Origin of the sequence: Thiocapsa sp. C2-2m, assembly GCF_041903745.1 — a bacterium.
GTDB lineage: Bacteria > Pseudomonadota > Gammaproteobacteria > Chromatiales > Chromatiaceae > Thiocapsa > Thiocapsa roseilacustris.
The window spans coordinates 57513-115183 of sequence record NZ_JBBWVD010000009.1 but is presented as its reverse complement, the minus strand read 5'-3'; the positions used below and the strand labels follow the sequence as shown (position 1 = coordinate 115183).

At 62.6% G+C, this 57671-nt stretch carries 51 protein-coding genes (1 of these 51 only partly in view); 27 read left to right on the top strand and 24 right to left on the bottom strand.

What is annotated here, in order from left to right:
• The 4 genes in view from yidC to rpmH are tightly spaced (each overlapping or abutting the next) and all read right to left on the bottom strand, a layout consistent with a single transcriptional unit that may run on beyond the window.
• Positions 1 to 114 carry the beginning of a membrane protein insertase YidC gene (gene yidC / locus AADX97_RS08855; protein ID WP_374233334.1) on the bottom strand. Its footprint begins 1578 nt before the window's first position, so the window shows 114 of its 1692 coding nt (coding positions 1-114); the start codon lies at positions 112 to 114; its stop codon lies beyond the left edge, outside the window.
• Positions 107 to 343: a membrane protein insertion efficiency factor YidD gene (gene yidD, locus AADX97_RS08850; RefSeq protein WP_374233335.1), complete on the bottom strand. Its 237-nt coding sequence runs from the start codon at positions 341 to 343 to the stop codon at positions 107 to 109. The genes yidC and yidD overlap by 8 nt, the downstream gene beginning before the upstream one ends.
• Positions 328 to 726, bottom strand: coding sequence for a ribonuclease P protein component (gene rnpA / locus AADX97_RS08845; RefSeq protein WP_374233439.1), 399 nt, complete (start codon positions 724 to 726; stop codon positions 328 to 330). The genes yidD and rnpA overlap by 16 nt, the downstream gene beginning before the upstream one ends.
• The gene (gene rpmH, locus AADX97_RS08840) at positions 723 to 857 is read right to left on the bottom strand and encodes a 50S ribosomal protein L34 (RefSeq protein ID WP_093034278.1); all 135 of its coding nucleotides are present in this window, start codon (positions 855 to 857) and stop codon (positions 723 to 725) included. Before rpmH ends, rnpA begins: the two co-directional genes overlap by 4 nt.
• Positions 858 to 1140: 283 nt before the next feature.
• Between rpmH and dnaA the strand changes: the two genes are divergently transcribed.
• From dnaA to gyrB, 4 genes are all read left to right on the top strand, one after another.
• A complete protein-coding gene (gene dnaA / locus AADX97_RS08835; protein ID WP_374233336.1) occupies positions 1141 to 2481 on the top strand; it encodes a chromosomal replication initiator protein DnaA in 1341 nt (446 codons plus the stop codon).
• 192 nt (positions 2482 to 2673) lie between these two features.
• Entirely contained in the window at positions 2674 to 3774 is a 1101-nt protein-coding gene (gene dnaN, locus AADX97_RS08830) for a DNA polymerase III subunit beta (RefSeq protein ID WP_374233337.1), read from the top strand.
• 12 nt (positions 3775 to 3786) lie between these two features.
• Complete coding sequence (gene recF / locus AADX97_RS08825; RefSeq protein ID WP_374233440.1) at positions 3787 to 4923, top strand: DNA replication/repair protein RecF; 1137 nt, start codon at positions 3787 to 3789, stop codon at positions 4921 to 4923.
• 376 nt (positions 4924 to 5299) lie between these two features.
• The gene (gene gyrB / locus AADX97_RS08820) at positions 5300 to 7705 is read left to right on the top strand and encodes a DNA topoisomerase (ATP-hydrolyzing) subunit B (protein ID WP_374233338.1); all 2406 of its coding nucleotides are present in this window, start codon (positions 5300 to 5302) and stop codon (positions 7703 to 7705) included.
• A gap of 102 nt (positions 7706 to 7807) precedes the next feature.
• Here gyrB and AADX97_RS08815 read toward each other — a convergent pair whose 3' ends face one another.
• The 4 genes from AADX97_RS08815 to glyQ all read right to left on the bottom strand — a co-directional run bounded on the left by AADX97_RS08815 (position 7808) and on the right by glyQ (position 12368).
• Positions 7808 to 8533: a lysophospholipid acyltransferase family protein gene (locus AADX97_RS08815; RefSeq protein ID WP_374233339.1), complete on the bottom strand. Its 726-nt coding sequence runs from the start codon at positions 8531 to 8533 to the stop codon at positions 7808 to 7810.
• A gap of 43 nt (positions 8534 to 8576) precedes the next feature.
• Complete coding sequence (gmhB, locus tag AADX97_RS08810; RefSeq protein WP_374233340.1) at positions 8577 to 9122, bottom strand: D-glycero-beta-D-manno-heptose 1,7-bisphosphate 7-phosphatase; 546 nt, start codon at positions 9120 to 9122, stop codon at positions 8577 to 8579.
• 237 nt (positions 9123 to 9359) lie between these two features.
• Positions 9360 to 11450, bottom strand: a complete 2091-nt coding sequence (gene glyS / locus AADX97_RS08805) for a glycine--tRNA ligase subunit beta (protein WP_374233341.1) — start codon at positions 11448 to 11450, stop codon at positions 9360 to 9362.
• 12 nt (positions 11451 to 11462) lie between these two features.
• Positions 11463 to 12368, bottom strand: a complete 906-nt coding sequence (glyQ, locus tag AADX97_RS08800) for a glycine--tRNA ligase subunit alpha (RefSeq protein WP_374233342.1) — start codon at positions 12366 to 12368, stop codon at positions 11463 to 11465.
• A 240-nt stretch (positions 12369 to 12608) separates the two neighbouring features.
• On the opposite strand from glyQ, the gene AADX97_RS08795 reads away from it, so the two are divergent.
• The 6 genes from AADX97_RS08795 to AADX97_RS08770 all read left to right on the top strand — a co-directional run bounded on the left by AADX97_RS08795 (position 12609) and on the right by AADX97_RS08770 (position 19503).
• Positions 12609 to 13763, top strand: a complete 1155-nt coding sequence (locus AADX97_RS08795; protein ID WP_374233343.1) for a cation diffusion facilitator family transporter — start codon at positions 12609 to 12611, stop codon at positions 13761 to 13763.
• Positions 13764 to 14250: 487 nt separating this feature from the next.
• On the top strand, positions 14251 to 15654 hold the full coding sequence (gene glnA, locus AADX97_RS08790; protein ID WP_374233344.1) for a glutamate--ammonia ligase: 1404 nt from the start codon (positions 14251 to 14253) through the stop codon (positions 15652 to 15654).
• Between the two features lie 94 nt (positions 15655 to 15748).
• Positions 15749 to 16279 carry a DUF4124 domain-containing protein gene (locus AADX97_RS08785; RefSeq protein WP_374233345.1) on the top strand — a complete coding sequence of 177 codons (531 nt, stop codon included), beginning with the start codon at positions 15749 to 15751 and terminating at the stop codon, positions 16277 to 16279.
• Between the two features lie 217 nt (positions 16280 to 16496).
• Positions 16497 to 17579 carry a nitrogen regulation protein NR(II) gene (gene glnL / locus AADX97_RS08780; protein ID WP_374233346.1) on the top strand — a complete coding sequence of 361 codons (1083 nt, stop codon included), beginning with the start codon at positions 16497 to 16499 and terminating at the stop codon, positions 17577 to 17579.
• Positions 17572 to 19032, top strand: coding sequence for a nitrogen regulation protein NR(I) (ntrC, locus tag AADX97_RS08775; protein ID WP_374233347.1), 1461 nt, complete (start codon positions 17572 to 17574; stop codon positions 19030 to 19032). Before glnL ends, ntrC begins: the two co-directional genes overlap by 8 nt.
• 87 nt (positions 19033 to 19119) lie before the next feature.
• A complete protein-coding gene (locus AADX97_RS08770; protein WP_374233348.1) occupies positions 19120 to 19503 on the top strand; it encodes a hypothetical protein in 384 nt (127 codons plus the stop codon).
• A gap of 83 nt (positions 19504 to 19586) precedes the next feature.
• Here the strand turns inward: AADX97_RS08770 and AADX97_RS08765 are convergent, their stop codons facing one another.
• Complete coding sequence (locus AADX97_RS08765) at positions 19587 to 19811, bottom strand: hypothetical protein (RefSeq protein WP_374233349.1); 225 nt, start codon at positions 19809 to 19811, stop codon at positions 19587 to 19589.
• Between the two features lie 175 nt (positions 19812 to 19986).
• On the opposite strand from AADX97_RS08765, the gene AADX97_RS08760 reads away from it, so the two are divergent.
• Positions 19987 to 20463, top strand: a complete 477-nt coding sequence (locus AADX97_RS08760; RefSeq protein WP_374233350.1) for a tRNA (cytidine(34)-2'-O)-methyltransferase — start codon at positions 19987 to 19989, stop codon at positions 20461 to 20463.
• A gap of 70 nt (positions 20464 to 20533) precedes the next feature.
• On the opposite strand, the gene AADX97_RS08755 is transcribed toward AADX97_RS08760, so the two are convergent.
• The 4 genes from AADX97_RS08755 to AADX97_RS08740 form a co-directional block, all read right to left on the bottom strand.
• A complete protein-coding gene (locus AADX97_RS08755; protein WP_374233441.1) occupies positions 20534 to 21562 on the bottom strand; it encodes an NAD(P)H-dependent glycerol-3-phosphate dehydrogenase in 1029 nt (342 codons plus the stop codon).
• A gap of 8 nt (positions 21563 to 21570) precedes the next feature.
• Complete coding sequence (secB, locus tag AADX97_RS08750) at positions 21571 to 22071, bottom strand: protein-export chaperone SecB (protein WP_374233351.1); 501 nt, start codon at positions 22069 to 22071, stop codon at positions 21571 to 21573.
• Positions 22072 to 22178: 107 nt separating this feature from the next.
• Positions 22179 to 22607: a rhodanese-like domain-containing protein gene (locus AADX97_RS08745; RefSeq protein ID WP_374233352.1), complete on the bottom strand. Its 429-nt coding sequence runs from the start codon at positions 22605 to 22607 to the stop codon at positions 22179 to 22181.
• 168 nt (positions 22608 to 22775) lie between these two features.
• Complete coding sequence (locus tag AADX97_RS08740) at positions 22776 to 23144, bottom strand: ArsR/SmtB family transcription factor (protein ID WP_374233353.1); 369 nt, start codon at positions 23142 to 23144, stop codon at positions 22776 to 22778.
• 224 nt (positions 23145 to 23368) lie between these two features.
• Between AADX97_RS08740 and AADX97_RS08735 the strand changes: the two genes are divergently transcribed.
• From AADX97_RS08735 to gspD, 16 genes are all read left to right on the top strand, one after another.
• Complete coding sequence (locus AADX97_RS08735) at positions 23369 to 24799, top strand: murein hydrolase activator EnvC (protein ID WP_374233354.1); 1431 nt, start codon at positions 23369 to 23371, stop codon at positions 24797 to 24799.
• Positions 24800 to 24901: 102 nt separating this feature from the next.
• On the top strand, positions 24902 to 26248 hold the full coding sequence (locus tag AADX97_RS08730; protein WP_374233355.1) for a S41 family peptidase: 1347 nt from the start codon (positions 24902 to 24904) through the stop codon (positions 26246 to 26248).
• A 57-nt stretch (positions 26249 to 26305) separates the two neighbouring features.
• Positions 26306 to 26860, top strand: coding sequence for a DJ-1 family glyoxalase III (locus AADX97_RS08725; protein ID WP_374233356.1), 555 nt, complete (start codon positions 26306 to 26308; stop codon positions 26858 to 26860).
• Positions 26861 to 26918: 58 nt separating this feature from the next.
• Positions 26919 to 27968 carry a glycosyltransferase family 4 protein gene (locus tag AADX97_RS08720; protein ID WP_374233357.1) on the top strand — a complete coding sequence of 350 codons (1050 nt, stop codon included), beginning with the start codon at positions 26919 to 26921 and terminating at the stop codon, positions 27966 to 27968.
• A complete protein-coding gene (locus tag AADX97_RS08715) occupies positions 27965 to 29860 on the top strand; it encodes a polysaccharide biosynthesis protein (RefSeq protein ID WP_374233358.1) in 1896 nt (631 codons plus the stop codon). Before AADX97_RS08720 ends, AADX97_RS08715 begins: the two co-directional genes overlap by 4 nt.
• Positions 29853 to 31733 carry a type II secretion system ATPase GspE gene (gene gspE, locus AADX97_RS08710; protein ID WP_374233359.1) on the top strand — a complete coding sequence of 627 codons (1881 nt, stop codon included), beginning with the start codon at positions 29853 to 29855 and terminating at the stop codon, positions 31731 to 31733. The genes AADX97_RS08715 and gspE overlap by 8 nt, the downstream gene beginning before the upstream one ends.
• Positions 31734 to 31945: 212 nt before the next feature.
• On the top strand, positions 31946 to 33154 hold the full coding sequence (locus tag AADX97_RS08705; protein ID WP_374233360.1) for a type II secretion system F family protein: 1209 nt from the start codon (positions 31946 to 31948) through the stop codon (positions 33152 to 33154).
• Positions 33155 to 33253: 99 nt separating this feature from the next.
• The gene (gspG, locus tag AADX97_RS08700) at positions 33254 to 33682 is read left to right on the top strand and encodes a type II secretion system major pseudopilin GspG (protein WP_374233361.1); all 429 of its coding nucleotides are present in this window, start codon (positions 33254 to 33256) and stop codon (positions 33680 to 33682) included.
• 37 nt (positions 33683 to 33719) lie between these two features.
• The gene (locus AADX97_RS08695) at positions 33720 to 34187 is read left to right on the top strand and encodes a GspH/FimT family pseudopilin (RefSeq protein WP_374233362.1); all 468 of its coding nucleotides are present in this window, start codon (positions 33720 to 33722) and stop codon (positions 34185 to 34187) included.
• The gene (locus AADX97_RS08690) at positions 34184 to 34591 is read left to right on the top strand and encodes a prepilin-type N-terminal cleavage/methylation domain-containing protein (RefSeq protein WP_374233363.1); all 408 of its coding nucleotides are present in this window, start codon (positions 34184 to 34186) and stop codon (positions 34589 to 34591) included. The genes AADX97_RS08695 and AADX97_RS08690 overlap by 4 nt, the downstream gene beginning before the upstream one ends.
• 105 nt (positions 34592 to 34696) lie before the next feature.
• Positions 34697 to 35401: a type II secretion system protein J gene (locus tag AADX97_RS08685; RefSeq protein ID WP_374233364.1), complete on the top strand. Its 705-nt coding sequence runs from the start codon at positions 34697 to 34699 to the stop codon at positions 35399 to 35401.
• A 5-nt stretch (positions 35402 to 35406) separates the two neighbouring features.
• Positions 35407 to 36327, top strand: a complete 921-nt coding sequence (locus tag AADX97_RS08680; RefSeq protein WP_374233442.1) for a general secretion pathway protein GspK — start codon at positions 35407 to 35409, stop codon at positions 36325 to 36327.
• Positions 36328 to 36433: 106 nt separating this feature from the next.
• Positions 36434 to 37531, top strand: a complete 1098-nt coding sequence (locus AADX97_RS08675; RefSeq protein ID WP_374233365.1) for a PilN domain-containing protein — start codon at positions 36434 to 36436, stop codon at positions 37529 to 37531.
• Positions 37528 to 38142 carry a type II secretion system protein GspM gene (gene gspM / locus AADX97_RS08670; protein WP_374233366.1) on the top strand — a complete coding sequence of 205 codons (615 nt, stop codon included), beginning with the start codon at positions 37528 to 37530 and terminating at the stop codon, positions 38140 to 38142. The genes AADX97_RS08675 and gspM overlap by 4 nt, the downstream gene beginning before the upstream one ends.
• Entirely contained in the window at positions 38139 to 38732 is a 594-nt protein-coding gene (locus tag AADX97_RS08665; protein ID WP_374233367.1) for a hypothetical protein, read from the top strand. Before gspM ends, AADX97_RS08665 begins: the two co-directional genes overlap by 4 nt.
• Positions 38713 to 40980, top strand: coding sequence for a type II secretion system secretin GspD (gene gspD / locus AADX97_RS08660; RefSeq protein WP_374233368.1), 2268 nt, complete (start codon positions 38713 to 38715; stop codon positions 40978 to 40980). Before AADX97_RS08665 ends, gspD begins: the two co-directional genes overlap by 20 nt.
• Positions 40981 to 41011: 31 nt before the next feature.
• Here gspD and AADX97_RS08655 read toward each other — a convergent pair whose 3' ends face one another.
• The 11 genes from AADX97_RS08655 to pilM form a co-directional block, all read right to left on the bottom strand.
• Entirely contained in the window at positions 41012 to 42067 is a 1056-nt protein-coding gene (locus tag AADX97_RS08655) for a PilT/PilU family type 4a pilus ATPase (protein WP_374233369.1), read from the bottom strand.
• Between the two features lie 6 nt (positions 42068 to 42073).
• On the bottom strand, positions 42074 to 43312 hold the full coding sequence (locus tag AADX97_RS08650) for a PilT/PilU family type 4a pilus ATPase (protein WP_374233370.1): 1239 nt from the start codon (positions 43310 to 43312) through the stop codon (positions 42074 to 42076).
• A gap of 207 nt (positions 43313 to 43519) precedes the next feature.
• On the bottom strand, positions 43520 to 44986 hold the full coding sequence (locus AADX97_RS08645) for a glutamate synthase subunit beta (RefSeq protein ID WP_374233371.1): 1467 nt from the start codon (positions 44984 to 44986) through the stop codon (positions 43520 to 43522).
• On the bottom strand, positions 44979 to 49634 hold the full coding sequence (gltB, locus tag AADX97_RS08640; RefSeq protein WP_374233372.1) for a glutamate synthase large subunit: 4656 nt from the start codon (positions 49632 to 49634) through the stop codon (positions 44979 to 44981). Before gltB ends, AADX97_RS08645 begins: the two co-directional genes overlap by 8 nt.
• Before the next feature lie 413 nt (positions 49635 to 50047).
• On the bottom strand, positions 50048 to 51130 hold the full coding sequence (gene aroB / locus AADX97_RS08635; protein ID WP_374233373.1) for a 3-dehydroquinate synthase: 1083 nt from the start codon (positions 51128 to 51130) through the stop codon (positions 50048 to 50050).
• 51 nt (positions 51131 to 51181) lie between these two features.
• Entirely contained in the window at positions 51182 to 51706 is a 525-nt protein-coding gene (gene aroK / locus AADX97_RS08630; RefSeq protein WP_374233375.1) for a shikimate kinase AroK, read from the bottom strand.
• Between the two features lie 657 nt (positions 51707 to 52363).
• Complete coding sequence (gene pilQ, locus AADX97_RS08625) at positions 52364 to 54679, bottom strand: type IV pilus secretin PilQ (protein WP_374233376.1); 2316 nt, start codon at positions 54677 to 54679, stop codon at positions 52364 to 52366.
• A 19-nt stretch (positions 54680 to 54698) separates the two neighbouring features.
• Positions 54699 to 55229, bottom strand: a complete 531-nt coding sequence (locus AADX97_RS08620) for a pilus assembly protein PilP (protein ID WP_374233377.1) — start codon at positions 55227 to 55229, stop codon at positions 54699 to 54701.
• Complete coding sequence (locus AADX97_RS08615; RefSeq protein WP_374233378.1) at positions 55226 to 55831, bottom strand: type 4a pilus biogenesis protein PilO; 606 nt, start codon at positions 55829 to 55831, stop codon at positions 55226 to 55228. The genes AADX97_RS08620 and AADX97_RS08615 overlap by 4 nt, the downstream gene beginning before the upstream one ends.
• Positions 55822 to 56472, bottom strand: a complete 651-nt coding sequence (locus AADX97_RS08610; RefSeq protein WP_374233379.1) for a PilN domain-containing protein — start codon at positions 56470 to 56472, stop codon at positions 55822 to 55824. Before AADX97_RS08610 ends, AADX97_RS08615 begins: the two co-directional genes overlap by 10 nt.
• Positions 56473 to 57558 (bottom strand): type IV pilus assembly protein PilM, encoded by a 1086-nt coding sequence (gene pilM / locus AADX97_RS08605; protein ID WP_374233443.1) that lies wholly within the window; start codon positions 57556 to 57558, stop codon positions 56473 to 56475. It lies immediately after the preceding gene.
• Positions 57559 to 57671 lie beyond the last annotated feature (113 nt).

The following is a 57671-nucleotide window of genomic DNA, read 5'->3' as shown; positions in this document are numbered from 1 at the left end:
CTCCTGCGCCACCTGCGGCTGAACCGGGCGCCCGTAGTCTTCCATCCAGGCCGAGTAAATAAGAAACACCACGGCGGCCAGGGCGAAAAACAGGATTAAACGCTGGTTATCCATGAGAGCTGGTCTGCCTTTCGGTTGGGACTGGATCGAAGCCGCCTTCGTGCCAGGGGTGACAGCGGGACACCCGGCGTATCGCCAGATAGCCGCCGTGCAGGAATCCATGGCGCTCGATTGCCTCGACTGCGTAATGCGAGCAAGAGGGATGGAATCGGCAATGCGGCCCGAGGAGCGGGCTGATGCCGTACTGATAAGCGCGGATCAGGGCGATCAAGATGCGACGCATGGTTGTTTCTCGATGGTATCCCAGGCGCGGGCGAGGGTGGCGAACAGCCACTGATTCGGCATGGTCGATGCGCCAGAGGCGCACAGCACAACGATATCCCAGCCGCCGAGACGCGAGCGATTCAGCCGGAAGCTTTCGCGAACGATCCGTTTCAAACGGGCTCGATCGACGGCGCGGCGTGCGCATTTCTTAGCGATCGCGAGACCGAGTCGTGCATCCCCCGATTGGTTCTCGCGGTACAACACGAGGAAGCCGGCGCCGCCGCGCCGCCTTGGTTCGGCAAAGACGTCACGAAACTGTCTGGAACGGGTGAGTCGACAGGTCCGCGGAAAGGTCTGGTCCGGCTCCGCGGGCGGCTCGGCGCGATCCTCCGCGCGGTTCAGGGGATTAGGCGCACGCGACCCTTGGCGCGGCGGGCATTGAGGACCTTTCGGCCGTTCTTGGTCGCGCTGCGTGCGCGAAAACCATGGGTCCGCGCGCGCTTGATGCGGCTGGGTTGGAAGGTGCGTTTCATGCTCGGTGCTCCGGAAGTCTCGCCGTCCGGGACTCGACTGAGCCCCGCCTTAAAAGGCGCGGAAACATAAGCAATTTCGGCCCGAAAGTCAATGCCGATAGGGTTCGGAACTCGGAGCCGCCGGTTGTGGATAAGTCTCGTCCGGAAGGCTAGACTGCCGCGACACCGGACCGACGAGGGGCCGGAGAGGGGAACCTCCCGACCGATTCTCGGAGCCATCAGCACCGCCGGAGCGATCGACGGTCTTGCTCGACAACAGCAAGCGGATTTTTGGGAGTCCACCGTGGGAGTATGGGAACAGTGTGTCAAACAATTGAAAGGAGAGTTGTCCTCGGCTGAGTTCAACACCTGGATCTTGCCGTTGCAGGCACGGGTGGACGAGGGTCGGTTGCGGTTGTTCGCACCGAACCGGTTTGTCCTGGATTGGACGCGGCAGCATTACGAGGTGCGACTGCTCGATCTATGCCGCGCCTACAGCGACGGCGCCATCGGGAGATTGAGCTTCGAGGTCGGAGGTTTGGACTCCGCGTCGAGCGGCAGGGGGGCTCAGATCACCGCCGCAGTTCCCGTCGATGCAGATGGCGAGCTGGCCGCGCGGCGGGCGGGCGCCAGTTTGAATGCGGATTTCACGTTCGAGAGCTTCGTCGAGGGTAAATCGAACCAGCTCGCCCGGGCGGCATCGATCCAGATCGGACAGAATCCGGGTACGGCATACAACCCGCTCTTCATCTACGGCGGTGTCGGCCTCGGCAAAACACATCTGATGCATGCCGTCGGCAACATCGTTCTTGCGACCAACCCGAACGCTCGGGTCGTCTATCTGCACTCGGAGCGGTTCGTGGCGGAGATGATCAAGGCGCTTCAGCACAATCGGATCGACGAGTTCAAGAAGACCTATCGCTCGGTGAACGCCCTGCTGATCGACGATGTTCAGTTCTTTGCTGGCAAGGAGCGTTCGCAGGAGGAGTTTTTTCACACCTTCAACGCGCTGTTTGAGTCGCGCCAGCAGATCGTCCTCTCCAGCGACCGTTTTCCGAAAGAGGTCGTCGGTCTCGAAGAGCGGCTCAAGTCCAGGTTCGGTTGGGGACTGACGGTCTCCATTGAGCCGCCTGACCTCGAAACCAGCGTCGCAATCCTGCACAGTAAAGCGAGCCTCTGGGGTGTAGATCTCCCGGAGGATGTTGCCTTTTTCGTCGGGCGCCGGATTCGTTCGAACATCCGCGAGCTCGAAGGGGCACTCCGACGGCTGGTCGCAAACGCTCAGTTCACCGGCAAGCCCATCAGCATGGAGCTGGCAAAACATGCGCTTCGGGACATATTGGCCGCACAGGACAAACAGGTGAGTATCGAGAACATTCAGAAGACCGTGGCGGAGTACTACAAGCTCCGGACTTCAGACATGATCTCGGCGAAACGCAGTCGCTCGATCGCTCGACCGCGTCAGGTCGCCATGGCGCTCGCGAAGGAGCTGACGAAACATAGTCTTCCCGAGATCGGACGAGCCTTCGGAGGGCGTGACCATACCACCGTCCTGCACGCGACCCGAACCATCAAGAACCTTCGTGACGGCGACGCATCTCTCGAAGAGGACTACAAGAACCTGTTGAGAACTCTGACCTCATAGCTGTGGATAGTCTGTTGACGGAGATCGAAGGCAGTTTGAGTCGAAACTTATACACAAGCTGCCCAGAGGTTGTGCCCTCGGTCGATCAGTCTGATGTAACCGATCCACGGTCGGTTGTGGAGGCTCCTGCGGTTATCTACAGACCTTACTACTACAGGTTTTTTTAAATTGCTTGAGATTTAGGAGATCACGATGGAGTTTGTCGTCAACCGTGAACGCTTGTTGCCTGCGCTCAGTAAAGTTGTCGGTGTGGTGGAACGGCGTCAAACGCTCCCGATCCTCGGGAATCTTTTGTTGTCCGCACGTGGAGATCGGCTCGATATTTGCGGAACGGACCTGGAAGTGGAGGTTAAGACAAACTGTATCGCATCGGTACCGCTGGAAGGAGAGACCACGGTCCCGGCCAGAAAGCTGATGGATATTTGCCGAAATTTGACGGAGGGGACGGAGATCCGGTTTCGACTGAGCAACGAGCGTTGTGTGGTGACTGCAGGACGTGGTCGCTTTACGCTCGGGGTGCTGCCTGCGGCTGACTTCCCCTTGATGGATGCCGACATTGACGGACTGGAGGTGAAGGTTCCCGAGGGGATACTGCGCCAGATTATGGATAAAACCTCGTTTGCGATGGCGCAACAGGATGTGCGCTATTACTTGAACGGTTTGCTTATCGAGTGGGGGAGGTCGGGGATTACGGCCGTCGGCACCGACGGACACCGATTGGCGAAGTTTCATCGAAGCCTGGATTTGGATGTGCCGGAGCCGGCGCAAGTGATCGTTCCGAGCAAGACGATCCTGGAGCTTCGCCGTCAACTGGCGTCCACCGAGGAGGAGGTTACGGTTTCGGTTGGCTCGAGGAGCATTCGGCTTGCGGTCGGAGGCATGGTGATGACCTCGAAGTTGGTCGACGGGCGGTATCCGGAGTACGAGCGGGTCATTCCGCGTGAGCTCGGAAAGGTCGCCAAGGTCTGCAATGATGCCCTTAAACGCGCCTTGGCGCGTACGTCGATTCTTTCGAACGAGAAGTATCGCGGTGTGCGGCTGGCGTTCGAGGAGGGGGTCTTGCGGTTGCAGGCTCATAATCCGGAGCAGGAGGAGGCGGAGGAGGAGATTGAGCTTGACTACAAAGGCGACCCGGTCGCGATCGGTTTCAATGTCGCCTATTTGTCGGACGTCTTAGGGGCGGTCAACGGCACGGAGATTGAGGTCCGGTTCAGTGATGCTGGGAGCAGCTCGGTTTGGCGGGGTGTTGGGGCGGAGGACGAAACCTATGTCGTCATGCCCATGCGGTTGTGATTTTTTGTGGTGATGAAGGGTTTGATTGGTTCGCGGCTTTTGACGCTGCGGATCAGGAATCTAAGGAACCTTCGGTGCGTGGATCTCGACCTCCGGGATGAATCGCATAGAGTCCTGTTGAGCGGCGCCAACGGGGCAGGGAAGACAACACTCCTTGAAGCGATTTACCTTTTGGCCCGCGGCCGGAGCTTTCGGGGGCGCAAGGCGGGTGCACTCACGACCGACGGTGAAGGCCGAACGCTGATCGAAGGGCGTTTGCTGGAGGCGAGCTCGTCGAGCGAGTCGATGCTGGTGTTCGAGCGGAGCGGTCGGGGTAGTCTGCGGCAATACAACAGTGTCGTGGTGGGTCCGCTCCCGCCGAGCGATAGTCCACTGCGTGTGAAACTTGTCGGGGAGAACCCTCAGGTCCTTTTGGAAGGAGAGCCGACGCTCAGGCGGGGGCTTCTGGACTGGAATCTGTTTCACGTGGAACACCAGCTTGGTCGGTTGCGGGCCGATCTTCGGCGTGTCCTTGCGCAGCGTAACGTGGCACTGCGACAACCCGGATCCAATGCGTCATTCTGGGATCCGGCATTTATCGATCTGTCCCAGCGATTGACCGAGAAGCGCGTGGTTTTCTTAGACGCTTGGCGAACGCAGTTCCGATCCCTCGCTGTCGAGTTTCCTTTCCTAGACGAGTGTGATCTTGTCTTCGAGCGCGGATGGACTAACGAGGGGGAGTTGTCCGAGATTCTAAAGCGCGGACGGAGCGCTGAGATTCAGCGTGGTCAAACCCTCGCGGGAGCACACCGAGCCGATCTTGGAATCGCGAGAGCCGGCGTTCGGTCGAGACTCTCGCGCGGCCAGGCAAAGGTGGCCGTCTGCCTTCTTCAACTTGCCGCGGAACGGGTCCACCGCGCGGCGGGTTTAACACCGTCTCTGTGGCTCCTTGACGACATCGATGCCGAGCTCGACGCGAGCACTGCGCATCGTCTATGGCGGTTGTTTGGGGAGCCGTACGGCCAGCATTTCATCACTCGCGTGAACGACGGGGTCGGTCGCATCGCCGACGCGGCTGCCGCGCCGGAGAGGATGTTCCACGTGGAACATGGAACTCTCAGTTCCACGGTGAATGCCGGTCCTCCCCAGCCGCCGACATCTTTCGTTTGACGGCGTCGAGCGTACCCGTGAGCCCGCCGGCCTCAGCCCGGATCCGTTTCAGCATCTCTCCCGCAGACCCAGAGCGAACGCGGGAAACATCTCGGATTCTCCAACCCCGCCACGCCTCCGTGAGAGGCAGCTCTAGCTGGAGCCAAGGTGCCGGCACTGCCTGATCCACAGCAAGCTGACAGCACTGTCCCGGAAGCGCGCAGGCTCCAGATCCCGTATAATGCGGCGAGTTGAGGGCCAGTATTGCCCCGGTGTCGACCTAGCCGATAGCGGTGCGCACCACGCTTCCAATAATTTGTAATACCGCGATCGGTCAACGGTCGCGCCGCCCGCCCTTGCAAGCCATCCCACCGATCCAGCATCTCGACCAGGCCACATGACCTACGATTCAACAAGCATCAAAGTCCTTCGCGGACTCGACGCGGTCCGTAAGCGGCCGGGAATGTACATCGGCGATACCGACGACGGCACCGGTCTCCACCACATGGTGTTCGAGGTCGTGGACAACTCCGTCGATGAAGCCCTTGCCGGCTATTGCGACGCCATCCGCGTCATCCTCCACGGCGACGGCTCGGTTTCCGTAAGCGACAATGGGCGTGGCATCCCGGTCGACATCCACTCCGAGGAACAACGGTCGGCGGCCGAGGTGATTCTCACGGTCCTCCATGCCGGGGGCAAGTTCGACGACAACTCCTACAAGGTCTCCGGAGGACTCCACGGTGTTGGCGTGTCGGTCGTCAACGCACTCTCCGAGCGACTTTTCTTGAAGATATCCAGGGGCGGCCGTCTCTATCAGCAGGAATACCACCTAGGTGAACCTCAGTACCCGCTCAAGCTCATTGGAGAAACCGATGCGACGGGAACGGAAATCCGCTTCTATCCATCGGACCAAACCTTTACCCACATCGAGTTCCATTACGACATACTCGCCAAGCGTCTTCGCGAGCTCTCCTTCCTCAACTCCGGTGTGCGTATCGCGTTGTTCGAAGAGGCGACCGGCAGAGAGGACATCTTCGAGTATCAGGGCGGCATCCGGGCCTTTGTCGAGCACCTGAACCAAAACAAAGAGCCGATCCACCCGAGCGTGATCCACTTCACCGCCGAGCGCCAATCCGTCACGGTCGAGTTGGCGATTCAGTGGAACAACGGCTATCAAGAGACGATCTTCTGCTACACCAACACCATCCCGCAGAAGGACGGCGGCACCCACCTGGCCGGACTGCGCGCCGGGCTGACCCGGACCTTGAACGGCTATATCGAGCGCGAAGGTCTCGACCGCAACCAAAAGATCCGACCGGTCGGCGACGATGCACGCGAAGGCATGACCGCGGTTCTGTCCGTGAAGGTACCGGACCCGAAGTTTTCGTCCCAGACCAAAGACAAGCTGGTCTCCTCCGAGGTGAAGGCCATCGTCGAATCGCTCGTAGTCGAACAGTTGAATATTTTCCTCGAGGAGCAGCCGGCAGAGGCGAAAGCGATCGCCAACAAGATGCTTGAGGCCGCGCGGGCCCGCGAGGCGGCCCGGAAGGCCCGCGAGATGACTCGGCGCAAGGGCGTTCTCGATGTTGCAGGGTTGCCTGGCAAGCTTGCCGACTGCCAGGAAAAAGATCCGGCCAACTCGGAGCTGTATCTGGTCGAGGGTGATTCCGCAGGCGGCTCGGCCAAACAAGGGCGCGACCGGGCCTTTCAGGCGATTCTTCCGCTCAAGGGAAAGATCCTGAACGTCGAGAAGGCCCGTTTCGACAAGATGTTGTCCTCCGCCGAGGTCGGGACACTGATCACCGCGTTGGGGTGCGGGATAGGGCGCGAAGAGTACAACCCGGACAATCTCCGCTATCACCGAATCATCATCATGACGGACGCCGATGTCGACGGCGCACATATTCGAACGCTTCTGCTGACCTTCTTTTACCGGCAGATGCCCGAATTGGTGGAACGCGGCCACATCTTCATCGCACAGCCGCCGCTCTACAAGATCAAAAAGGGAAAGCAGGAGGAGTACCTGCTCGACGACGCGGCATTGAATCGCGCGATGCTCCAAGCCGCACTCGATGGGGCTGACCTCCATGTCAATGCGGACACCGTACCTTTGGCGCGTACCGCGCTCGAAACACTCGCGCGGGATTATCAAGTTTTTGTCGGGATCATCAAGCGCCTATCGACACGCTACGACGCGGTCTTTCTCGACGAGCTCGCCAAGGCACCCCCGCTCGACGATGACCTGTTGGCCGATGTTGGTGCCTTCTTGGATTGGCGAAACGACATGGAGCGGCGTCTGAATCAACTTGAGTCGCTTTCTTTGCACTACCAGCTCCGTCTCACCGATCCGTCATCGCTTCGTCCGGGCGCGCTGGAGTTGGTTCGTTTGATCCATGGGATTCCGGAGAGCCGCATCATCCCGTTGGACTTCTTCCACACGGCGGACTACGCAAAGATCCTGGATTACGGCCGAAAGGTCGCCGGCCTGATCGAGCCTGGCGCCTACATCGCGCGCGGCGAGCGCCGCAAGGAAATCAGCGAGCTGGGCGAAGGGATCCGCTGGCTGCTCGCCGAGGCGCAACGCGGGCACAGCATTCAGCGCTATAAGGGACTTGGCGAGATGAATCCCGACCAGCTCTGGGATACCACCATGAATCCGGAGACTCGGCGCCTGTTGCGGGTGACCATCGAGGATGCCGTGGGTGCCGACCAGATCTTCACCACCCTGATGGGCGATCACGTCGAGCCGAGGCGGGAGTTTATCGAGCGCAATGCGCTCAATGTCGAGAATCTCGACATCTAAACCGCGTCCAGAGCGAGATGCCCATTTCGAGTGAGCTCGACGTTTGGTGCATCCACAACCCTTAGCGGGGACGCGGTTTAGAATGATACATTTTTGAATACTTTAAACCGCATCCGCTTGAGGCAATGCGGCGACCGTCGATTCGATCCACTCTTCGACCGCCGCATTGATCTCGGCTGCCGTTCGACCCGCGCTCGGGATCGTTGGCCCGATGACCAAGTCGATCGTCCCGGGTCTCTTGCCGATACTGCGCCGTCCCCAGAAGGAGCCCGCGTTATGCGCGATCGGTACGACAGGTCGACCGCTTCGCTCGGCCAGGACGGCCCCGCCGATGGCGTACGTACGGCGAGAACCCGGTGCCGTGCGCGTGCCTTCCGGGAAGACGATCACCCACCGTCCATTCTGCAAGCTACGCAGACCTTCGCGCACCAGCTCGACAATTGCTCGACGTCCTGCAGTACGGTCAATCGGAATGCAGTGCAAGCGCCTCAAGCCGGCCCCGAAGACGGGGATGCGCATCAACTCCTGTTTTAAGACCCAGCTCTGTCGAATCGGCAGTACTGCCCTCAGAGCCAGGATGTCCCATGCCGACTGATGCTTGCTTAAAACAATCGCCGTTTCGGCAGGCAACCTCTCCAGTCCACTGACGCGACAACGCAATCCGCAAATCCATGCCAACGCGGCTAGATTGAGCTTTGCCCAACTTTGCGCTAAGCGATCGAGCCTTTCGTCCGATGCCATCGGACTGACAACGAGAAGAATGGTGGAGTAGACAAGGGCCGACCCGACCAAAACGACCTGGTACAGCAGCGAACGGGTCAAGTTCACCACACGGCTCGGACCGGATTTCATGCCTTCCCGGACTGTTCGTCTATCCATGGAGCAGTGCGTCGGCAACGGACGCGAGGTCGGCGTAGACCGGGACTCCGGCAAGGCCAGGAAACCCGCTCGCCAGTGTGCCTTCCCCTTTTCCCGTGCGAACCATCCAGGGATCGGCCCCGGCAGCCCTCGCCGCAACGATGTCGCCGAGCGAGTCGCCAACAAAGGGTATGCCTGCGAGGTCCACCGAGAGTCGCCCCCCGATCTCCTTGAGCATGCCGGGTTTAGGTTTACGGCAGCCGCAGCCATCATCGGGTCCATGGGGACAATAGACGATCATCTCGATGCGTCCTCCTTGCTCGGCCAGGAGATCCCGAAGTTTGTGGTGCATGGCATCGAGGTCCGCCGGTGTCAGCAGACCGCGCGCCAACCCGGACTGATTCGTCGCGACCGCCACCCGATAACCTGCGTGGGAGAGGCGCACGATCGCATCGATGCTGCCCGGCAATGGGATCCACTCGTCGAGGGATTTGACGAAATGCTCCGAGTCCTCGTTGATGACGCCGTCACGATCCAGAATCACGACCCGATCAACCATCAGTGCCGCCCTCGTGCATCAAGAAGCAACCCCTTGTTTAAACCGCGCCAAGTGCGGCATGCGAAATTTGTTGGAGTGGATTGGCCGCGCCAGCTCCGCCGGCTCTCGGAGCTGGCACGGTTTAGAGTATTAAAAATAATAAATTCTAAACCGCGCATCACCGAGATCGAGGACATCTCCAAGGCCAAACGCAAAATGACGCATGTCGCTCCGAACGCGGTTTAGTTGACCCACCGATCATTCTTGGAGACGGGAAATATCCGCAACCAACAGGAACAATCCCGCCAGGGAACGGAGCAGTCGGATGCGGTTCTCGCGGATATCCGGATCCTCCACCATGACCATCACTTGGTCGAAAAAGGCTTCGAGATCGGTTTCGAGGTCGGATAGAAGACTCAAGACCCCGACATAGTCACGGGAGCGGGCGAGCGGCAAGACCAGCGAGGACAGCTCATCGACCCGAGCGGCAAGACGGATCTCGGCCGGCTCTTTAAGCAGTTGGCCGTTGGTTTCCGGACACACCGAGCCGAAACCGATGTCGATCCCTGACTTGCTCAAGAGATTGCGGATTCGCTTGTTTGCCGCTGCAAGGGATGCAGACCCGCTCATGGATCGGAAGGCCGTAACGGCCGCCAGACGGGCATCGAGATCGGTCGGTAGAGTGACACCCGTGTGGAGCACCGCCTCGATCGTATCGGCGGAGACGCCGCGCTCGTGGTAGTAGCCGCGCAAACGATCGATCACATACGCCAGGGCTGCAGCCTCGACATCCTTGCTCAGAATCCCCGCCGGATAGGCGGATGCCGCCGAAGCAATCAACGCGCGCAGATCGAGCTCCAAGGGGGTCTCGATCAGGATACGCAGCACGCCGATCGACGCACGTCTTAGGCCGTAAGGGTCTTTGGCCCCAGTGGGACGCAACCCGATGCCGAAGATCCCGACCAGGGTATCGATTCGATCGGCGATCGCCAGGACCCTTCCGCACGGGCTCGCCGGAAGGACATCGCCTGCGAATCTCGGCAGATACTGCTCTTCCATTGCAGCGCAGACACAGGGATCCTCGTTCGCGTGCTCGGCGTAATAGCGCCCCATCGTCCCCTGAAGGCCGGGAAACTCGTAGACCATCGCGGTGACCAAGTCGCAGCGTGAGAGTCGAGCGGCGCGGGCAGCGAGATCGGAATCGACCCCGATCGAGGACGCCAGATCGCGTGCCAGGCGTGTCACTCGGGCGCTCTTCTCGGCGACAGTGCCGAGCCGATCCTGGAAGACGACGGTTTCGAGCCGATCGGCGTATCCTTCCAACGGCTGTCTGATGTCTTGGGCCCAAAAAAAGGCCGCATCAGCGAAACGAGGACGGATCACGCGCTCGTTGCCGGCGCGGACCTGATCCGGATCTCGGCTCTCGATGTTGGCCACGGTGATGAAGGATGCCTGCAAGGCCCCCGAGGTGTCCTCGACCGGGAAGTACTTCTGGTTCGAGCGCATCGTCTCGATCAGAACCTCGGGGGGAATGGCGAGATACGCCGCATCGAAGTGGCCCAAAATCGCGCTTGGCCATTCCACCAAGGCCGTGACCTCGTCGAGCAGCGCGTCATCGACCCGAGCACGCAAACCCTTCGCCGCAGCCAGCGCCTCGACTTGGCTGCGAACCAGATCGCGCCGCCGCTCGAAATCCGGCTCGACCGAACCGCATGACCGCAGCAACTCGGCGTATTCCGTCGCTTCGGGGACGTTGATCGGCTCGGGGTGATGGAAACGATGTCCTTGCGTGTGGCGACCGGCCTCGGTGCCCAGAATGCGCCCCGGTATCGCTTCCGTCCCCAGGACCAAGCAGACCCAGTGGACCGGACGCACGAACTCTTCCGAACCCTCGCCCCACCGCATGCGTTTGGGAATGGGAAGCCGGGCCAGTGCGGCGTCGGTCAACTCCGGAACCAGCGAGGTCGTGAGCGCGCCGGACACAGTGCTTCGGAATGCCAGCCATTCGCCCTTGTCGGTGACTTCGCGAGCGAGTGCATCGACCGGCACACCGCAAGATCCAGCGAAACCCAAAGCCGCTTTGGTCGGCTGGCCGTCAGCTGCGAACGCGGATTGAACCGCAGGTCCGCGCCGCAGAATCTCCCGATCCGGCTGCCGGGTCAGTATGCCGCGCACCAACAGGGCGAGTCGACGCGGCGAGGCGAAAGGCTCGATCGTCTCGAAGCCGATGCCGGCGCCGTCGAGTTGCTCGTGAAAACACGCGACAAAGGCGTTCGAGAGTGCGAGCAAAGCGGTCGGAGGGAGCTCTTCGGTTCCGATCTCGACCAGAAGGTTACTGGTTGGGTCCACAGTCGTCTCCCGTTAGCGGGTCAGCATCGGAAAGCCGAGGGCCTCCCGGCGGTCGAAATAAGCCTGGGCGACGGCTCGCGAAAGGGTGCGTACCCGCAGGATGAACCGCTGCCGCTCGGTGACCGAGATCGCGCCGCGCGCATCCAGGAGGTTGAAGGTGTGCGAGGCCTTCAAGACCTGCTCGTAGGCCGGCAGCGGGAGCCCCTCCTCGACCATGGCGGCGCTCACCGCCTCGCAGGTGTCGAACTGCCTGAACAAGGCGTCGACATCGGCGTGCTCGAAGTTGTAGGCGGATTGCTCGACCTCGTTCTGATGATAGACATCGCCGTAGGTGACGACGCCCGCGGGGGTCTGACTCCAGATCAGATCGTAGACGCTCTCCACACCTTGCAGGTACATGGCGATACGCTCGAGGCCATAGGTGATCTCTCCGGTCACCGGCCGACAATCGAGTCCCCCCACCTGCTGGAAATAGGTGAACTGCGTCACCTCCATCCCGTTGAGCCAAACCTCCCAGCCGAGCCCCCAGGCACCCAGGGTGGGCGATTCCCAGTTATCTTCGACAAATCGGATATCATGCACGAGCGGATCGATCCCGAGTCGGCGCAGCGAGTCAAGGTAGAGATCCTGGATCTCGAGCGGAGAAGGTTTCAGCACGACTTGGTATTGGTAGTAATGCTGGAGGCGATTCGGGTTCTCTCCGTAACGCCCGTCGGTCGGACGACGCGAGGGCTGGACATAGGCGCTGCGCCAATGCTCCGGCCCGATGGATCGCAGAAAGGTTGCCGGATGGAAGGTTCCCGCGCCCACCTCCATGTCGAGTGGCTGAAGGATGACGCATCCCTGCTCGGCCCAGTAACGCTCGAGGGCAAAAACGAGGCCCTGAAAGGTCGAGACATCCTCGCGATCGAGACTCAAGATCGTACTCCTTCGGCCCAGTGTTGACGAAAATCCAGCAGTATAGCGCCGATCGGCGAGATCGCGCCAAAGTTACAACGCTGGCCGATGCGTTCCGATCGGCGAGGTGGATCCGGGGTTGCTGTCGCCACGACCGCCCGTCCGCGCAAAACGCGCCATCGCCTGTTACCCTAGCGCCATCGACCGCGCGAAACCTCGGCCTCGGGCCGGCCTCCAAACCCAACCTTGACTCTTCCCGCCATGCGCACGCCCACAGACGCGTCAGCCGAACGCCGCCACGCCGTGACGCACACGGCCGTCATCGGGGCCGCGATCAATTTCGTGTTGTCCGTCGTGAAGATCATCGCAGGGGTGTTCGGCCACTCTCAAGCGCTCGTTGCCGACGGGATCCATTCGCTCTCGGATCTCTTGTCCGATCTGTTGGTCCTCTTGGCCGGCCGCCGCGCCAGCCAAGGACCCGATCACGATCATCCATACGGGCACGCTCGGTACGAAACGGTTGCAACCCTCATGTTGGGTTTGCTGCTCATCGCGGTGGCCGTCGGCATCGCCTGGGATTCCATCGAGCGGTTGTTTCAGCCCGCGGCCTTGCTCCAGCCGGAACCATTGACCCTGCTTGCAGCCCTGGCATCGATCCTGGTCAAGGAATGGCTCTACTGGTGGACACTCGGCTATGCTAAGCGCGTCAAGTCGGATCTGCTGCGCGCCAACGCTTGGCACCACCGAACGGATGCCGTTTCTTCGGTGGTCGTGCTTGTCGGCATTGCCGGGACCATGGCCGGCCTGGCCTATCTGGACGCAATCGCGGCGGTCGTGGTCGCGACCATGATCGCAAAGATCGGTTGGGAGCTGGGCTGGGATGCCATCAACGAGTTGGTCGATACCGGGATGGAATCCGAGCGGCTGAGCGCGGTCAAGGAAACGATCCGGTCGGTCGGCGGCGTGCGTGATATCCACATGCTGCGAACGCGCCGCTATGCCGGACAGGTCTCGGCCGACGTGCACGTCCTGGTCGATCCCCTCGTCAGCGTCTCCGAAGGGCATATGATCAGCCTGTTGGTGGAGCATCGACTCAAGCGCGAGATCGACGAGATCACCGATGTGACCGTGCATATCGATCCCGAAGACGACGATCGGTATCCTCCACCGGTCGGGCTCCCGCTGAGGGCCGAGGCGTTGGCCCGACTCGCTTCGCTCTGGTCGGCGATTCCAGAGGCGAACGAGCGTGAACGGATGGTCTTCCACTATCTTCGAGGCCGGATCGACATCGAGGTGCATTTTCCGCTCGCTGCGTGCCAGAGACGTGGCGCGGATGCGGACGCTCTTCGCGAGCGGCTCGCCGCGGCGATCAAGGACGAGCCGGCGTTCCGCGACGTGCAAATCCTGTTCAGTTAGCTGTCGCACTATTTGGGTGCGCCTTTTTTCCACAAGGCACCATTAAGGTGCATCCATTCCGTGGTACGAGGCGGATCCTCTTGCGGCCGGTTCTACGTCGGTTGGTCTCGGGCTGCCACGACCAATCCGAGACCCTCGTCGCTCTCAAAAGACCACAATGTAAACAACGTCTTGATTGTACTCCGGACCAATAGCCAGGCACCGATCCAGCCATAAGGAGATCCCGAAAGATGTTTTGGCTCGGTAGATGCTTAGTGGCCCCGAGGTGATCGACAGCACCGGCTGTCCCCGGTGTCGACTCGACTCGACGCGGAGGACATCCATACAAACCGAGTCACCGCGACCCGCCGACCCATCGCGAGTCGTGCAGCCTGAATAGCGACCTGCTAGGCTCCCAGTCGCCTCGGTGCGTCCGGAGGCAACAGACCTATTACGACGCTGTCCGGCCATATTTCCCCCGAACCCATAGCAGCTGGAGAAATCCCAAATGACAGACGTGATCAAAATGATCAAGGACAACGACGTGAAGTTCGTCGACCTTCGCTTCACCGACACGCGCGGCAAGGAGCAGCACGTCTCCATGCCTTCCCGCGTGGTCGACGAAGACCTTTTCAAGGACGGCAAGATGTTCGACGGCTCGTCAATCGCAGGCTGGAAAGGAATCGAGGCGTCGGACATGGTCCTGATGCCGGAACCCTCCACTGCCGTCATGGATCCCTTCACGGACGAGAACACCCTGATCATCCGCTGCGATATCCTGGAACCCGATACCATGACCGGGTATGAGCGCGATCCGCGCTCCCTGGCCAAGCGTGCTGAAGCCTATCTGAAGTCGACGGGCATCGCCGACACGGCGTACTTCGGTCCGGAGCCCGAGTTCTTTATCCTGGACGATGTGCGCTGGGGCGCGGACATGAGCGGCGCCTTCTACAAGATCGATTCCGAGGAGGCGGGCTGGAACTCGGAGCGCGTTTTCGCCGACGGCAATATGGGGCATCGCCCGAGCACGAAAGGCGGTTACTTCCCGGTCCCGCCGGTTGATTCGCTGAATGATATTCGCGCAGCCATGTGTCTTGCGCTCGAAGAAATGGGTGTACCCGTCGAGGTGCATCACCACGAAGTCGCAACCGCGGGCCAATGCGAGATCGGCACCCAGTTCGATACCCTCGTATCGCGCGCCGACAAGAACCAGATCACCAAGTACGTCATTCAGAACGTCGCTCATGCCTACGGTAAGACGGCGACCTTCATGCCCAAGCCGTTGGTCGGCGACAACGGCAGCGGCATGCATGTGCACCAGTCGCTGAGCAAGGACGGCCAGAACATCTTCGCCGGCGACAAGTACGCAGGCTTGTCCGACACCGCCCTCTATTATATCGGCGGTATCATCAAGCACGCCCGCTCTCTCAACGCCTTGACCAACCCCTCCACCAACTCCTACAAACGTTTGGTGCCGGGCTTCGAGGCCCCTGTGATGCTCGCCTACTCGGCGCGCAACCGCTCCGCCTCCGTTCGAATTCCCTATGTCGCCAGTCCCAAAGGACGTCGAATCGAGGTCCGTTTCCCGGATTCGACCTGCAACCCCTATCTGGCTTTCGCCGCGATGATGATGGCCGGTCTCGACGGCATCCAGAACAAGATCCACCCTGGCGATGCCATGGATAAAGATCTCTATGATCTGCCGCACGAGGAGGCCAAGGCCATCCCGACGGTTTGTCATTCCTTGGATATGGCCTTGGACTGCCTCGACCAGGACAGGGAGTATCTCACTGCCGGCGGCGTCTTTTCCGACGATTTGATCGATGCTTATATTGCTCTGAAGATGGGAGAGGTCACGCGCATCCGCATGACCACGCACCCGGTCGAGTTCGACATGTACTATAGTCTCTAGAGTCGGGGCACTCTCAAGCGTGCCGACGGGGCCCCGCGAGGGGCCTCTTCCATTTCAGGTTGAGCCCGAAATCCGGGTCGACTATCCTTTGGCCATGATCAAACACCTATTCGTCGCCCTCGTTTTGATCGCGCCACAAGCATCAAGCGCGGAGATTTTTCGCTGGGTCGACGCCGAGGGGCGCATCAACTTCTCGGATCGACGACCTCCGGATGCGGGCGCACAGCGCATTGTTCCCAACGCCGGTCCAGTGGATGATCCAGCCGACGACTCAACCTCCGATGGCGCGGCGCGCTCGGGCGATGACCCGTTTCTCGGATCCTATGCTGCCTTCGACATCCTGACACCAACCGCCGGAGCTGTCCTGATTCAGCCGACCGACACACTTGAAGTCCAGTTGCGCTTGGAGCCGCCGCTGCTCGAAGGGCATCGTCTCGACCTGGTGCTCGACGATCGTGCGGTCGCTGTCGAGGCGGGATCGATGCGTTTTCAAATCCAGGGGGTCGGATTCGAAGCGCACCGCATCCAAGCGCGCGTGCTGGATGCGCTCGGCACCGTTGTCGCCACGACCCCGTTGATTGCCCTTGAACTGCGTCAGTCCGCTTCCCCTGGGGTTTTGCCCTAAGCTCTCGTTATTGCAGCGGCTTTCCCGATCGACACCGGTCGCGCCGTGAGGGTACGCATTTTGCATATTCTCGGTAGAGATATGCCGGCCCGATTCCAGGTGTTGCGCCATTTGCCTTCATAGGGCATCACGCAGCCCGATCGTCGATGTCGAACCCTCCGTCTTCGCGTGCGGCCTCGGCCACACGCGAGCTTGTCAGCCGTTCGGATGAGAAATCATGAGTATTCCGCCAGCCCCGAAGCCGGCCCTAGAGAGGACGATTCTCGATCACTTGAACACGGCTGTCCTACTATTCGACAAGGAGTTACGGCTCCTGTATCTCAATCCAGCTGCCGAGATGCTCTTCGAGATCAGTGCACGACACATGATTGGCCACCATGCCTTAGACATCCTTCCTTGCCCCGACCATCAGGTTGAAGAGCGTCTGAAAGCTGCCTTAGATTCGCGCCACCCCTTTACCGAACGTGAGATCAATGTCATTGCGAGCGACGGGCGCACCAAGACGGTCAACTGCACCGTCCTACCGATGCATCATTTCGATGCAAACGATCAAGTGCTCGTCGAGCTCGCGCAGGTCGACCGGCAACTTCGGATCACCCGGGAGGAACATCTGCTTTCTCAACATCAGGCAACCCAGGCACTGATCCGCGGTTTGGCGCACGAAATCAAGAACCCGCTCGGCGGACTACGCGGCGCCGCGCAGTTGCTCGAGCAGGAGCTTCCCGACCCCGGACTGCGAGAATACACGCGGATCATTATCGACGAGGCCGACCGGCTCCAAGACCTGGTCAACCGCATGGTCGGCCCCAGTCGCTTGCCGCGCCGGGCCTTCGTCAATATCCACAATGTTCTCGAGCATGTCCGTGGCCTCATCCTTGCGGAATCGCCGACGGGCCCGCGCGTGCGGCGTGACTATGATCCGAGTATTCCGGATTTCATGGCCGATCAAGATCGCTTGATCCAGGCATTTTTGAACCTCGCGCGCAACGCCGCCGCTGCGGCCGGAATAAACGGCCGTATCGAGCTGCGCACGCGCGTTCTGCGTCAATTCACGATCGGAAACCGTCGCCATCGCCTTGTGCTGCAGGCCCAAATCCGTGACAACGGACCTGGAATCCCGCAGGAGATCGAGGATCGGATCTTCTTTCCGATGGTCTCGGGCCGTCAAGGCGGTACCGGGCTGGGCCTACCCATCGCCCAAGAACTGATCAACCAACACGGAGGCCTCATCGAGTGCGAGAGTCGACCCGGCGAGACCACGTTTTACGTCTATCTGCCGCTGGAGACGGCCTATGAATAGTCGCGAGCCCATGATCTGGGTCATCGACGACGACAGGTCCATCCGGTGGGTGCTCGAGCGCGCGTTGCGCAAGGCCGAGATGCACGTGACCTGTTTCTCAAACGGGGTCGGTGTCATGGAGGCGCTCCAGCGCGAGCAGCCCGATGTCATTCTGACCGATATCCGCATGCCCGGGATCGATGGGTTGGATCTTCTGCGACAGGTCTCGGCCCGCTATCCCGGACTGCCCGTGATCATCATGACCGCACATTCCGACCTCGACAGTGCGGTGTCGGCCTTTCATGGCGGTGCGTTTGAGTATCTTCCCAAACCATTCGATCTCGACGAGGCTGTCGGGCAGGTCAACCGGGCTTGCCGGCGCGGTCGCGAAGAGCGCCCCGAAGAGATCGTGGTGACCAAGGCGCCGGATATCATCGGCGAGGCCCCGGCCATGCAGGAGGTCTTTCGGGCGATCGGCCGACTTGCGCGCTCGAACATCACGGTTCTGATCAACGGAGAATCCGGTACCGGGAAAGAGTTGGTTGCGCGCGCACTGCACCGCCACAGTCCGCGCAGCGATCGACCTTTCATCGCCCTGAACATGGCCGCGATTCCCAGGGATCTCCTCGAGTCGGAGCTGTTCGGGCATGAGCGCGGCTCCTTCACGGGGGCCCAGAGTCGCCGCGAAGGGCGATTCGAGCAGGCCGACCGGGGGACCTTGTTCCTCGACGAGATCGGCGATATGCCCGCCGAGCTTCAAACCCGACTTCTGCGGGTACTCGCCGACGGCGAGTTCTACCGTGTCGGCGGCGTTGCCCCGACGCGGGTGGATGTGCGGATCATCGCGGCAACTCACCAAAACCTCGAAGACTTGGTACGGCAAGGCCGTTTTCGCGAGGACTTATTCCATCGTCTCAACGTGATCAGGATTCATCTTCCCGCTCTACGGGATCGGCGTGAAGACGTGCCGGTATTGATGCGGCACTTTCTCGCCCAAGCGGCCCTGGAGCTGACATGCGAGCCCAAGGTACTCGCGCCGAGCGCAATCGATCACCTGAAACGGCTCGACTGGCCGGGCAATGTTCGCCAGCTCGAGAACACTGCCCGCTGGGTCACGGTGATGGCCTCGGGCAAAGAGATTCACGCCGAGGATCTTCCGCCCGAGCTCAACGCCTCGTTTTCCGAGCCGGTTCGCGACGAGCCGTGGGAGATCGTGTTTCGCCGCTGGGTGCGTCAGAGCCTCAAACAGGGACAGGGTGCCTTGCTGGACACGGCCATGCCGGTGTTCGAGCAAATCCTCATTCAGACCGCTTTGGAGCATACCGGCGGACGTCGGCAAGAGGCTGCGCGACTCCTCGGCTGGGGACGCAACACCCTGACCCGCAAGATCAAGGAGCTGCAACTGGATATCGAGATTGACCCGGAGGAGCCCTCGGCGGATGAGGATTCGGCGCGGAGCCCCCAAATCGGGTAGGCGGACCGATCACACGCCCGGCGGTCACCGCTCCGCTGAATCCACCCTTGGTAGCGAATTACAGATCCGGAGAATCACTTGGACAGCATGAGTATCGACCTGAAGGGGTCGGAGATCTCGTCGATCGATCTGGAGAACGGACGCCTGAGGCTCCGTTTCACGCGGGCGTATCTCGTGAAGACGATGACGGGCTCCAGCGAACGTACGCGTTGGCAGCAGGCAGGGGATCTAGTGATCGACGGGGTCGCGGAGACCTCGACGATTCCGAGGGGTCCGCTTGTCTGTCGGGGAGGCGACATCGAAGAAAACATCTTCACGTATCGCGATATGGTCCCTGTCCAGCTCAAGAGTCGAGGACAGATACGCTGTGCGCTGAATTTCGAAGGGGTTGTTGATCCGTTCGTCGCGCAGGGGACCGCCATCAGGCTGGAAATGCGCGACACACCCAAGTACATCGAGCATTTACGCTGATCCAGGGTTCGCCGAAACCCTTTTCCTGATGAGCCGCGTCCGACACTCCGGACGCGGAGCCCGACAATATCGAGTCTATCTGCTCAGTTGCGCGCCGAGCCGACGATCTCATGAGCGATGTCGACGACACGGTTGGCCATGTCCTGGTATTCCTGACGATAGTTGACGAGCAAGCCGTCCGTCGCTGCCCAGTAATCCTTTCCTGACACCCCGTGCTCATGCTCGAAGTCGATGAACTGCTTCTGCATCCCGAGCATCTTCTCGATCAACTCCTGCTTTTCCTTCTTCAGCGCGACGATATCGCTCATGTCGTTAGCCCTCATAGGGTTTTTGGCCGCCTTGGAGCGGCGAAGTTAGAACTTTCACAAACCTTAATATAGCATGCAGCGACTTGTCATGGTCAACCGCCGAACCTGTTCGCGGGTCGATCGATTCCGACCGCGACCGACCTGCTCGCCCATGCCCGACCCAGTTGGATCAGCGATGTTTGATGTCATCCTCTACGAGCCCGAGATCCCGCCCAATACCGGCAATGTCATGCGGCTCTGTGCCAACAGCGGTCTGCGACTCAATCTGATCGAGCCTCTCGGGTTTGCGCTGGAGGATCGTCTGCTCAGGCGTGCCGGGCTCGACTATCGGGAGTGGGCCGAGGTCCGAGTCTATCCTACGATGGAAGCCTGCCTGGGTACGATCCGCCCGCAGCGGCTCTTCGCGCTCACAACCCGAGGTTCGACTGCCTATACAAAGCCGCATTACCAAGCCCACGACGCGTTTGTGTTCGGTCCGGAGACACGAGGTCTGCCGCAAGCCTTGCTCGACTCCCTCCCGACCGATCGACGCCTCTACATCCCGATGCGTCCGGGCAATCGCAGCCTCAATCTCTCGAACGCCGTTGCGGTCGTCGTTTTCGAGGCATGGCGTCAAACAGGGTTCGAAGGGGCTGTCCAGCAGCGGGAGTAAACCACCCCCGGCGATGGCCGTTTCTCGAGGCGACGCGCGTCGCAACAATGCCGATCATATCGAACGGTGTTCAGCCGAACTCCGCCTTCGGCTCGCGCTCGAGCAAGGATCGGGTTGCGGTCTCGGGCGAGACACCTTCGTAAAGCACCCGGTAGACCTGCTCGCTAATCGGCATCTCGATACCCAAGCGGGATGCGAGCCGATTGATGGCGAGCGCGGTCACGACACCTTCGACCTCTTGGCCGATCTTGGCCTGTGCCTCCGACAAGCTCGCCCCGGCTGCGAGTGCAAGGCCCATGCGCCGGTTACGCGACTGGTTGTCCGTGCAGGTCAGGACCAGATCGCCGATTCCCGCGAGACCCATGAATGTCTCCTTGTGACCGCCCAAGGCGGTGCCGATACGAATCAGCTCGGCAAGCCCTCGCGTAATGAGCGCGGCGCGGGCATTGGCGCCGAACCCGAGACCGTCGGCGATCCCGGTGGCGATCGCGAGCACGTTCTTGGCGGCTCCACACACCTCGACACCGACCATGTCCGAGCTCGTGTAGGCGCGAAACCGTTCACCGTGCAGAAGCCGGGCAATCCGCTCGGCGAACGCGACATCGGCCGAGGCGACCGTCACTGCGGTCGGGAGTCCGCGCGCGACCTCCTGAGCAAAGCTGGGTCCGGACACCACCGCGAGCGCACGCGTCCCCAAGCTCTCCTGTGCCACGGCATGGAGCAGCTCCCCGCTTGCCGGATCCAGACCCTTGGTCGCCCAAGCCACACCCATCGCATCGGGAAGCTGCCGCGCGATTTGGTCCGCCATACCTCGAAACGCGTGACTCGGAACCACGATCAGGCAGTCGCTCGCCCCGGCAAGCGCCTCCTCCAAGGAGGTGGTCGGAGACACGTCCGCAGGAAGCGGGACTCCCGGCAGGAAGAGGCGGTTCTCGCCATCTCGACGCAAGGCGGCAACCTGCTCGACCTCGTGACCCCAGAGCCGCACGCAATGTCCATTGCGGTAGAGCAGGATGGCGAGAGCCGTTCCCCAGGACCCGGCACCCAGAACCGCGATGACGGCCCTCGTGGAATCGGCCTGGAGGGTATCGGCCGGCATGGCTGCGCTCAATGCTGGCTCGGCTGCTCTGCCGCGCTGTCCTTGGCGCGCTGCATCGCCTCCTGTTGATGCTGCGCAAAGAGCGCATCGAAATTGACGTGCTGGAGGACGAGCTGCGGGAAGCTGCCCTTGGACACGAGATCCGACACGACCTCGCGGGCGTAAGGAAAGAGCAGATTAGGACAGTAGGCACCGACCATGGCGCCCATCTCCTGCTCGGCGAAACCGGCGATGCCGAAGATCCCCGCTTGCTGGACCTCGACGATAAAGGCCGTCTTATCCCCGAGCTGTGCCGAGACGGTCACGGAGAGCACGACTTCGTAAAGGTCATCCTGGATGCGGTTGACCTTGGTGCTGACATTGAGCTCATGCGCAGGCTTCCACTCGCCGCGAAAGATATCCGGCGCGTTGGGAGATTCGAACGAGGCGTCTTTAACATAGACGCGCTGGACGGAGAACTGTCGCTCCGATAGCGTGCGGGGTTCGTTGCTCTGCGCGTTCTCGGCCATGGTGTTGTTCCTAATCGAAGGTGTGATCGAAGGCTGAATCTTGGGACAGCGGGGGGATCGGGCGCCGACGCGGTCGATCCCGGCATCGGTCGGGATCGGGATCCGGCTCAGCGTTTCTTGCGTGTAAGCGGGAGGCTCGCGGCTTCCCACGCCATGATGCCGCCGTTAAGGTTGAAGACCTGCTCGAACCCTTCCTTTCGTAGCTGGCTGCAGGCCATCGCCGACTGAGCACCGGACCGGCAGTTGATGATGATCGGCTTGGCCTTATGCTTTGTGAGCGTGGCGATCTGGTTTTTAAATCCGTTCATCGGTACGTTGATCGCGTTGATGATGTGGCCCTTAGCAAAATCGGCTGCCGGGCGAACATCGATGACGACCGCGTCTTGGTGGTTGATCATCTCCGTCGCCGCCAAAGGCTCGACGCTTCCTTTGCCGCCCACGATAATGTTGTGGGTCAGCAACGCCAGGATGACGAACAACGCCACGAAGAGGTACCAGTGGTTACCGACGAACTCCACGATTTGATCTAACAGCATCGCTCTGCGATCTCGTTGATTGGGCAAGACTTCTTGAACGCCGCGACCGGCATCTCGACGTCGGGTCGAGCGCTCCGGGGCCGCAGCGGCCCACGACTGCCCTTGGGATGATTAAGGTGGCGGATTATAAGGAGGTGGAACGCAAGCGTCATCCTGCAGTGCGTCGACTCAGTGAGTGTGCTGGCAGAAGACCTCGCGCATCATCCCGATCAGTTGGAGGGTCCTTCCGTCGCTCACCCGGTAATAGACGCGGTTGGCATCCTTGCGCGAGGCCAGTATGCCCTTGTCCCGTAGAATCGCCAGATGTTGGGAGATGTTGCTCTGCGAGGTTCCGACGTGGTCCACGATCTCCTGGACGCTGACCTCCTGGTCGCCCAGGGTACAGAGGATCTTCAGGCGCAAGGGGTGCGACATGGCTTTGAGCGATCGTGAGGCACGCTCGATGTCGGCATCGTCCGCGAACAGGTTCATCTCGTCGGGGTTGCCGACCGGGTCGTTCAGGACCGGGCGGGAAGGCTGGCTCAGATTGCTCACCATCGCATCCTGTCTCATCAATTGTTAAGCATACAATAATAAACTCTTTCCGGCAGAGTGCGAAGTACATGTACCTTACGCCGCGGCTTGCCCCATGACGCCGATCGCGCCGCCGCAGGCCGAGGATCCCGCACGGACGGTTGTCGGTTCATTCCGGGGTTTCCGCTCGGGCCTCGGACGATGCGTATAATCAGGCGACCGATTCGCACCACGATCATCTCACCGCCGTGCCCAGGACCGTCGCAACAGGACCTCCCGAGCGGCTTCGCCGCAAGCTGCACGATCACCACCGGCGTTGCCGAGCGCGCGATTGGATCGGACACAGCTGCGCGCGCCTGGCGCTCGTATGCGTCCTGGTCACTACACCGGCGGCTGCGCTGGAGACGGCATCCGACGAGACCTTGGACACGCGCGCGAAAGACCTCGAGGAGATTCAGCGGCGGGTCGAGTCGGTCGGTCGGGAGCTCATCGAGCAGCACGCGGACCGCCGTGCCTTGATCGCCGAGCTCGAGGTGAAGGAGCGGGAGGTTGCCGAGGCGGTCGTCACCGGCAGAGAGTTGGCGCACGCGGTTGCCGAGCAGACCCGCGTCGCGGAGGCGCTCCGGGTGCGTCATCTCGAGGAGTACGCCGCACTTGAGCAGGAGCTTGCGCTCTGGGCGGACCTGGTTCGCACCGCTTATGTCATGGGTCGGGCCGATCGCCTGCGTCTGCTTTTGAATCAAGAAGATACCGCACAAGCGAGCCGTATCCTATCGTATTTCGCGTACTTGAACCGAGAGCAGCTCCGGAGAATCACGGCCATCCAGGCGCGCGTTGAGCGGCTCACTCGCTTGGCCCACGACGCCGAGCGGGAGGCGGAGCGCCGGATCGATCTCGCACGCCGCCAGGAGACGGCGCGACTCAGCTTGGAAGCCGCGCGGGAAGAACGCGCCGAGGTCTTGACGCGATTGGAAGCCAGCATTGCCGGCCGAACGGAGAATCTCGATGTGCTCGAGCGCGATGCCGAGGCGCTGAGGCTGTTGGTCGAGCACCTACGTCAGCGTGCTCAGATCCGTGCCGAGCTGGACATTCGGCGTGATCCGTTTCCGGAGCGCCGCGGGCGCCTGGCATGGCCTCTGCTCCAGGGTGAGGTTATTGCCGAGTTCGGAATGCTCAAACCCGACTCCGAGCTGCGCTGGGACGGTGTCTTGCTGGCGGCGCGACAGGGCGAAGAGGTGCGCGCCGTGCATGACGGACGGGTGATCCACGCCGATTGGCTGCGCGGCTTCGGGTTGCTCTTGGTCATCGATCACGGGGAGGGTTACATGTCGATTTACGGCCACAACGAGGCGCTTCTGAAGGAGACCGGCGAATGGGTGGCCACCGGCGAGGTCATCGCCCTGAGCGGCGACAGCGGCGGTCGCGAGGAGCCCGTACTCTATTTTGCAATCCGTCACAACGGCAAGCCGCAGGACCCTTCGGACTGGTGCGCCGGAGCGGCTCGACAGGGATCCCTCTCCGGCGCGGGCCGGGACAATCTTTACGGGCGGCGGGAACGCGTCGGCACCGAACCGATCAAAACGCAACGAGGTCCGGCCTTCGGTGCGGCCGCCTGCAACCAAGCGTCCCGATCGACCTTGGATCAACCTGACGAAAGCAGCGAAAACATGCGATGCTAGGTCATCGTTCCGCAACGGCGGAGCGGATGTATCCGGCCGCGCGATGCACGCCTCGCCGAGCGGCGTGTCGACCCCAACCGACGTGATTCCATAATGCATGCCATGACCCGACGCCTACCCTCCGCCTCGACCTTGATTCTCGGGACTTGTCTCGTCTGGCCCGGCGCGCCGGGTGACCGCGCGTTCGCCGAGACGATCGAGACTCCGGATGTCCTTGAGATCATGTCCACGACGGTCGAAACTGCAAGCGAGCTTCCGCTCGGCGATCTGCGAACCTTTGCCGAGGTCTTCGGGCGCATCAAAGAAGAATACGTCGAGGGCGTCGAAGACAAGTTCCTTCTCGAGGGTGCGATCCGCGGCATGCTCGCAAGTCTCGACCCGCACTCGGCCTACCTCGACAACGATGAGTTTGCGGATCTTCAGGTCGGAACCCGCGGCGAGTTCGGCGGTCTCGGGATCGAGGTCGGAATGGAAGATGGCTTCGTGAAGGTGATCGCGCCGATCGACGACACGCCGGCACAACGCGCGGGCCTCCAGACCGGCGATACCATCGTGCGCATCGACCAGAAGCCGGTCAAGGGGATGAGTCTGAACGATGCAGTGACCTTGATGCGAGGCGAGCCCGGTACGAGCATTGAGCTGACGATCATGCGCTCGGGCGACGAGCCTCCGTTCGACGTCACGCTCGAGCGGGCAGTGATCCAGGTTGCAAGCGTGCGCAGCCGCACGCTTGCGCCCGGCTTCGGCTACATCCGGGTCTCACATTTTCAATCACGTACCACGGAGGACGTGCTCGCGGCGGTCGACTTACTCAAGGGCGCGAACGACGGCACACTGAAGGGTCTTGTGCTCGATCTGCGCAACAACCCCGGCGGAGTGCTCAACAGCGCGGTCGGGGTGAGCGACGCCTTTTTGACCAGCGGTTTGATCGTCTACACGGAGGGTCGGCAGGAGGACAGCAAGCTCCAGTTCCAGGCCGGGCCCGACGATATCCTGTCCGGTGCGCCGATCGTCGTTCTGGTCAACGGCGGCAGCGCCTCGGCTTCCGAGATCGTCGCCGGTGCACTGCAGGACCACAAACGCGCCATCGTCATGGGCAACCAGACGTTCGGCAAGGGTTCGGTCCAGACCATCGTGCCGATCGACGACACGACGGCGCTCAAGCTCACGACCGCTCGCTACTTCACGCCCTCGGGGCGTTCGATCCAGGCCCAGGGCATCACCCCGGACATCGAGCTCGAGCGCGGCGAGTTCAAACCCTTGGAGGCGACCGGCGTGCAGGATCTGAAGGAGTCCGATCTGGCGCGTCACCTCGGGGACGATGCCCCGGGGGACACCTCGGAGGAGGACGCCGGGAAGGGCTCGCTAGTCGCCGAGGACTTTCAGCTGTCCGAAGCACTCAACGTGTTAATGGGGTTGAATATTTTGGGCCGGATAGGCAATCCCTAGCCGGCGCGTTCGAGCGACTCACGTCGAAGCGTCCTCGGTCTTTATCGGAATCGACACATGCCCAGCGTACTCGTCCCGCTCGCTCAGGGATGCGAAGAGCTCGAAGCCGTGACCATCATCGATCTGCTGCGCCGTGCCGCAATCGATGTGGTGACGGCAGGGCTGGACAACCGGCCGGTGGCCGCGAGCCGAGGAACCCTGTTGATCGCGGACACCAGGCTCGAGGATGTGTTGGAACGGACCTTCGACATGATCGTCCTGCCGGGTGGACTGCCGGGCGCCGACCTTCTCGCGGAGGATCCCCGCATCATCGCCTTGATTCGGAGTCAGCACGCAGCGGGCCGCTTTACCGCGGCGATCTGCGCCGCGCCGAAGGTCCTCGCGCGTGCGGGACTCCTCGACGGGCGATCGGCGACCGTCTACCCTGGGGCCGTCGATCCCGCAGCCTATCCGGGGGTCACATTCACCGACGCCGCGGTCGTTGTCGACGGAACCCTCGTCACCTCGCGCGGCCCCGGCACTGCCATGGACTTCGCTTTGCAGCTGATCGAGCTTTTGCTCGGGCGCGAATCGCGCGACCAGGTCGAGCGCGGATTGGTCCGAACCCTCTGACGGGAGACCGAAGCCGCCGGCCCGGATAGATACCCGTGAGCCCAGGACATCAAGGACCATGCCCCTCGACACGCCGATTTCGGCTGCCGCAGCCTTCTTCTCGTTGTTGTCCAGTGTCGCCGCAACCCGCTGGTTGGCCTCGTACGGCGCTGCCGGTCGCGGACCGCTCGATTACCCCAACGCACGCTCGCTGCACAGCACGCCGGTGCCGCGCAGCGGTGGTCTGGCGGTTCTGCTCGGCTCGAGCGCACCGCTCTTGGTGCTGGCCGCACTCGGGATCTCCGCGCCAGAGCTAGGCTGGATCGCGGCGGGCTTGTTGCCGGTCGCAGGCATCGCGTATCTCGACGACATCGGGGATGTCTCGCGTCGATTGAGGCTCGTGGCCCAGATTGGTGCCGCCCTCTTGTTGACGATCGGCGGTCTGCGCTGGGCCCTGCTCGATCTGCCTGGATGGGTCTTGGTCTTTCCGGGTTGGGTCTCCGGCCTCTTGACCCTCGTTTATGTCGTCTGGCTCATTAATCTGTACAACTTTATGGACGGGATGGACGGCCTCGCTGCAGGGATGGCGCTGTTCGGATTCTCCGCGTTCGCGATCCTGGGCTGGTCCGGAGGCGAAACCCTCTTTGCGCTGGCTTCGGCCTGCGTAGCCTTTGCCAGTGCCGGGTTTCTGACGGGCAATTTTCCGCCGGCACGCATCTTTCTGGGGGACGCGGGTTCGTCGAGTCTGGGGTTGTTCGTGGCGGCCTTCTCGTTGTGGGGGACCCACCTCGGACTCTTCCCGCTTTGGAGCGCCTGGCTCGCCTTCTCGCCCTTCATCCTGGACGCGACCTGGACCCTGCTGGCCCGTTTGGTGCGGCGCGAGCGCATCTGGGAGCCGCATCGCTCGCATCACTACCAGCGATTGGTTCTGGCCGGATGGAGCCATCGTCGAACCTTGTTGCGGGCCTATCCCCTCATGGCTGCCGCAGCGGCCTGTGCGGTGGCCTCGCCGCGCCTTCCGCCGCATGAGCAGTGGCTGCTGATCGGGGCTTGGGCGATGATCTATGCCTTGATCCATCTCAAGGTTCGACTGGTCGAGCGCACCGCCTCTTCGACGGAGCGCTCATGAATCCGCTGCTCGACCGTCTGCGCTCGCGAACCGCCGCCTTCTCGCACGATCTCCTCATGATTCCGGTGGCGTGGATCGCCGCCTATTGGCTGCGCTTCAACCTGGGCCGGATCCCGCCCGAATTCGTCGACAGTGCGCTGACCTCGTTGCCCTGGGTCCTGGTGATTCAAGGCACCGTCTTTTGGCTGTTCGGGCTCTATCGCGGGGTGTGGCGGTTTGCGTCGCTCCCCGATCTGGTGCGCATCGTCAAGGCCGCCGTCGCGGGGACGGTCCTGGTCGTGGTCGCGCTCTTCATACTGAACCGCACCGAGCTGATTCCGCGATCCGTGCCGGTGCTCTTCCTAGGGCTTCAAGTGATCCTGGTAGCCGGTCCGCGGCTGCTGTATCGCTGGTTGAAGGACCACCGACTTAACCTGAGCTCCGGACAGCGTGTTCTGATCGTGGGCGCCGGGCGCGCGGGCGAGATGTTGGTGCGCGACATGCTCCGCGATCCGAGCCGATCCTATTTCCCGGCGGGCTTCGTCGACGACAAGCCGCGCCGGCAGGGCAGCGAGGTTCACGGTGTCCCGGTTCTCGGGTTGACCGAGGCGATCCCCGAGATCGTCGTGCGCGAGGATATCGATCTGCTGATGCTGGCTGTTCCCAGCGCGACGGCCAAGGAGATGCGTCGCCTGGTGGAGTTGTGCGAAGACACCGGCCGGCCTTTCCGCACCGTTCCGGAGCTGCGTAATCTCATGACCGGACAGGTCAGCATCAGTCAGTTGCGACCGGTCTCGATCGAGGATCTGCTCGGTCGCGATCCCGTCAGCTTGGACTGGGAGGGGATCCGGGCAGGCCTCTCCGCACGCGCCGTTCTGGTGACCGGTGCCGGCGGCTCCATCGGCTCCGAGTTGGTGCGCCAGATCGCGGCGGCCGGTCCGACTCGGCTGATCCTGATCGACAACGGCGAGTACAACCTCTACCGCATCGAAATGGAGCTGCTCGAGCGCTACCCGAACCTCTGCTTTACGCGTCACCTGGTGGACGTCGCGGACGCTGCCGGTCTGGATGCGGTCTTTGCTGCGGAGCGCCCACAGATCATCTTCCATGCGGCGGCCTACAAGCATGTCCCCATGCTCGAGGATCAGATCCGCGCCGCGGTTCGCAACAACGTAACCGGCACGCGGGTTGTCGCGGAGACCGCGGAGCGATGGGGGTGCGAGCGTTTCGTCCTGATCTCGACCGACAAGGCCGTGCACCCCGCCAATGTCATGGGCGCGACCAAACGGGTCGCCGAGGCGATCTGTCAGACCCTGAACCAGAGATCGGCGTGTCGCTACATCACCGTGCGATTCGGCAATGTCCTCGGATCCGCGGGGAGCGTGGTGCCTTTGTTCAGCCGCCAGATCGAGCAAGGCGGACCGGTCACGGTGACCCACCCGGAGATCGAGCGCTTCTTCATGACCATCCCCGAGGCATGCCAGCTCATCATGCAAGCCGCCGTGATCGGGGACGGCGGCGAGATCTTTGTGCTGGACATGGGCGAGCCGATCAAGATCCGGTATCTTGCCGAACAAATGATCCGTCTGTCCGGGCATGAGCCCGGCGAGGAGATTTCCATCCACTACGTCGGCCTGCGCCCGGGGGAAAAGCTCTACGAGGAGCTCTTTTACGACTCCGAAGATCTCGTCCCGACGTGTCATCCGAAGATTCGTGTGGCCCGGGGAAGCGACGGTCTGATCGCGGCCGCGCCCGACGAGAGCGTTGCAGCACTGGAGCATGCCGCTGCGCTGGACGATCGCTCCGCGATGGTCGCCATCTTGCGGACGATGCTGCCGGGATGGCACCCTGAGCTCAGCGATACCCTCGCAGCGACCGCGGCCGTCCAAGACCGGAGGAATGCCGATGCATGAAGACGCTGTCCTCGATGAAGCACCGAGCATCAGCGCGACGCGCGATGACCTCGACGAGGTGTTTTCCGGCTCGCAGACGCACGCCGCTACGCCTGACTCCGCCGTTGCTCCGACCGTCCCCGGCCCGGTCTTAGGGCAGCCGACCAGCGATCGGACCCCGGAGACCCTGCATCCGGAGCCCCCCGCGGAGGGGCGTGTCGTCGCGCACCTGCACGCGGCCGGGAAGCTCTCGCCCGGCGATCTCGCTCGGGCGCGGCGTCTCGCCGACGAGGCGGGCGACCCCCTTTTGCCGATGCTCGTGCGCCTGGGACTCATCTCCGAGCGCGACATGGCGCAGGCGATGTCGGATGTGCTTGAGCTCCCCCTGGCTGACCCGAGCAGCTTCCCGGCCGAGCCGTTGCGCGAAGATCTCTTCAGTCTGCGGTTTTTGAAGGACGCCAAGGTGCTTCCCGTGTCCGAGGATCAGAACAGTATCCAAGTCGCTTTTGCCCATCCGATCGATCGGTTCGCGGTCGAGGCCATGCAGATGGCGGCGGGCAAGCCCGTGAAGGCCCTCGTGGGGTTGCCGAGCGAGATAGAGCTGACTCTGGAGCGCCTCTACGAGAAGGTCGAAGAGGCCCCCGAAAGCGCCGAGGGGGCCCTCGGCGACTTCGACGAGGAGGACATCGAGCATCTCAAGGATCTGGCCAGCGAGGCCCCGGTCATCCGGATGGTCAACCAGTTGATCCAAAAGGCGCTCGAATCACGGGCATCGGATATTCACATCGAGCCCTTCGCCGACCAGCTCAAGGTGCGTTACCGCGTCGACGGGATCCTCAAGGAGGTCGACGCACCGCCCGTGCGCTCGACCGCCGCCGTCATTTCACGCGTAAAGATCATGGCGAAGCTCAACATCGCCGAGCGGCGCCTACCTCAAGACGGGCGCATCCCGATCCGGATCCAGGGTCGCGAGCTGGATCTGCGTGTCTCCACCGTTCCGACCATGTTCGGCGAAAGCGTGGTCATGCGGCTACTCGACAAGGAAAGCGTGCGCTTCGACCTGGATGCGCTCGGCTTCGATGGCTCGCCGCGCGAGCGCCTCAGGCTGATCCTGGAGAAGCCCTACGGCATCCTGCTGGTGACCGGGCCGACCGGCTCGGGCAAGAGCACCACGCTCTACACGGCGCTCAGCCGCATGAACACCGAGGAGCGCAAGATCATCACGGTCGAGGATCCGGTGGAATACCAGTTGGCCGGGATCAACCAGATCCAGGTGAAGAGCGCGATCGGCATGACCTTCGCCAGCGCCCTTCGCGCCATCGTCCGTCAGGATCCGGACGTCATCATGGTCGGCGAGATGCGCGACCTCGAGACCGCCCGGATCGCCGTGCAGTCGGCCCTCACCGGCCATGTGGTGCTCTCGACGCTGCACACCAACGACGCGGCCAGCGGCGTTACCCGTCTGCTTGAGATGGGCGTCGAGGACTATCTGCTCACCTCCACGATCAACGGCATCCTCGCCCAACGCCTGGTGCGCAAGCTGTGCCCGCATTGTCAGGTGTCCTATCCGGCGATCCCCGAGCTGGCGGTGCGCTTCGCGGCCATCGGGGCCGCGCCCGAGGATGTCGAGCTGCACCGGGCCGTCGGTTGCGACGCCTGCAACGGGACCGGCTATCGCGGACGTTTGGTCATCACCGAGGTCCTGCTGATGACCGATCCGATCCGTAAGGCCGTGCTGAACCATGCGACCGCGACCGAGATCCGCCGCATCGCGGTCGCCGAGGGGATGGAGACCATGTACCTAGACGGCCTGCGCAAGGCGCTCGACGGCCGCACGACGATCGAGGAGGTGCTGCGCGTCGCCGAGGCAGGCGAGGAGCCGGGCGTCGACTGAGCCCGAGCCGCGTCCCGAGCGACCACTGATGTCGTGTCTCGGAGCAACGCTCGGTCGAACCCGAATGCCCCGAGCTGGACGCGGCTCAGGTCAACAAGAACTGCTTTTCATTTTTGAACCGCGTCCCCTGCGACGTCGATTGATTCACTCGACGCCGATCCAACGCGAATCCGGTGCATATCGCATGCGACACGGTTCAACCGAGGACTGAAGTGCCGAAATATTTCTACAAGGCGGTCAAGCTCGACGGTGAGAGCGTTGAGGGCGAGCAGGAGGCGGTCGACGAGGCCGCGCTGGTGCGTCAACTCCAGTCCGAAGGGCTTATCCCGATCGAAGCCCGTTCCTCGGCCGGGCTGCGCGCCCGCTTCGTGCGGAAACGGCGGCGGCGCATCAACCAAAAGGAGATCGGCATCCTCACCCGCGAGCTGGCGACGCTCCTTGAGGCGGGGATGACGTTGGACCGATCGCTGCAGATCCTGGTGGACCTCACCGAGGAGGAGCATCTGATCCATGTCCTGTCGGACCTGCAGGAACGGGTGCGCGGCGGTGCGACCTTCTCCAGCGCGCTCGACCTGCAGGACGGGCAGTTCCCGCGGCTCTACGTCAATATGGTGCGTGCGGGCGAGGCTAGCGGCGCGCTGGATCAGGTCCTGGATCGGCTCGCCGATTATCTCGAACGATTGGCCGAGCTGCGCCAGACGATCACCTCCGCGCTGGTCTACCCCTCCATCCTCTTGGTGGTTGCGGCCTTGTCGGTCATCATGCTGCTGGTCTTCGTCGTACCCCAGTTCACGGTGCTCTTCGACGACATGGGCGAGGCACTTCCGCTGCCGACCCGGATCGTGGTCGCGACCGGCGATCTCTTCCGCAACTATTGGTGGGCCATGCTGGTGGGCATCGCCTTGATTGCCGTGGTGCTGGAGCGCTGGTTTCAGGACCCGGTCGTCCGCGACCGGTTCGACCACAAGGTTCTGGGTGTTCCGCTCTTCGGTGATCTGATCTGGAAGATGGAGACGGCGCGACTCTGCCATACCCTGGCCACCCTCCTGAAGAACGGCCTACCCCTGCTCAGTGCGCTGACGCTTGCCAAAGAGGTCGTCTCCAATCGGAAACTCTCGGGCCTGCTCAACGAGGCCGGTGACGACCTCAAGCACGGTCGCGGTCTCGCCGGACCCTTGGCTCGCCTCGAGGTCTTGCCGGATCTGGCGCTGCAGATGATTCGCGTCGGAGAGGAGTCCGGCAGTCTGGACGCGATGCTGGCGAAGGTGGCAAGCATCTACGATCGGGAGACCCGCAACAGCGTCCAGAGTATGCTGACGTTGCTTGAGCCGATTCTCATCATCGGGCTCGGCGTCGTCGTAGCGGGCATCATCATCTCGATCCTGATGGCCATTCTCGGTGCCAACGAGCTGGTCTTCTGACCCGCTCGGACATCCTCCGTGCGCGCGCAGATCACCTTGGCCCTACACCATCGGCCCCCTACAATGACCACAATCGTTCAAAGTCATCCGAGTCTATCTATGCATCCGAATCAAACAAAGCGCTTTCGCGGTTTCACCCTGGTCGAGCTCCTCGTGGTTCTCGCGATCCTCGGTCTGCTGGCGGGGCTCGTCGGTCCCCAAGTCATGAGCTTCCTCGGCTCGTCCAAAAGTAAGACGGCTAAGCTCCAGATCGAAAACCTCGCCGCGACCCTGGATATGTACCGCTTGGAGGTTGGCCGCTACCCGACCCAAGCCGAGGGTCTGCAGGCCCTCGTGGAGCGCCCTGCCAACATCCAGAGCTGGAACGGTCCGTATCTGAGAAAGGGCGACGTTCCGAAAGACCCTTGGGGCTTCGACTATCAGTACCGTATGCCCGGCGAGAACGGAGCTTTCGATATCTGGTCGCTTGGCGCGGACAACCGCGAGGGTGGGGACGGCGAGAACGCGGACCTCCGCAGCTGGGATTGAGCTCGGCGCGACATCGGCGTCTCGCGAAGACACCGTGATGAGTCCCTCAGCCAGGCGCGGACGCCGCGGCGGCTTCACCCTCGTGGAGCTGCTCGTCGTCTTGGCGATCGCCGCTTTGGCGATGTCGGCCGTACCGCCGCTCTTCTCGGCGGCGATGCCGGGTGTGGAGATGAAGGCCGCCGCGCGCCGGACGGTGAGCAGCCTTCGCTTGGCGCGGGAAACCGCGATCCGTCAGGGAGCGGAGGTCGCCTTGGTCGTGGACGTCGAGCAACATCGCCTCGAGCTTGCCGGGCACCGCAGCCTGACGCTCCCCAAGCGTCTGGAGGTCACGCTCGAGGCCGCCGATCGCGAAATGCTCGACGAGCAGCGCGGGGCGATCCGGTTCTTTCCCGACGGGAGCTCGACCGGGGGCCGTATCATTCTGGCGAGCGACGGCTCCGGCTATCAGGTCGGTGTCGTGTGGTTGACGGGGCGTATCCGTTTGGCCCCGTGGAGCGCGCCGTGAAGGCGTTGCGAATAAACAGGAGGCGGCAGTCCGGCTTTTCGCTGCTTGAGGTGTTGGTTGCCTTCGCCATCCTCTCTGTATCGCTCGGGGTACTGATGCAGATCTTCTCGCAGGCTTCGCGGACCACCCTGGTGTCCTCCCAGTACAGCCGCGCCGCGTCCCTGGCCGAGGCCAAGCTGAACGCAGTCGGGACGGCGATCCCTTTGGAGGAAGGTGCCGTCTCGGGCGAACCCGAGGGCGGCATCGCATGGGAGATCACCATCCTCCCGGTCACCTTGGGCGAGGAGCTCGGTGAAGAGCCGCCGGCAACGCCCTACCGTGTCAACGCCACCGCGCTCTGGGAGGACGGGAGCCAGGTCCGCAGCCTGACGCTTTCGACCCTGCGCCTCGGGGAGCGGTTCTAGACCGCGTCCGCCATGCTATACCGAGCACACGCGGATTCTTCGCCGCATTGCACGCCCCTCGCACGCGGGGAATGCGTTGCACCGGCGCGGCCGCGGGCGCAGACGATGGGTGTCCGACGTCGCGTGCGCAACGCCAGGGGCTTTACCCTGATCGAGCTGCTCATCGCCCTGGCGATCGTCAGCCTTATCACGCTTATGCTTTTTTCCGGATTGAGTCTCGGATCACGCGCTTGGGAAGGCGTGGACGCGGTCTCCGAGCGGGTCTCCGAGGTTCGGGTCGCACGCGATTTTCTCATGTCGACCCTGAGTCAGTCGCGCGCGACGACCGTGACGCTCGACGCCGAAATGATCAACGTCTTCGCTGGGGACACCGAGCGATTGGAGTTTGTTGCACCGCTCTCCGCGCAGGTCGGCGTGCCCGGGCTTTACATCCTGCGACTGGAGCTTGTCCCGCACGATCAAGAGGTGAGTCTGGTCTTGACGCGTTGGCTGGTTCACCCCGAGGTGCTCGAGGGAACCGACGAGATCCCGACCTGGGAGCCGCTGGAGGCCGACTCGGGCTTCGCACTGGACTCAACCCGGCTCGACATGGATGCCGCAGCGGGCGCGTTCGGCCGGACCTTGCTCCTGGATCGCGTTGCCGAGTTCCGGATCGCCTATTTCGGTACCGCCGACGGGGAGATCGAGCCTGATTGGCACGAGGAGTGGATCGGACAATCGACGATGCCGACCCTGCTGCAAATCCGGATGGCCACGCCCGCGCAGTCCTGGCCGGATCTGCTGGTCAGCCTGCCGGTGCGCCTTTTTTGAGCGGGGTGCGCCCGATCGCCCGACATCAGCGAGGCATCGCCTTGGTCCTGGTGCTTTGGGTGCTGACCCTGCTCACCGTCATGGCGGTCGGCCTGACCGCGGCGCAGCGTACCGAGACGGCGCTGAGCGACAATCACGTCTCGGGCGCACGCTTCCGGGCCGCCGCGGATGCGGCTATCGCTTTCACGGTCCTCGTTTTTTCGATGCCGCCACCCGATGCGACCGATCCGGACGTATCCGCCTGGTTGCCCAACGGGGTGGCGGTGCCTTGGCGGTTCGGTGGGGTCGATCTCGCGATCCGGGTCTTCAACGAGGGATCGCGGATCGATCTGAATCAGGCAACGCCCGAGCTGCTTTCGGCGCTGCTCGTGGTGCTCGGCATGGAGGAAGACCCCGCGACCTCGCTCGCCGCGGCGATCGTCGATTGGCGCGACGAGGATGATCTCTCGCTCCTGAACGGTGCGGAGGATCGCGACTATCGCGATGCCGGCTTGACCCTCGGGGCGAAGGATGCGCCCTTCGTGGCCGTCGAGGAGCTGATGCAGGTCCTCGGGATGACCCCCGAGATCTACGCGCGATTGGCTCCGGAGGTCAGTGTCGATCTCGAGGGTGCGGGATTCGACGAGCGCTTCGCCTCCGCGGCGGCGATCGCAGCGACCCAGGGGATCCCGTTTGAAGACGCACAGCTTCGCATTGTTCAGCGCGATTCGCCTCTGTTCGAAGACAGCAGTGGACCTCGATTCGTCGATCGGGCAGGACCCCTCTACCGGATCGATATCGCGGAGACCGCTCCGGCCGGAGGCGGGCGGCGTATGGAGGCGCTGATCGAGGCAACCCCCGGACAGCAGCCGCCCTATCAGGTACGCTGGCGTCGTTTCGGGCTGCCCGGTGCGCCATCGCCGTCGAGCGAAGCCGATGCCGGCTGACTGGCGTCTCGGCGACGGGTGGACCTACACTCAAGGCGTCGGCTGAGCGCGAGCGCAGGCACGCGATATCCGACACGGATCGACAACCCCACTCCCACTGGCACACATGTCTCTCAGCAATCGACTCAAACTCCTCGGGCAGTTCCAGACTGTTCCTGTGGCGGATCTGGACGATGTCTACCGCGTCTTCCGGCGCTCGCTCGTGGTCTGTCTACCTGTCCCGGTTCGGCGTTTTCTTGCGCGCCGCGATCGTCGCTTGATCATCGAGCCCGAGGCATCGACCGCGCATCTTTACTTGATGACCGGCGAGGAGCGCGATCCGCTCGGGGAGATCGGCCTCGACGCGGCCATTCCACTGCCCGAGATCGCGCGATCCGGACACGAGGGCTCCCCGACGCGGGTCTTGATGATTCCACGCGAGGACATCCTGACCCGCAGCGTCTCGCTGCCGGCGCAGGTGCGTGCCAATCTGCCACAGGTGATTCGCTACGAGCTCGACCGCCTCTCGCCGTTCCAACCCGCCGACGTCCTCTACGATTTTCTCGCCAAGGCAGGCCCGAAGGGTGCTCCGCGCCTGCGGGTCGAGCTCGCCTTGTGCCGCCGCGATCTAGCCTCTGCGTGGGTCCGGCGCATGCGCGATGCAGGAGCGCCGATCGATCGGATCGCCTGGGAAGGGGCTTGGCCCTCGGCCAACCTCTTGCCGACGGCCGAGCGCCCGAAGCGCCGTCTCGACCTCTTCAGTGCCGACAAGCTTCTCTGGGCAGCGGTGGCGATACTCCTTGCAGCCGCCCTGGTCGGCCCGCTTTGGCAGCAAAAACGGACCGCAGAGGCACTCGATGCCGAGGTGCGGAGGGCACGCGTCGAGGCGGTCGCGGTCGACGATCTGCGCCAGGAGCTCGAGCGAGCGCGCTTGGGAAGCACGGCGGTACTTCGGCAGAAACGTGACGAGCCGAACATCCTCGTTCTTCTGCGCGAGTTGAGCGACCGTATCCCGGACGACACCTGGATCCAGACCCTCGACTACAACAACGGGCAGGTCGAGCTGCGCGGCGAATCCGGACAAGCGACCGCCTTGATCGCACTGCTCGAGGAGGCTCCCGGCATCGACGGGGTGTCGTTTCGCTCGCCCGTGACGCAGGTCCCGCAAACCGGCAAGGAGCGCTTCAATATTTCACTGCAGTTCACGCGAGCGGGGGAAGAATGAAGACCCCATCGCGCCCCGAGATCATCTGTGTCCTCGCATGGGTTCTACTTTTGTCGGTCCCGCTTTTGGTGATCGGCGGTCTGGCAGTTGCGTGGACCAGCGAGATGCGCGGTCTTTCCGCACGGATTGCCGACAGCGAAGATCAGCTCGTGCGTTATCGGCGGCTCATCCGATCCCTACCCGAGCTCAGTGCCGAGCTCGAGCGGGTCCGCTCCAACGAAAGTTTCAAGGCATTCTATTTCGATGCACCGACAGCGGCCTTGGCGGGGGCCGAGCTTCAGCGTCAAGCTCAGGACATCGTCACCGCAGCGAGCGGTCGCCTCATCAGTACCCAAATCTTGCCTGGACCGCCGGAGGAGAGTCCGCCGCGGGTCCGTGTTCGCACGCAGATCCAAGGGTCGACCGAAACCCTCCTGGATGTGCTCTACAATCTTGAGCAGGCGCGTCCTTTCCTGTTCGTGGATCAGGTTTCGGTACGCTCCTCGGCCCGCCCTCAGCAGCCTGAAGCCGATCCGCGCCGACGCGCGATGCGTCGCCCGCCCGTCAATCCGGCAGGCGAGCTGACGGTACGGATCGATATCTTCGGATTCACCCTCGGAGGTGACACTTGATCAAGTGGCTCCCCGGATTTTTCGCGTTCGCCCTGATTATGCTGCTTGCACTGCAATGGAAGGATTGGCCGCCCGGTCCATCACGCGCCGGCCTCGATGCCTCATCCTCGGCGGCTCCATCCCTATCCGCCGGGAGCGAACCGGACGCCGCGGCGCAATTGACGCCCCCGGATCCGAAAGACGCCTACGCGAGCGTGACCGACCGCCCGCTGTTTCGTCCCCAGCGTCGACCGGAAGAGGACGTCGATCCGGACGCGCAGCCAACGCTTGAGCCGGATGTGCTGACCTCGCTCGACGGCATGAACCTGAGCGCGGTCATCATCACGCCGAACCTGGTTTCGGCGTGGGTCCAGGATCCGAATCAACCCCGGCTCAGACGCCTGCGCATCGGCGATGATTTGGAGGGCTGGTCCGTTCAGACCATCCTTCCGGATCGCGTCCTGCTGGAGCGACAAGGAGAGCAGGATGCGCTAATATTGCGCGATTACGGAAAAACACCCAGCCCGGCTACCCCGATGCCGGTCCCGCGGCGCCCGCCCCGGGTGCTCCAACCCGCGGATCCCCGGACCAATGACACTCAGGACCACTGACCGCATCGGCCTGCCGCGCCGAGCCGATTCGAACCCGACATCCATGGATCCATTGCGCCATTTCGGTGCCCGGTCGTTCGCCGGTCGCCTACCCCGACTCGCAGCCGTCTTGATTGTCGCGGTCGTTTCCACGGCGTGCGAACGTGCCTACTGGGATCCGACGGTCCGAGTCGACGACATGGGCAACGACGGGACCCGTGCCCTGCAGGGCGGAGACCGCGGCATCGTCTCGCCGGGCACAACCGAAGCAATGAGCATTGCCCTAGGCGAAGAAGACGCCCCCGGTCGCGCCGTCGAGTCAGTCCAACGCGGCACCGGGACCTTTGTCCGCGAGATAGCACCGCCCAGCGTGGACACCACCCCGGGCGACGTCACCCTGAACTTCGACGGAACGGACATCCGAGAGGTCGTCAAGGTCATCCTCGGCGATCTCCTGCAGGTGAATTATGTTCTGCATCCCGCGGTTCAGGGTGTCACCTCGTTACAGACCGGTCGCCCCTTGCGTCGCGACCATTTGATCCCGACCCTCGAAACACTCCTGCGCATGAACAACGCGGCCATCGTCTACTCGGGCGGCGCCTACGAGGTGGTTCCGCTCGCGAATGCCGTTCAGGGTCGGGTCGTTCCCCAGCTCGGCGAGTCGGGTCGAGCGCTTCCGGAAGGTTACAGCGTTCAAGTCGTGCCCCTGCAATACATCGGCGCCGAGGAGATGAGCAACATCCTCCAGCCTTTGGCGCCGGAGGGGAGCGTGATTCGCGTCGACAATCTCCGCAACCTGCTCGTGATCGCCGGAACCAGCCCGGACATGGGCAACCTGCTCGACACCATCCGCGTCTTCGATGTCGATTGGATGGCGGGGCTCTCCGTCGGCTTCTTCGTCCTGGAGTACGCCAAGGCCAACGAGGTCGTAACCCAGCTTCAAACCCTTCTGGGCGACGAGGGCAGCAACCCGCTCAAAGGCGTATTCAGGTTCGTCCCGGTCGAAAGCGCCAACGCCGTGCTCGTGGTGTCTCCTCAGGCCAGTTATCTCCAACAGGCCAGCAATTGGATCGAGCGACTCGACATGGCCGAGGCGACCGGCGACGCCGCCGAGCGCCTCTTCGTCTATCGGGTACGCCACGGCGACGCCGAGAACCTGGCCGACACACTCTCCCAGCTCTTCGGCGGGGAGGCATCGCAACGCACCTCCTCCGTCGGCGGCGTTGCGCCCGGATTGGGCGGCTCCTCGATCGGCTCGACCGGCGATAGAGACAGTATCGGCGGCTTAGGCGGTATGGACGGCGGAGGCATCGGCGGACAGTCGGCGCCGCGTCGCAGCTCATCCCGCGAGATCGAGCTCTCCTCGGCCGTCAGTATCGTCGCCGACGCGACCAACAACTCACTGATGGTCAGGTCGAGCCCGAGGGACTACAAAAAGATCCTCGACGCACTCAAACAGCTCGATATCTTGCCCTTGCAGGTCTTGGTAGAGGCCACCATCGTGGAGATCAGCTTGGAGGGCAATCTCAAGTACGGGGTCCAATGGAATCTTTTCGGACTCGCGACCAAGGATCACCGCAGCCAATTTACCTTGGGCTCCGGTGACTCGCTCGCCAACAGCGTTGGCCTGAGCTTCCCCGGCTTCAACTGGGCCGTCATCAGTCGGCCCGATACCATCCGGGCGACCTTGAGCGCCTTGGCGCAGGACAACCTGGTCAACGTGTTGTCGTCCCCGTCCGTGATGGTCCTGGACAATCAGACCGCGAAGATCCAGGTCGGCAAAGAAGTCCCGATTGCAACCACCCAACAGCAGGGTCTTAGCGACACCGATCGCGTCGTCAACACCATCGAATATCGGCCCACGGGCGTCATGTTGTCGGTGAAACCACGGGTTACGCCGGGCGGCCTGGTTCAGATGGAGATCGAGCAGGAGGTCAGCACGGTCGACGAGGTCGGCAGCGGCGGCTCGGCGCTGGACTCGCCGACCTTCTCGACGCGCAACATCACCAGCTCGGTTGCAGTACGCTCGAACCAAGCCGTCGTTCTCGGCGGCCTGATTCAAAACGAGCGAAGCGACGGCAATCAAGGCGTCCCCGGACTCTACAACCTTCCGTTCGCCGGACCGCTCTTCGGGCAGCGCTCCAAGGCATCGAGAAGGACCGAGCTCGTGGTTGTTTTGACGCCGAAGGTCATCGCGAGCGACCAAGACGCCGAGACGGTTACGCGCGACTTCCGCAACAAGGTCCGCGGTCTTCAGATGAAGTTTTGATCGGCTCCGATCTCGATCGGCAGTGCCGTCATCACCCGAAGTTGATCTTGGCCTCGAGGTTCGGGGCCGAGTCAGCGTTGGCAAGCGCCTCTTCCAAGGTGATGGCGCCCTTGTGGTAGAGCTTCAAAAGCGCCTCGTCGAAGGTGGTGGTTCCCTCCTCGCCCTGTCCCTGCATCGCCTCTTCGATCGACTCAATGTGCCCGTCTCGAATGAGGTCGGAGATGTGCGGCGTGTTGACCAGGATCTCGATGGCCGCACAGCGTGCGCCCGTGGTGGTTCGGACCAAGCGTTGCGAGACGATGGCGCGCATATAGGCCGCGAGATCGGTAAAAAGCGTCTTGTGCATCTCCTGCGGGAACATGTTGACAATCCGTTCCATCGCTTGATACGCATTGTTGGCATGCAGGGTCGAGATGGCCAAATGACCCGTCCCGGCCAGCTCAATTGCCGCCTCCATAGTTTCGCGGGTCCGGATCTCGCCGATCAGGATGACATCCGGCGCCTCGCGCAGGGCACTTTTCAGAGCCCTCCGGTAGTCCTTGGTATCCAGCCCGAGCTCGCGTTGGCTGACGATGCACTGCTGGTGGGGATGCACGAACTCGATCGGGTCTTCGATGGTAATGATGTGACCCGGTGCCGTGCGATTGCGATGTCCGATCATCGCCGCGAGTGTTGTCGACTTGCCGGAGCCCGTCGCGCCGACCATGAGGATGATCCCCCGCTTGTGCATCACCAATTGGCTCAACACCTGGGGTAGATCCAACTCCTCGAGGGTCGGGATGCTGCTGCGGATGTAGCGCAGGACCATCGCCCGGTGTCCACGCTGATGGTAGGCATTGACCCGAAAGCGTCCTCGATCCTCCAAGGCGACGGCGAAGTCGAGCTCGAGCGATTCTGCAAGCTCACGCTCTTGATCCGCGTCGATGAGAGAGGCAATCGCCTCCCGACAAAAGGTCGGGGTCAAAGGGGTCTCGCCGATCGAGCGAATCACCCCTTCGATCTTGATCTTGGCCGGGGCTCCGGGGACGAAGAAGAGATCCGACGCCTTGTGTCGAATCATCATCTCGAGATAGGGATTGATATCCATCGCGCGCTAAGGTTTTCGCCCGCCGTCCGGATCGTGCAATCCGTCGATCATCCTGGAGCTCGTCAGGGCCTCGCTGAACAGGGTCGAGTCGAACGAGTCTCCATCCTCGTCCCCGAGGATGGAGAGTCCATCCATCTCGGCAAAGGGATCCCTGCCTTGGGCTTCGTGGCCCTCCAACTTGATCGCCAAGCGAAGCTCGTTCATGGAATCGGCGCTGCGCAACGCATCCTCGTAGCTGATCTTACCCGCTTCGTAAAGATCGAAGAGCGACATGTCAAAGGTCTGCATGCCTTGCTCGCGCGAGCGCTTCATGATCGCCTTGATGGACCCGACCTCACCCTTGAAGATCAAATCCTGGATCAAGGGCGAGTTGATCAAGACCTCAACAGCGGCGATACGGCCGCCATCCGTGCAAGGCAGTAGACGTTGCGAGATCACCGCCTTGAGATTCAGGGACAGATCCATCAGCAACTGGGCACGCCGCTCCTCGGGAAACAGGTTGATAATACGGTCGAGGGCTTGGTTGGCATTGTTGGCATGGAGCGTCGACAGGCAGAGATGGCCGGTCTCGGAGAAGTTGATGGCATGCTCCATGGTCTCTCGGCTGCGAATCTCGCCGATCAGGATGACGTCGGGTGCCTGGCGCAGCGTATTCATCAGCGCGATTTCCCAACTCTCGGTATCGACGCCGACCTCGCGCTGGGTAATGAGACAATGACGGTGGGGATGCACGTACTCGACCGGGTCCTCGATCGTGATGATGTGGCCGTAGCTGTGCTCGTTGCGATGACCCAACATGGCCGCGAGCGACGTCGATTTCCCGGAGCCCGTGCCACCGACGACCAAGATCAGGCCGCGCTCGCCCATCACGATATCCTTCAACACCGGGGGAAGCGCGAGCCCGTCGAGCTCCGGAATGGTCGCATTGATGGTGCGCAGGACCGCGCCGCAATGACCTTGCTGGATGAAGGCGTTGACCCGAAACCGACCGATCGACTGCGGACTGATCGCGAAATTGCACTCCTTGGAGGCGTCGAAGTCGCGGATCTGCCGGTCATTCATGATGGAGCGCACCAGAACGCTGGTCTGGGCGGAGGTTAAGGCTTGTTCGCTGATGGGCGTCATACGCCCGTCGATCTTACAGGCCGGCGGAAAACCCGCGGAGATGAAGAGGTCCGAGCCATTCTTGGCCATCATCTTGCGCAGGCAATCGAGCATGAAATGGGCGGCTTGCTGACGATCCATCGCTAATCTCGACCTCGCGACTCGATGTGACCATTCTGACGCGATGCAGAGCGGCTCGAACGAACGCCTTCACCAATCCTGTTTCGCGTGGAGCTCAATCCTAACGATGCAAACCGCGACCGTCTTGGCGATGCGCTATCGAGGATTAAGCGCGGCCAAGACCACTCCATGACACCCCGATCCAAGCACAACATAGTCCAGTCCGGCTCAACGCGCCAGATCGGAGCGGCCCATCAACCACTCATCGACCGCCCTTGCGCACTGACGGCCTTCGCGGATGGCCCACACCACGAGGGACTGGCCGCGACGCATGTCCCCGGCGCAGAAGACACCATCGACCGAGGTGTGATAGGCGGCAGGGCCATCCGTGGCGCCCTTGATGTTGCCGCGCGGATCCATCTCGAGGCCGGCGTTCTCGCGAAGCTCGGCGATCATGCCTTCGTGCACGGGATGCACGAAACCCATTGCCAACAGCACCAGATCGGCCTTGAGCTCGCCCATACTGTCCGGCACCGGCTGCATTAGCCAGCGACCGCTGTCGGTGCGCTCCCAGCGCACCAGCTCGAAACGCAACCCCTTGACGCGACCGTTCTCGTCGCCGACGAACGCCTTGGATGCGACGTTCCAAAGTCGCTCGCAACCCTCTTCCTGGGAGCTGGACGTGCGCAACCGGTTCGGCCACTCCGGCCAGGTCAATCCCTTATCTTCCTTCTCGGGCGGCTTGTCCAGGATCTCGATCTGAGTGACGGATTTGGCGCCGTGTCGGTTCGAGGTTCCGATACAATCCGAGCCGGTATCCCCGCCCCCGATCACGACGACATGCTTGCCGTGAGCGCTGATGAAGTCGTCCTCGGGGACGTAGGAGCCCTGCACGCGCCTGCTGTTGCGCGTCAAGAAGTCCATCGCGAAATGGATCCCGGACAACTCGCGCCCGGGCACATCCAGATCACGCGGTTTCTCCGACCCGCCGGCGAGAACCACGGCGTCGTACTCTTCGCGCAACCGGGCGACCGGGAGGTCTACTCCGATGTGGGCGTTGGTATGAAACTCGACGCCTTCTGTCCGCATCTGCGCCATGCGTCGGTCGATCAGCGCCTTGCTCAGCTTGAAATCCGGGATGCCGTAGCGCAGCAACCCGCCGATGCGATCAGCCTTCTCGAACAGGTGCACCTGGTGGCCTGCGCGCGCGAGCTGCTGGGCGGTCGCCAGCCCGGCCGGTCCGGAGCCGACCACGGCGACGCGCTTGCCGGTGCGCCGCTCCGGGACCATCGGCTTGATCCAGCCTTCCTGCCAGGCCTTATCCACGATGGCGCATTCGATCGTCTTGATGGCGACAGGGTTGTCATCAATATTGAGCGTGCAAGCGGCCTCGCAGGGTGCGGGACAGATGCGTCCGGTGAACTCCGGAAAGTTGTTGGTCGAGTGCAGGACCTCGATCGCCGCCTGCCAGTCACCCTTATAGACCAGGTCGTTCCAGTCCGGGATGAGGTTGTCGACCGGACAACCCCGATGACAAAAGGGAATACCGCAATCCATGCAGCGGGCACCTTGCTCGCTGACCTCGCGATCCGCCATCGGGATTACGAACTCGTTGTAGTGTACGACACGATCGGCGGCCGGCTGATAGCGCCGGTCGCGTCGGTCGAATTCAATGAATCCGGTCGGCTTACCCATGATCCACAATCCCCTTCGACTGCTTGAGCGTCTGTGGCGGACGGCTTTGGCGCGTCTGCATGGTTTCGAGCGCCCGGCGATAATCAACCGGCATGACCTTGACGAAGCGCGTTCGATAGATTTCCCAATCGTCGAGGATCCTGCGCGCCACGGCTGAATTGGTGTAGTGCAGGTGGTTCACGACGAGCTGCTTGAGCCGCGCGGCATCGTACCGGCTCATATCCTGACTGAGATCCACAAGGCCATGAGTCTCGAGGTCGCCGCCCTGGTGGTCGAGCGCCTCGAGGATGTCGTCTTCGCGGGCGATCGGCTCGAGCTCGACCATCGCCAGATTGCATCGGTCGGCAAAGGTGCCGTCTTCGTCCAGGACGTAGGCGACACCGCCGGACATCCCGGCCGCGAAGTTTCGCCCCGTCGGACCGAGCACGACGGCAATACCGCCCGTCATGTACTCGCAGCCGTGGTCGCCGACGCCTTCGACCACCGCGATGGCCCCGGAGTTGCGCACGCAGAAGCGCTCGCCCGCCACGCCTCGGAAGAAGCACTCGCCGCTGATCGCGCCGTACAGCACGGTATTGCCGACGATGATGTTGTCTTCGGCGCGCTCGATCGCGGATTCCGCCGGAGGATAGATGATGAGCCGTCCGCCCGAAAGACCCTTGCCGACGTAGTCGTTGGCCTCGCCCTCGAGCTCGATCGTCACGCCCGCAGCCACCCAGGCACCGAAGGACTGACCGCCTGTGCCCTTGGCCTTGATGTAGATGGTGTCCTCGGGCAACCCGGCATGCCCGAATCGCTCGGCAACCCGGCCCGACAGCATGGCACCGAAACAGCGGTTGTAGTTCCTGATCTCGGTCTGGATCCGCACCGGCTCGCGACGCGCGAGCGCCGGCTCGGCCTGACGGATCAGCGCGTGATCGAGCGCCTTGTCGATACCGTGATCCTGGCTCTCGCTGTTGTAGACCGCCACGTCCGCGCCGACATCCGGGCGGGCCAGCAGACGCGAGAAATCAAGACCTCGGGCCTTCCAGTGCGAGATCGCGTGCCGCATCTCCAGGCGCTCGGAATGGCCGATCATCTCGTTCAACGTGCGGAAACCGAGCTTGGCCATCAACTGACGGACCTCTTCGGCCACGAAGAAGAAGAAGTTGATCACATGCTCGGGCTGTCCGGTAAATCGCCGGCGCAGCTCCGGGTCCTGGGTCGCCACACCAACCGGACAGGTATTCAGATGGCACTTGCGCATCATGATGCAGCCCTCGACGATCAAGGGCGCAGTCGCGAAACCGAACTCGTCGGCCCCGAGCAGGGCGCCGATCACCACGTCCCGCCCGGTGCGCATGCCCCCGTCGACCTGGACCGCAATACGCCCGCGCAACCGGTTGAGAACCAGGGTCTGATGGGTCTCGGCCAGACCGATCTCCCAGGGCGAGCCGGCGTGTTTGATGGAGGTCAGAGGGCTGGCGCCCGTTCCTCCGTCATAGCCGGCGATGGTGACGTGGTCGGCATGGGCCTTGGAAACGCCCGCGGCCACCGTCCCGACACCCACCTCGGAGACCAGCTTGACCGAGATGCGGGCCTTCGGGTTGACGTTCTTAAGATCGTGGATAAGCTGCGCCAGATCCTCGATCGAGTAGATATCGTGATGTGGCGGCGGGGAGATGAGCCCCACCCCGGGGGTAGAATGGCGGACCCGGGCGATCTGCGGGCTCACCTTGTGGCCCGGCAGCTGGCCGCCCTCGCCCGGCTTGGCGCCCTGCGCGATCTTGATCTGGATATCGTCCGCACTCACCAAGTACTCGGTTGTGACGCCGAAACGGCCCGAAGCCACCTGCTTGATGGCCGAGCGCGCCGGATTCGGCGAGCCGTCGGACAACGGCTGGAAACGCTCGGGCTCTTCGCCGCCTTCACCCGTATTGGACTTCCCGCCGATGGCGTTCATCGCCTTGGCGAGCGTGGAATGCGCCTCGGGCGAAATGGAGCCGAAGGACATGGCGCCGGTCGCAAAGCGTTTGACGATGGCGCTGGCCGGCTCGACCTCTTCGATCGGGATCGGCTCGGGAGCGAACTTCAGCTCCATGAGGCCGCGCAAGGTCAGGAGCCGCTCGGACTGGTCGTTGATCAGGCGGGAGTATTCGCCGAAGGTCTCGAAGCTCTTCGCACGGGTCGCGTGCTGGAGCTTCGAGATGGTCTCGGGGGTCCAGACATGATCCTCGCCGCGCAGTCGATAGGCGTAGTCCCCGCCGACGTCCAGGTGCTTGCGATAGATCTGCTCGCGCCCGAAGGCTTGTGCGTGCCAGCGCACCGCCTCCTCGGCGACCTCCTTCAGACCGATCCCTTCCACCTTCGATTGGGTGCCGGTGAAGTAGCGCTGGATGAAGGGCGTGTTGAGCCCGATCGCATCGAAGATCTGCGCCCCGCAATAGGACTCGAGCATCGAGATACCCATCTTCGACATGACCTTGAGCAGCCCCTTGCCGATCGCCTTGATGTAGCGCTTCTGACCCTCTTCAAAGGTTAATGGCTCGGGTAGATGCGGCAGCAGCGACTGGATGGTGTCGAAGGCGAGATAGGGGTTGATCGCCTCGGCGCCGTAGCCGGCCAGCGTGGCGAAATGATGCACTTCCAAGGCCGCACCGGTCTCGACCACGATGCCCGAGCTGGTGCGCAGGCCGCGTCGGATGAGATGGTGATGCACCGAGGAGGTGGCGAGCAGCGCCGGAATCGGGATGTGGTCGAGATTGGTGTTGCGATCGGAGAGGATCAGGATGTTGTAGCCGGCCAAGACCGCCTGCTCGGCCTGCTCGCAGAGGCGATCGAGCGCCGCGCCCATGCCTTGCGCTCCCTCGGTCGCGGGGTAAACCATGTCGAGCGTACGGGTCCTGAACGCGGCCCCGGCGCTGTACTCGATGTGCCGAATCCGCTCCAGGTCTTGATTGGTCAACACCGGCTGCGGCGTCTCCAAACGCCAGTGCTTGCCGGCCTCGTTGATCCCAAGCAGGTTCGGACGCGGCCCGATCATGCACACCAGCGACATCACCAACTCCTCGCGGATCGGGTCGATCGGCGGATTGGTGACCTGCGCGAAGTTCTGCTTGAAGTAGGTGGAGAGATGCTTGGGCCGGCTCGAAAGCACCGACGGCGGATTATCCGCACCCATCGAGCCGACGGCCTCTTGTCCCGTCAGGATCATCGGGCTCAGCAGAAACTTGATGTCTTCCTGGGTGTAGCCGAAGGCCTGTTGCGCGTCCAACAGGGTGGCGTCGTCCGGAGACATGGGTCCGACGCTCGTCGGCAGCTCGTCAAGCCGGATCTGCGTCTTCCTGAGCCATTCGCCGTAGGGCTTGGCCTCGGCGAGCTGGGTCTTGATCTCGGCATCGTCGATGATGCGGCCCTGCTCCAGGTCGATCAGGAGCATCTTGCCGGGCTGCAGACGCCATTTCTTGACGATGCGCTCCTCGGCAATGTCGAGCACCCCCATCTCGGAGGCCATCACGACCATGTCGTCTTTGGTCACCAGATAACGCGCCGGACGCAGACCGTTGCGATCCAGCGTCGCGCCGATCTGGCGCCCGTCCGTGAAGGCGACCGCAGCGGGACCGTCCCAGGGCTCCATCAAGGCCGTGTGATATTCGTAGAAGGCGCGGCGCTTCTCATCCATCAAGCGGTTGCCGGTCCAGGCTTCGGGGATCAGCACCATCATGGCGTGCGCGAGCGAGTAGCCGCCCATCACCAGCAGCTCGAGTGCGTTATCGAAGCAGGCGGAGTCCGACTGACCTTCGGGGATCAGGGGCCAGATGGTGTCGAGGTCGTCGCCGAGGATGTCCGAGCGCATGGTGTGACGGCGCGCGGCCATCCAGTTGACGTTGCCGCGGAGTGTATTGATCTCGCCGTTGTGGCAGATCATGCGGAACGGCTGCGCCAGATCCCAGGTCGGGAAGGTATTGGTCGAAAAGCGTTGATGCACAAGCGCGATGGCGGATTCGAAGCGCTCGTCGGAGAGATCCAGATAATAGTTGCCGACCTGGTCGGCGAGCAGCATGCCCTTGTAATTGAGCGTGCGCGAGGACAGCGAGGCCGTGTAATAAGAGGTCTTATCGTATCCGGAGCCGCGGATCTCGTTGTCCATCCGCTTGCGGATGACGAAGAGCTTGCGCTCGAAGGCGTCCTGATCGGCACAGCTCTCGCCGCGGGCGATGAAGACCTGCTGGACGAGTGGCTCGGTCGGGAGCACGCTCTTGCCCAGATCGCGGTTGTCGACCGGAACATCGCGCCATCCCAGCACCCGTTGACCGCCTTCCCGCACGTGGCGATCGACGATGTCCTGCATCAAGCCGCGCGCATCCGCGTCGCGGGGCAGAAACACCATGCCGACCCCATACTCGCCGACCGGCGGGAGGTCGAACGAGACCTGCGCACGCATAAAGGCGTCCGGGATCTGCACCAGGATCCCGGCACCGTCGCCGGCCTTGGGATCCGCGCCGACTGCGCCGCGGTGGGCAAGGCGCTCAAGGATCTCCAGGCCCTGCCGGACGATCGCGTGGCTCTTCGTGTTCTTGATGTTGCAGACGAAGCCGACCCCGCAGGAATCGCGTTCGTTGGTCGGGTCATAGAGACCCTGTGCGGGCGGATAGGCACGAAGGCTCATGATTGACCTCGCTGATACGAAAAACCTGTTGCCGGGGATTGTGCAGTCGCGACCCGCGCGCTTACACCTTCAAACCTGTGTGTGATTGTCGCAACGGAGACCCGACATCACAATCGTATCGTCATTTCGAACGGGAGAGGCGACGATCATGACCGAGACACCGCAAAACCCCGAAGCATAACGGCTCAGCAGAAGCTGTGCCACATTCCCCCGAAAACAAATCAATCGCATCCTCTCAGCGTGCGCTCGGTCCCGTCGGCTTCGGTCTCCGCATGCCGGAACCGCGGAGCTTCATTGCCCTGCGCAGACCTGCTCGAACAGGCGCTCGTGCGAGGCCGACCGGTGGCACGAATGCCCCGCGGTCGCGCGCGAGGCGCTCAAGCCGCCCTAAATGAGTGCAAGCGAAGGCGATGCTAGGAGGCCGCGGCGTCGAGGGTCGCTCGCAGAAGGTCAGGATCGACGTCGCCCGTTACCAGAGCGTCTCCGGGATGTTGCAGGAGAACCAGGCGAAGTTGACCGTCCTGCACCTTTTTGTCGACTGCCATGAACTCGATAAACCGATCGGCGGAGAGATCGTTCGGGGCGGCGACAGGAAGGCCTGCGCTTGCAACCAGGCGGCGTACCCGCTCGACATCGGTCTCCGTAAGCCACCCCATGCGGGCGGAGAGATCGGCTGCCATGCAGATTCCGACTCCGACCGCCTCGCCGTGAAGCCAGGCGCCATAGCCGGTCGCGGTCTCGATGGCGTGCCCGAAGGTGTGTCCGAGGTTCAGCAGCGCACGCTGCCCGGCCTCGAGCTCGTCTTCGGCGACGATCTCGGCCTTGATCTCGCAAGAGCGGCGGATGATGTAGGCCAAGGCATCGGGATCGCGCGCGAGCAGCTCGGCCATGTGCGTTTCGAGCCAGGCGAGGAAGGTCGCGTCCCTTATGAGCCCGTACTTCAAGACCTCGGCCAGCCCGGCCGAGAGCTCGCGCTGCGGCAAGGTCGCCAAGGTCGAGGTGTCTGCGATCACCGCTCGGGGCTGATGGAAGGCCCCGATCATATTCTTCCCGGCCGGATGGTTGATGCCGGTCTTGCCGCCGACCGAGGAGTCGACCTGTGCCAGCAGGGTCGTGGGCACCTGGATGAAGCCGACCCCGCGCTGATAACAGGCGGCGGCGAACCCGGTCATGTCGCCCACCACGCCCCCGCCGAGCGCCACCAGGGTGCAACCGCGGCCGAAGCGCGCCTGCAGCAAGGCGTCGAAGATCCGGTTCCAGATCTCCAGCGTCTTGTATTGCTCGCCGTCGGGCAGCACCACCTCGCCGAGGTGATAGCCCGCCAGCGCCGAACGAACCGGCTCCAAATAAAGCGGCGCAACCGTCTCGTTGGTCACGATCATGACCTGGGAGCCGAGCAGATGCGGCCGATAGAGATCCGGGTCCGAGAGCAGGCCGGATCCGATGTGGATGGGATAAGCGCGTGCCCCGAGGGCGACGGTGAGGCTCCAGGTCATGGCGTTTCTCCGATCATGCTGCATCGACGCGAGCAGTGCTCGCGTTGAGGTTCAGATCTCTTCGGACTCCAAGCGCCGACAGATCTCCTTCACCACGGAGCTGGTGCCGCGCTTTTCGGTCGAAACGACCATGTCGGCGACCTGGCGATAAAGCGGCTCGCGCTCCTCCATCAGATCGCGCAGTTTCGCGAGCGGATCCTCCGTATCCAATAAGGGGCGATTCCGATCGCGAGCGGTACGGGCGAACTGCTGCTCCGGGCTGCAATGCAGATAGATGACGACGCCGCGCGCCGCCAGGTCTTGACGATTCTCCGCCGACAAGATGACCCCGCCGCCGGTCGCGAGCACGATCCGCTCCTCGCTCACCAGCTCCTCGATGACTTGGCGCTCGCGGGCACGAAAGCCGTTCTCGCCCTCGAACTCGAAGATGGTCGGGATGTCCACGCCCGTGCGGCGCTGGATCTCCTGATCGCTGTCTTTGAAGGTATATGACAGCGTCTCGGCGAGCTGCCGTCCGACGGTACTCTTGCCGGCGCCCATCGGCCCGACGATAAAAATGTTCTGTGCGCGCATCATAGGAAAGGTATGCCAGATTTTCTGCGCGCGGGCAAGGGCAAGGACGCCCGACCCAAGCGCGGTAGGAAAGACGATGCAGGCGGCGAGCGAGCGCCGGAGCGGTCGATCACGGCCCGATCGAGACAACGCGAGATCAAGCGCAACCCTTTAAGCTCCATCGAGTATCCGCTGCGGGTCGAGGTTGACACTCGAGGGGGCGGGCGCTGCTAGTGCAGCACGGCAGCTGTGTCGAGACCCTTCGTTGTCCTTGTCGTAATCGACCATCGATACGACAACGATTACGACAACGAAAATGATCGCGGACGGTCTCGGAATCTCTGCACGGCTCCACTAAACCGCGTCCAAAGCGACATGCGATATTCTCATTTTGTGTTGGGCCCAAGGATTTTTCCGACTATCGTGGAGACGCGGTATAGAATTCATTATTTTCTAATGCCTTAAACCGCGTCAGCTCCGTCAGTTGTCGGACCTGGCGCAGCCAAGCCAATCCAACAAACGACGCATACCGCACCCGGCGCGGTTTAGGCGAATTCCGGAAACCTTCATCCCAAGGGCGTAGGTTGTGCCGAGCCGTGCGAGGCACAACCAACCGTCGGCGCAAGTTGTGCCTCCTATCGTCAGCACAACCTACGGGTATGGAAGTTTGCAGAAATCGCCTTAGTTTCCAACCAGGTCGCCCTTGAGGATCTTGGGCGTGACGAAGATCAGGAGCTCGGAGTTGTTGTCCTCGCGAGCCTCCCGCTTGAAGAGACGCCCGAGGACCGGGACGTCTCCGATCCAGGGGACCTGCTCCTTGGCGAAGACCTTGGTGCGCTCGTAGACACCGCCCAAGACGACGGTCTCTCCGTTGTCCACCAAGACCCTTGTATCGATTTCGCGGGTGTTGATGGTCGGCGTGCCCTCGACGACACGACTGAAATCCGGCTCATCCTTTGTCACCACCAAGTCCATGATGATCCGGTCGTCCGGGGTGATCGCGGGCGTGACCGTCAGGCTTAGGGTTGCGTTCTCGAATTGGACGTTCGTGCCGTCCTGAGAGACGGTCGGGTAGGGGATCTTTTTGCCGACCTCGATCCTCGCCTCCTTCTGATCGGAGGTGATGACGCGCGGACTCGAGATCACCTCGCCGCGTCCCTCGCGTTGCATCGCCGAGAGCTCCAACTGAAGCAGGTAGGAGCCGACCTTACCGATCAGGAAGTTCACCGCGCCCGCCGGGTCTGTCGCCGGGAGGTTCACGAGCAGGGAGGGTGCATCGGTCGCGGCCGGGTTCACAATGATCGAGTTGATCGGCTGCCCCTCGATATTGAGTCCGAACGGCCCGGCGTTGTATTGCCCTCCATTGTCGATGTTGCCCGGCAAACCTCCGCCGATCAGCATCTCGTTGTTGTAAAGCGCTCCCATCGAGGTTGCAAGACCGAATCGCACACCCAGATCTCGCGTGAAGTCATTGTTCGCGATCACCACACGGGACTCGATCATGACCTGCCGGACCGGGATGTCCAACCGCGCGACGATCTCGCGGATCTCATCAAGCTTTGCGGAGGTGTCCATGACCAGCAGGGTATTGGTGCGCTCGTCGAAGGTCACGCTGCCGCGCCCGGGTGTCAAGATCGAGTCTTTGGTGGATTCACTCACTGTGCGATCAAAGACTCGGCTGTCGCGGCCGATCGGGCTGCTGCCTCCTTGTGAGACTGCGGTCGACTGCAGGCTGGAGGCGCCCCGAATGAAGGCGGCGATCTCCGCCGCTTTGGCGAAATTCACCGGGATGAACTCCGAACGGATCGGCGCCAGCTCTTCGAGGCGCTGGTCGGCGGTCAGGGTGCGCTCTTCGTGCCCGACGATCTCGTCGAAGGGGCCGATCATGATGACATTGCCTTCCTGGCGCTTGGTCAGATTCTTGGTCTTGAGGATGATGTCGAGGGCCTGATCCCAGGGGACATTCTTCAGACGCAAGGTGATGTTGCCGGCCACCGAGTCGCTGGCCACCAGGTTCAGATCGGTGAAGTCGGCGAGCAGTTGGAGGACCGCCCGCACCTCGATGTCCTGAAAGTTCAACGAGAGCCGCTCCCCGTCGAAGACGACCTTTTCGCGCGCGAGTCGCTCCTTCTCGGCCGCCGTCAGCGGTCGCAACTCCAAGGTGAAGAGGTCGTCAGTCTGGTAGGCCATGTAGTCGAAATCGCTTCCGGTCTGGACATTGACCTCGACATTGCGTCCCTTGGGCCGGGACTCGATCGCCACGACAGGTGTAGCGAAGTCCACGACGTCGAGTCGGCGAAACAGACGCTGAGGCAAGGCCGCGTCGATGATGTCGATGAGGACGCGGCTTCCTTGCTCCCGCACGGTGACGCGGGTGGTCGCACTCGGGAGCTTGATCAGAACACGCCCCTCGCCCTCCGGACCGCGACGGAAGTCGATGTCCCGAACACTCGGCCCGGGGGGGGCCGCTCCTCCGTCGGAGGCGGGGCGATCCCAGGGTGCGGACGCCGGCGCCCGCGGCGGTGCTCGCGCAGGCGTGGGTGCCGGCGACGCGGGTTGCGCCACGTCCGGCTCGCCCCCGGCGTCGATATCCACACGCACCCGGTTGCCTTCGGTCGTCACGCGATAGGGGACTGAATCGTTCAGGTTGATCACGATACGGGTACGATCGCTCGCCTCCACCGCGACCAGGCTATGGACCGGACCGACGCCGATCGGGACGGCCCTCCGCTCGAGTCGGTTGGCAACGCCCTCGAAGTCGAGCGCGATCCGTGCGGGAGACATGGTGTCGAAGCTCCGTGGAGCGCTGACCGGCCCGGAGAAGAGGAGCTGGACCTCGACCCGGTTCCCCGGCTGCGCCGCGAACTGAACCTCAGTGAGATCGATGGCCGCAACGTTCGCCGCGCCGAGGGACAAACCGAGCAGGGCCGCGCAATGGAGCAGCCACGGGAGGATGCCGCGTGCTCTACGCGGGCTCGGTCGATAGGGGCTGTTCATCGCGCCATGCCTCTGCCTGTCACGGGGTGAGTTTGAGCTCGGCCGAACGTTCGCGCCAATCGCCGGGTATTTCGGAAACGATCTCCGTCAACCGGATGGCCTCGTCGGTGACGTCCACGATCTGTCCGTTGTTCATGCCGAGATAATTTCCGACCCGCACGCGGTAGACCAAACCCTCGCGCGTTCGAACCAAGGCCCATCGGGTCTCTTGCTGCTGAACCGTACCCACCATGCGCAGCGCATCCAAGGGATAGCTCTCGAGCTCTTCTTTGGGTCGAAGCGGATCCGGGGCGAGGCTGTCGTCCGCTCCGGCGGCCGCCGCGGTTTGCGTGTCCATCACGAAAGGATCGCGTCGCTCGCCCGGCTCAAAGACGAAGGCATCGACGGGTTGAATCTCGGGCAGGGGCTCGATCGGCCTCGGCGGGCGCGCCTTGACCTCGTCGACGTAGGCCCGCAGCTCCTGCGTCCCGCTGCCGTCGCAGCCCAACAGGAGCAACGTCACCAGGGCCATCGTCCCGGATACGCAGGCCGAGCGAAATCGTCTGCTCACTGTTCGGCAACCTCGTCGAGATACCGGTAGGTCTTCACCGTCGCCTGCAGCGACAGCTTTGCCGCCCCGCTGCCGGTCGTTCCGCCGGCATCGCCGATCTTGGTGTCGTGGACCGTCACGATGCGCGGCAAGGATGCCAGTCCGCTCACGAAGCGACCGAAGTCGTGATAATTGCCTGTGACTCGAATCTGGATGGGCAGCTCGGCGTAAAAGTCCTTGAGCTGCTCGCTGCCCGGTTGAAACAGCTCGAACTCAAGCCCCGAGGCGAGCCCGGTCTGAGAGACATCGACCAGGAGCGACGCGACCTCGGTCCGATTCGGCAGTTGACGAAGCATCGCCCCGAAGGACTCCTTCATCTCCTCGATCTGCTGGCGATACTCCTCCAGATTGGCCGCCTTGCGCTGCTTGGTCTCGAAGGATGCGCGCAGATCCAGCTCGGTCGCCTCGGCGCGATCGAGCCGACTCAACTGCTCCTGCGTATTGAAATAGAAGACCGCACCGCCCAAGGCGATGCAGGCGAGCAAGATCGCGATGACCTTCACCGCGACCGGCCACTCGCCGACGCTGTTGAGATCGAGTTGGTTGAGCTCGCTTAAATCCATCCAGAGGTCTCCGCTCGCCGCATCATGCGGCGACTGTCGGCCATAAGCCGTATCCCCGACCGTCGGTCCCCTGGGGCTTGCATCTGTGTCGATGCCGGGCTTGCCGCGGGGCTGACCTGATCGAAGGCCAACCTAAACTGGCTCAGACCGGTCCCGGTCTTGTCCTCGATCAACTGCAGACGAGGGCTGCCGATCCACTGCGATGCCTCGATGTTTCGCATAAAGGCCGAAACCCGCGCATTGGACTGGGCACGCCCTTCGACGACGACGGCCCGTCCGTTCTGCTCGAGCTTGGTGAGAAAGACACCTTCGGGAATCGCGACCACCAACTCGTCGAACAGCCGGACGATCTCCGGGCGGCTCTCCTGAAGCTGCTGGATGATGTCCATGCGCGAGAGGAGATCCGCCTTGATCTTCTCAAGATCCTGGATCTCTTTGATCTGACGCTCCAGTTCCGCGATCTCGCCCTCCAAAAGCTGATTCCTGGCCTGTTGATCACCGATTCTCCCTTCGATCTCCAAGTGCACCAACACCGCCAGGAGCAGCGTGAAGACCAGTGCAAGACCTCCCGCGACGGCAAACTCCTTACGTCGCCGTTGCCGCGCCTCTTCTCGCCAAGGCAGGAGGTTGATGCGCGTCATCTAGTCGAATCCTCGCAAGGCCAGACCGACGGCGACCATCATTCCGGGCGCCTCCCGCATCAACTCCTGGGTCTTGATGCTCGGCGAGATCGACATTCGACGAAAGGGATTGGCGACGGCGGCCGGAAGTTTGAGGCGTTCCGACATCAGGACATCGATCCCTGGGATGCTTGCCGGTCGTCCTGCAAGCAGGATCCGATCGACGCGGTTGAAGCTGGTCCCGGAATAAAAGAACTGCAGGGCTCGCCCGATCTGTTGGGCCAATGCCTCCTTGAAGGGCCCGAGCACGTCGGTCTCGTATCCCTCCGCGACATCCCCGTCGAGGATCTTGCCCAGAGCCACCTCGCGGGCAAAGCCGTAGCGGCGTTGCACCTCGTCGAGCAGTTGTTGACCTCCGAAATTCTGCTCGCGGGTATAGACGATCAGACCTTCGTGCATGACATGCAGGGTCGTCGTCGCGGCACCGACGTCGGCCACGGCCACTGTTCGAGTGGCCTCGAGCTGGGTCTGGTCCTGTGCTTCTTCGGCGAGGATCAGCGAGCAGGCGTTCTCCATGGCGTAGGCCTCGACATCGACGACGGCCGGGATCAGCCCGGCCGCCTCGAGCGCGCCCACCCGGTCATCGACATTCTCTTGACGCGAGGCGACCAACAACACATCGACCATCGACGGATTGCCCTTCGTCGGGCCCACGACCTGGAAGTCGAGATTGACCTCTTCCAACGGATAGGGAATGTATTGATCCGCCTCGAGCTGGATCTGGTTCTCCATCTCGGCATCGCTGAGGGTTCCGGCCATGGCGACCACCTTGGTGATCACCGCGGAGCCGGCAACGGCAACCGCGGCCCGTTTTGCCCGCGTGCCGGTGTTGCCGACGGCTTTGCGGATGGTCGCGGCCACACGATCCGGATCCGCGATCTTCTTCTCGACCAGCGCGCCCGGCGGAAGCGGCTCGACCGCAAAACACTCGACCCGAAACGCCGCGGCCGTCTGAACGGGCAGGCGTGACAGCTCGATGAGCTTGATTGCCGTCGAGCTGATATCGATCCCGATGAGGGGTTTTATTTTGCTGTTGAGGCCGAACATCGCCATGTCGTAAGGTGATTTCCGTTCTGTTTGGCTCGCCGCACGAATCCCCGAACCGGCGGGGCGCGGTGCCGGAGGCGCCCGAGCCCGGCTTCTGGACAGAGCCTTTGCTG

Excerpts from the sequence above, each read along its gene's own strand:
- AADX97_RS08770 (WP_374233348.1), top strand. The coding sequence starts at position 19,120 with ATGAGTATCGACCTGAAGGGGTCGGAGATCTCGTCGATCGATCTGGAG.
- AADX97_RS08695 (WP_374233362.1), top strand. The coding sequence starts at position 33,720 with ATGAGTCCCTCAGCCAGGCGCGGACGCCGCGGCGGCTTCACCCTCGTG.
- AADX97_RS08650 (WP_374233370.1), bottom strand. The coding sequence starts at position 43,312 with ATGGATCGTCAGCAAGCCGCCCATTTCATGCTCGATTGCCTGCGCAAG.
- AADX97_RS08720 (WP_374233357.1), top strand. The coding sequence starts at position 26,919 with ATGCCCCTCGACACGCCGATTTCGGCTGCCGCAGCCTTCTTCTCGTTG.
- pilQ (WP_374233376.1), bottom strand. The coding sequence starts at position 54,679 with ATGAACAGCCCCTATCGACCGAGCCCGCGTAGAGCACGCGGCATCCTC.
- secB (WP_374233351.1), bottom strand. The coding sequence starts at position 22,071 with ATGGCCGAGAACGCGCAGAGCAACGAACCCCGCACGCTATCGGAGCGA.
- AADX97_RS08725 (WP_374233356.1), top strand. The coding sequence starts at position 26,306 with ATGCCCAGCGTACTCGTCCCGCTCGCTCAGGGATGCGAAGAGCTCGAA.
- gspD (WP_374233368.1), top strand. The coding sequence starts at position 38,713 with ATGACACTCAGGACCACTGACCGCATCGGCCTGCCGCGCCGAGCCGAT.
- AADX97_RS08730 (WP_374233355.1), top strand. The coding sequence starts at position 24,902 with ATGACCCGACGCCTACCCTCCGCCTCGACCTTGATTCTCGGGACTTGT.
- gspG (WP_374233361.1), top strand. The coding sequence starts at position 33,254 with ATGCATCCGAATCAAACAAAGCGCTTTCGCGGTTTCACCCTGGTCGAG.
- AADX97_RS08645 (WP_374233371.1), bottom strand. The coding sequence starts at position 44,986 with ATGGGTAAGCCGACCGGATTCATTGAATTCGACCGACGCGACCGGCGC.
- AADX97_RS08740 (WP_374233353.1), bottom strand. The coding sequence starts at position 23,144 with ATGGTGAGCAATCTGAGCCAGCCTTCCCGCCCGGTCCTGAACGACCCG.
- gspE (WP_374233359.1), top strand. The coding sequence starts at position 29,853 with ATGCATGAAGACGCTGTCCTCGATGAAGCACCGAGCATCAGCGCGACG.
- gyrB (WP_374233338.1), top strand. The coding sequence starts at position 5,300 with ATGACCTACGATTCAACAAGCATCAAAGTCCTTCGCGGACTCGACGCG.
- AADX97_RS08685 (WP_374233364.1), top strand. The coding sequence starts at position 34,697 with ATGGGTGTCCGACGTCGCGTGCGCAACGCCAGGGGCTTTACCCTGATC.
- aroK (WP_374233375.1), bottom strand. The coding sequence starts at position 51,706 with ATGATGCGCGCACAGAACATTTTTATCGTCGGGCCGATGGGCGCCGGC.
- gmhB (WP_374233340.1), bottom strand. The coding sequence starts at position 9,122 with ATGGTTGATCGGGTCGTGATTCTGGATCGTGACGGCGTCATCAACGAG.
- rpmH (WP_093034278.1), bottom strand. The coding sequence starts at position 857 with ATGAAACGCACCTTCCAACCCAGCCGCATCAAGCGCGCGCGGACCCAT.
- gltB (WP_374233372.1), bottom strand. The coding sequence starts at position 49,634 with ATGAGCCTTCGTGCCTATCCGCCCGCACAGGGTCTCTATGACCCGACC.
- AADX97_RS08715 (WP_374233358.1), top strand. The coding sequence starts at position 27,965 with ATGAATCCGCTGCTCGACCGTCTGCGCTCGCGAACCGCCGCCTTCTCG.
- yidD (WP_374233335.1), bottom strand. The coding sequence starts at position 343 with ATGCGTCGCATCTTGATCGCCCTGATCCGCGCTTATCAGTACGGCATC.
- AADX97_RS08765 (WP_374233349.1), bottom strand. The coding sequence starts at position 19,811 with ATGAGCGATATCGTCGCGCTGAAGAAGGAAAAGCAGGAGTTGATCGAG.
- pilM (WP_374233443.1), bottom strand. The coding sequence starts at position 57,558 with ATGTTCGGCCTCAACAGCAAAATAAAACCCCTCATCGGGATCGATATC.
- AADX97_RS08610 (WP_374233379.1), bottom strand. The coding sequence starts at position 56,472 with ATGACGCGCATCAACCTCCTGCCTTGGCGAGAAGAGGCGCGGCAACGG.
- gspM (WP_374233366.1), top strand. The coding sequence starts at position 37,528 with ATGAAGACCCCATCGCGCCCCGAGATCATCTGTGTCCTCGCATGGGTT.
- AADX97_RS08745 (WP_374233352.1), bottom strand. The coding sequence starts at position 22,607 with ATGCTGTTAGATCAAATCGTGGAGTTCGTCGGTAACCACTGGTACCTC.
- glnL (WP_374233346.1), top strand. The coding sequence starts at position 16,497 with ATGAGTATTCCGCCAGCCCCGAAGCCGGCCCTAGAGAGGACGATTCTC.
- AADX97_RS08615 (WP_374233378.1), bottom strand. The coding sequence starts at position 55,831 with ATGGATTTAAGCGAGCTCAACCAACTCGATCTCAACAGCGTCGGCGAG.
- AADX97_RS08795 (WP_374233343.1), top strand. The coding sequence starts at position 12,609 with ATGCGCACGCCCACAGACGCGTCAGCCGAACGCCGCCACGCCGTGACG.
- glnA (WP_374233344.1), top strand. The coding sequence starts at position 14,251 with ATGACAGACGTGATCAAAATGATCAAGGACAACGACGTGAAGTTCGTC.
- ntrC (WP_374233347.1), top strand. The coding sequence starts at position 17,572 with ATGAATAGTCGCGAGCCCATGATCTGGGTCATCGACGACGACAGGTCC.
- AADX97_RS08760 (WP_374233350.1), top strand. The coding sequence starts at position 19,987 with ATGTTTGATGTCATCCTCTACGAGCCCGAGATCCCGCCCAATACCGGC.
- dnaN (WP_374233337.1), top strand. The coding sequence starts at position 2,674 with ATGGAGTTTGTCGTCAACCGTGAACGCTTGTTGCCTGCGCTCAGTAAA.
- AADX97_RS08755 (WP_374233441.1), bottom strand. The coding sequence starts at position 21,562 with ATGCCGGCCGATACCCTCCAGGCCGATTCCACGAGGGCCGTCATCGCG.
- AADX97_RS08785 (WP_374233345.1), top strand. The coding sequence starts at position 15,749 with ATGATCAAACACCTATTCGTCGCCCTCGTTTTGATCGCGCCACAAGCA.
- aroB (WP_374233373.1), bottom strand. The coding sequence starts at position 51,130 with ATGACCTGGAGCCTCACCGTCGCCCTCGGGGCACGCGCTTATCCCATC.
- AADX97_RS08675 (WP_374233365.1), top strand. The coding sequence starts at position 36,434 with ATGTCTCTCAGCAATCGACTCAAACTCCTCGGGCAGTTCCAGACTGTT.
- AADX97_RS08655 (WP_374233369.1), bottom strand. The coding sequence starts at position 42,067 with ATGGATATCAATCCCTATCTCGAGATGATGATTCGACACAAGGCGTCG.
- recF (WP_374233440.1), top strand. The coding sequence starts at position 3,787 with ATGAAGGGTTTGATTGGTTCGCGGCTTTTGACGCTGCGGATCAGGAAT.